At 55.0% G+C, this 45,818-nt stretch carries 38 protein-coding genes and 2 tRNA genes; 15 read left to right on the top strand and 25 right to left on the bottom strand.

Annotated elements, in window-relative coordinates:
- Positions 1-6 precede the first annotated feature (6 nt).
- Both U869_RS0117860 and U869_RS0117855 read left to right on the top strand, forming a co-directional pair.
- On the top strand, positions 7-1,281 hold the full coding sequence (locus U869_RS0117860; protein WP_071998252.1) for a cation diffusion facilitator family transporter: 1,275 nt from the start codon (positions 7-9) through the stop codon (positions 1,279-1,281).
- Between the two features lie 107 nt (positions 1,282-1,388).
- Positions 1,389-2,936: a hypothetical protein gene (locus U869_RS0117855; RefSeq protein ID WP_025123221.1), complete on the top strand. Its 1,548-nt coding sequence runs from the start codon at positions 1,389-1,391 to the stop codon at positions 2,934-2,936.
- Between the two features lie 34 nt (positions 2,937-2,970).
- Here U869_RS0117855 and U869_RS0117850 read toward each other — a convergent pair whose 3' ends face one another.
- Genes U869_RS0117850 through U869_RS0117840 form a run of 3 tightly spaced genes read right to left on the bottom strand, consistent with a single transcriptional unit; the run spans position 2,971 to position 7,141 of the window.
- Positions 2,971-4,218 (bottom strand): N-acetylglucosamine-6-phosphate deacetylase, encoded by a 1,248-nt coding sequence (locus U869_RS0117850; protein WP_025123222.1) that lies wholly within the window; start codon positions 4,216-4,218, stop codon positions 2,971-2,973.
- The gene (locus tag U869_RS0117845; protein ID WP_025123223.1) at positions 4,211-5,563 is read right to left on the bottom strand and encodes an adenylosuccinate lyase family protein; all 1,353 of its coding nucleotides are present in this window, start codon (positions 5,561-5,563) and stop codon (positions 4,211-4,213) included. Before U869_RS0117845 ends, U869_RS0117850 begins: the two co-directional genes overlap by 8 nt.
- A gap of 12 nt (positions 5,564-5,575) precedes the next feature.
- Entirely contained in the window at positions 5,576-7,141 is a 1,566-nt protein-coding gene (locus U869_RS0117840) for a PTS transporter subunit EIIC (RefSeq protein WP_025123224.1), read from the bottom strand.
- Between the two features lie 255 nt (positions 7,142-7,396).
- Between U869_RS0117840 and U869_RS0117835 the strand changes: the two genes are divergently transcribed.
- From U869_RS0117835 to U869_RS0117825, 3 genes are read left to right on the top strand one after another with little or no spacing between them, the layout of a single operon-like run.
- Positions 7,397-8,431 (top strand): glycosyltransferase family 9 protein, encoded by a 1,035-nt coding sequence (locus U869_RS0117835; protein ID WP_025123225.1) that lies wholly within the window; start codon positions 7,397-7,399, stop codon positions 8,429-8,431.
- Positions 8,432-8,453: 22 nt separating this feature from the next.
- The gene (locus U869_RS0117830) at positions 8,454-8,948 is read left to right on the top strand and encodes a molybdopterin-dependent oxidoreductase (RefSeq protein WP_025123226.1); all 495 of its coding nucleotides are present in this window, start codon (positions 8,454-8,456) and stop codon (positions 8,946-8,948) included.
- Positions 8,945-10,732 carry an ATP-binding protein gene (locus tag U869_RS0117825; protein WP_025123227.1) on the top strand — a complete coding sequence of 596 codons (1,788 nt, stop codon included), beginning with the start codon at positions 8,945-8,947 and terminating at the stop codon, positions 10,730-10,732. The genes U869_RS0117830 and U869_RS0117825 overlap by 4 nt, the downstream gene beginning before the upstream one ends.
- Here the strand turns inward: U869_RS0117825 and U869_RS0117820 are convergent.
- Positions 10,722-11,573: a helix-turn-helix domain-containing protein gene (locus tag U869_RS0117820; protein ID WP_025123228.1), complete on the bottom strand. Its 852-nt coding sequence runs from the start codon at positions 11,571-11,573 to the stop codon at positions 10,722-10,724. The two genes, U869_RS0117825 and U869_RS0117820, sit on opposite strands and share 11 nt — an antisense overlap.
- A gap of 325 nt (positions 11,574-11,898) precedes the next feature.
- Positions 11,899-12,447, bottom strand: a complete 549-nt coding sequence (locus U869_RS0117815) for a TetR/AcrR family transcriptional regulator (protein WP_232785373.1) — start codon at positions 12,445-12,447, stop codon at positions 11,899-11,901.
- 386 nt (positions 12,448-12,833) lie between these two features.
- Here U869_RS0117815 and U869_RS0117810 point away from each other — a divergent pair, with 386 nt between their 5' ends.
- On the top strand, positions 12,834-14,054 hold the full coding sequence (locus tag U869_RS0117810; protein ID WP_025123230.1) for a Tm-1-like ATP-binding domain-containing protein: 1,221 nt from the start codon (positions 12,834-12,836) through the stop codon (positions 14,052-14,054).
- Between the two features lie 66 nt (positions 14,055-14,120).
- On the opposite strand, the gene spy is transcribed toward U869_RS0117810, so the two are convergent.
- Entirely contained in the window at positions 14,121-14,624 is a 504-nt protein-coding gene (gene spy, locus U869_RS0117805; protein WP_025123231.1) for an ATP-independent periplasmic protein-refolding chaperone Spy, read from the bottom strand.
- Between the two features lie 411 nt (positions 14,625-15,035).
- Between spy and pdeR the strand changes: the two genes are divergently transcribed.
- Positions 15,036-17,042 carry a cyclic di-GMP phosphodiesterase gene (pdeR, locus tag U869_RS0117800; RefSeq protein WP_025123232.1) on the top strand — a complete coding sequence of 669 codons (2,007 nt, stop codon included), beginning with the start codon at positions 15,036-15,038 and terminating at the stop codon, positions 17,040-17,042.
- 3 nt (positions 17,043-17,045) lie between these two features.
- Here the strand turns inward: pdeR and U869_RS0117795 are convergent, their stop codons facing one another.
- Positions 17,046-17,912 carry a crotonase/enoyl-CoA hydratase family protein gene (locus tag U869_RS0117795; RefSeq protein WP_025123233.1) on the bottom strand — a complete coding sequence of 289 codons (867 nt, stop codon included), beginning with the start codon at positions 17,910-17,912 and terminating at the stop codon, positions 17,046-17,048.
- A gap of 320 nt (positions 17,913-18,232) precedes the next feature.
- Here U869_RS0117795 and yhjD point away from each other — a divergent pair, with 320 nt between their 5' ends.
- From yhjD to U869_RS0117775, 3 genes are all read left to right on the top strand, one after another.
- On the top strand, positions 18,233-19,228 hold the full coding sequence (yhjD, locus tag U869_RS0117785) for an inner membrane protein YhjD (RefSeq protein WP_025123234.1): 996 nt from the start codon (positions 18,233-18,235) through the stop codon (positions 19,226-19,228).
- A 341-nt stretch (positions 19,229-19,569) separates the two neighbouring features.
- Positions 19,570-20,892, top strand: coding sequence for an MFS transporter (locus tag U869_RS0117780; protein ID WP_025123235.1), 1,323 nt, complete (start codon positions 19,570-19,572; stop codon positions 20,890-20,892).
- A gap of 91 nt (positions 20,893-20,983) precedes the next feature.
- Complete coding sequence (locus tag U869_RS0117775) at positions 20,984-21,736, top strand: CDP-diacylglycerol diphosphatase (protein WP_025123236.1); 753 nt, start codon at positions 20,984-20,986, stop codon at positions 21,734-21,736.
- Between the two features lie 139 nt (positions 21,737-21,875).
- Here the strand turns inward: U869_RS0117775 and U869_RS0117770 are convergent, their stop codons facing one another.
- Together U869_RS0117770 and pdeH are read right to left on the bottom strand one after the other, a co-directional pair.
- Entirely contained in the window at positions 21,876-23,921 is a 2,046-nt protein-coding gene (locus U869_RS0117770) for an AsmA family protein (RefSeq protein WP_025123237.1), read from the bottom strand.
- A 91-nt stretch (positions 23,922-24,012) separates the two neighbouring features.
- Entirely contained in the window at positions 24,013-24,813 is an 801-nt protein-coding gene (gene pdeH, locus U869_RS0117765; protein WP_025123238.1) for a cyclic-guanylate-specific phosphodiesterase, read from the bottom strand.
- 142 nt (positions 24,814-24,955) lie between these two features.
- Between pdeH and U869_RS0117760 the strand changes: the two genes are divergently transcribed.
- Positions 24,956-25,159, top strand: coding sequence for a 2-hydroxymuconate tautomerase family protein (locus tag U869_RS0117760; protein WP_025123239.1), 204 nt, complete (start codon positions 24,956-24,958; stop codon positions 25,157-25,159).
- A gap of 153 nt (positions 25,160-25,312) precedes the next feature.
- Complete coding sequence (locus U869_RS0117755) at positions 25,313-26,245, top strand: sugar kinase (protein ID WP_025123240.1); 933 nt, start codon at positions 25,313-25,315, stop codon at positions 26,243-26,245.
- Positions 26,246-26,346: 101 nt separating this feature from the next.
- On the opposite strand, the gene ilvC is transcribed toward U869_RS0117755, so the two are convergent.
- The gene (ilvC, locus tag U869_RS0117750) at positions 26,347-27,822 is read right to left on the bottom strand and encodes a ketol-acid reductoisomerase (protein ID WP_025123241.1); all 1,476 of its coding nucleotides are present in this window, start codon (positions 27,820-27,822) and stop codon (positions 26,347-26,349) included.
- Between the two features lie 166 nt (positions 27,823-27,988).
- On the opposite strand from ilvC, the gene ilvY reads away from it, so the two are divergent.
- Positions 27,989-28,873, top strand: a complete 885-nt coding sequence (gene ilvY / locus U869_RS0117745) for an HTH-type transcriptional activator IlvY (protein WP_025123242.1) — start codon at positions 27,989-27,991, stop codon at positions 28,871-28,873.
- Here ilvY and U869_RS0117740 read toward each other — a convergent pair.
- The 8 genes from U869_RS0117740 to U869_RS0117710 all read right to left on the bottom strand — a co-directional run bounded on the left by U869_RS0117740 (position 28,868) and on the right by U869_RS0117710 (position 37,521).
- Complete coding sequence (locus U869_RS0117740; RefSeq protein ID WP_025123243.1) at positions 28,868-29,569, bottom strand: DUF2461 domain-containing protein; 702 nt, start codon at positions 29,567-29,569, stop codon at positions 28,868-28,870. The genes ilvY and U869_RS0117740 overlap by 6 nt on opposite strands.
- A 21-nt stretch (positions 29,570-29,590) precedes the next feature.
- Positions 29,591-31,135, bottom strand: a complete 1,545-nt coding sequence (ilvA, locus tag U869_RS0117735) for a threonine ammonia-lyase, biosynthetic (RefSeq protein ID WP_025123244.1) — start codon at positions 31,133-31,135, stop codon at positions 29,591-29,593.
- A gap of 5 nt (positions 31,136-31,140) precedes the next feature.
- The gene (ilvD, locus tag U869_RS0117730) at positions 31,141-32,991 is read right to left on the bottom strand and encodes a dihydroxy-acid dehydratase (RefSeq protein ID WP_025123245.1); all 1,851 of its coding nucleotides are present in this window, start codon (positions 32,989-32,991) and stop codon (positions 31,141-31,143) included.
- A gap of 74 nt (positions 32,992-33,065) precedes the next feature.
- Positions 33,066-33,992 carry a branched-chain-amino-acid transaminase gene (gene ilvE, locus U869_RS0117725; RefSeq protein ID WP_024482841.1) on the bottom strand — a complete coding sequence of 309 codons (927 nt, stop codon included), beginning with the start codon at positions 33,990-33,992 and terminating at the stop codon, positions 33,066-33,068.
- A 21-nt stretch (positions 33,993-34,013) separates the two neighbouring features.
- Positions 34,014-34,271 (bottom strand): acetolactate synthase 2 small subunit, encoded by a 258-nt coding sequence (gene ilvM / locus U869_RS0117720; RefSeq protein WP_025123246.1) that lies wholly within the window; start codon positions 34,269-34,271, stop codon positions 34,014-34,016.
- A complete protein-coding gene (gene ilvG / locus U869_RS0117715) occupies positions 34,268-35,914 on the bottom strand; it encodes an acetolactate synthase 2 catalytic subunit (protein ID WP_025123247.1) in 1,647 nt (548 codons plus the stop codon). The genes ilvM and ilvG overlap by 4 nt, the downstream gene beginning before the upstream one ends.
- Positions 35,915-36,056: 142 nt before the next feature.
- The gene (ilvL, locus tag U869_RS30865; RefSeq protein WP_071681478.1) at positions 36,057-36,155 is read right to left on the bottom strand and encodes an ilv operon leader peptide; all 99 of its coding nucleotides are present in this window, start codon (positions 36,153-36,155) and stop codon (positions 36,057-36,059) included.
- A 133-nt stretch (positions 36,156-36,288) separates the two neighbouring features.
- A complete protein-coding gene (locus U869_RS0117710) occupies positions 36,289-37,521 on the bottom strand; it encodes an MFS transporter (RefSeq protein ID WP_025123248.1) in 1,233 nt (410 codons plus the stop codon).
- 343 nt (positions 37,522-37,864) lie between these two features.
- On the opposite strand from U869_RS0117710, the gene U869_RS0117705 reads away from it, so the two are divergent.
- Complete coding sequence (locus tag U869_RS0117705) at positions 37,865-39,388, top strand: YifB family Mg chelatase-like AAA ATPase (protein WP_025123249.1); 1,524 nt, start codon at positions 37,865-37,867, stop codon at positions 39,386-39,388.
- A gap of 28 nt (positions 39,389-39,416) precedes the next feature.
- Here the strand turns inward: U869_RS0117705 and U869_RS0117700 are convergent, their stop codons facing one another.
- Positions 39,417-39,755, bottom strand: a complete 339-nt coding sequence (locus tag U869_RS0117700) for a DUF413 domain-containing protein (protein WP_021181829.1) — start codon at positions 39,753-39,755, stop codon at positions 39,417-39,419.
- 119 nt (positions 39,756-39,874) lie between these two features.
- On the opposite strand from U869_RS0117700, the gene hdfR reads away from it, so the two are divergent.
- Positions 39,875-40,702, top strand: coding sequence for an HTH-type transcriptional regulator HdfR (hdfR, locus tag U869_RS0117695; RefSeq protein WP_025123250.1), 828 nt, complete (start codon positions 39,875-39,877; stop codon positions 40,700-40,702).
- A gap of 4 nt (positions 40,703-40,706) precedes the next feature.
- On the opposite strand, the gene yjfF is transcribed toward hdfR, so the two are convergent.
- The 6 genes from yjfF to U869_RS0117665 form a co-directional block, all read right to left on the bottom strand.
- Positions 40,707-41,699, bottom strand: a complete 993-nt coding sequence (gene yjfF, locus U869_RS0117690) for a galactofuranose ABC transporter, permease protein YjfF (protein ID WP_025123251.1) — start codon at positions 41,697-41,699, stop codon at positions 40,707-40,709.
- The gene (gene ytfT, locus U869_RS0117685) at positions 41,696-42,718 is read right to left on the bottom strand and encodes a galactofuranose ABC transporter, ATP-binding protein YtfT (protein ID WP_025123252.1); all 1,023 of its coding nucleotides are present in this window, start codon (positions 42,716-42,718) and stop codon (positions 41,696-41,698) included. The genes yjfF and ytfT overlap by 4 nt, the downstream gene beginning before the upstream one ends.
- Positions 42,715-44,229: a galactofuranose ABC transporter, ATP-binding protein YtfR gene (ytfR, locus tag U869_RS0117680; protein ID WP_029988307.1), complete on the bottom strand. Its 1,515-nt coding sequence runs from the start codon at positions 44,227-44,229 to the stop codon at positions 42,715-42,717. Before ytfR ends, ytfT begins: the two co-directional genes overlap by 4 nt.
- Positions 44,230-44,251: 22 nt before the next feature.
- Positions 44,252-45,208, bottom strand: a complete 957-nt coding sequence (ytfQ, locus tag U869_RS0117675) for a galactofuranose ABC transporter, galactofuranose-binding protein YtfQ (RefSeq protein WP_025123254.1) — start codon at positions 45,206-45,208, stop codon at positions 44,252-44,254.
- A 296-nt stretch (positions 45,209-45,504) separates the two neighbouring features.
- A tRNA-Trp gene (locus tag U869_RS0117670) sits at positions 45,505-45,580 on the bottom strand.
- A gap of 53 nt (positions 45,581-45,633) precedes the next feature.
- Positions 45,634-45,710 (bottom strand) — tRNA-Asp (locus tag U869_RS0117665).
- Positions 45,711-45,818: the final 108 nt, after the last annotated feature.

Raw genomic sequence — 45,818 nt, 5'->3', positions numbered from 1 at the left:
CAACTAATTAGAGGCATTACCATATCCGAAGGCATCCATTCATTTACCGATTTTATTGCCACTAGTATCACCTGGTGGGCGGTGCGCGTCAGTGATAAACCGGCCGATGACGATCATCACTTCGGCCATGGCAAGGTCGAGAATCTGGCCGCACTGTTTGAAATGCTGCTGCTATTGGCGGCCGCAGGCTGGATCATGTTTGAAGCAGTGAGTAGCCTGATGGGTGAGGCAAACCAGATTGTGGCTGCACCAGTAGTGATTGCGGTATTGGTGGTGTCCATTGTGGTTGACTTCTTCCGTGTCCGGGCCTTGAGCCGCGTGGCCAAAGCCACCAACAGCGCGGCTCTGGAGGCCGACGCGCTGCATTTCTTCTCAGATATGCTGTCTTCCGGCGTGGTGCTGTTGGGCATGGTTTTTGTCGTATTTGGCTTTGTCCGTGCGGATGCGCTGGCGGCGCTGATAGTGGCCTGTTTTATCCTGCTTGCCGCATTGAAACTGGGGAAACGCTCATTTGACTCCCTGATTGATACCGCACCTGCTGGCACACGGGAAGAAATCGCGATCATGCTTAACGATTTCCCTGCGGTGTTGTCTACAGAGAATATTCGCCTACGTAACGGTGGAGCCAAGTTGTTTATCGAGGTGAACGTCGGGGTGTGCCGGTCACTGCCGCTTGAGCGGATCAAGGCATTGAAGCAGGCCGTAACCACCAAGTTTGAACAGCACTATGCCAACTCGGAAGTGAGGGTGATTGCTATCCCTCAAACCAGAAGCGATGAAGATCTGGCCACCCGTATCCGCATGCTTGCCGCCAACCATGGGGCGGTGGTGCAAAGTCTCTCACTTCAACAATTGACGGATCGTGTGGCGATCGGCATGGATCTGTTGGTTTCAGCCAATGCCAGCGTAGAGCAGGCGCATGATATTGCCAGCGACGTGGAGGATGATTTACGCCAGACCTTGGGCGAAAATACCGAGATTGAAACCCACCTGGAACCGCAGATGCTGGATTGGCTGGTCAGCCAGAACGTAGGGCACGCCGAACTGGCGAAGTTTGAACAGGCATTGACGATATCGGCTGAAAACAGCGGATTGGTTCAAGACATCCATGATATCCGGGCTAGAAAAACATCGCAGGGCGTGATTGTGAATTTTCATTGTCGGGCGTTGCCGGACTTGACGATCTCAGCGGTGCACGATGCGGTGGACCATATCGAACGGCAATTGAGAATTCAATTCCCGGAAATATCACGGGTGGTTGGCCATGTTGAACCACTATGATCCCTCCTAGCGGTTACTCTTCTTCCCCGCCCAGCTCACAGACAAAAATCTACATTTTCGATACTGTTCACTACCCGAGACTTCAGACCAGACGTTGAGAAGCCCTAGTGAACAGTTTTGACCTGTCATTGTTAAAATATCTCCAGGAACACAGCCCTGTCGCGATCGCGGATGTCACCGCCAGGTTTGGCAAAACCATGTCGACGCTAAAGCGTTCAATGAAGGAAATCAACGAGTTCCTGGAGCCAGATTTCCACCTGCATCTGGACGGGCAAGCGATCGTTACGGCGATCAGTTACCGGGAATATATCGCCTTTCTCGAACAGGTCCCGTTTAATCGCTATATCACTACCGCCGAAGAACGTGTCAAAGATCTCAGCGTGGCGCTGTGCCTGCAAAACGTGGTGAACAAAAGCGAGTATTACCGCAAGTTTAACGTCAGCCCGACCACGCTCAAAAATGATAATCAGGCACTGTCGGCATTTTTGCAGGCCAACCACCTTTCCGTTACCGCCATTCCTAAACAAGGGTCGCGCCTGGATGGCGACGAAATTCTGCTACGCATCGCCATCTGCCTGACGATCCTGAAAACCATTGAGATCGGCGAAGATCATCTGCTGGTGCCACACAAAGCCAACGAACCAATCAATCGCTCCATTGCCACGCAGTTCTTAAAGACATGCCAAGCGGAAATCAATTCCGCCGCCGAGCTGTATCAACAACGGCTCAGCCAGCGGATCACTCTGGGTTATAACAGCAAAAAATACTTTCTGGTGTATATGAGTATCGCGCTGCATCGTATGCGGCGCGGGCACACCATCACCCACAGCGATAACCTGAGCTTTATTCAGTCCTCTGACTTTGGTTTGCTGGAAAACGAGCACGAAAATCGCTTTCTCGATCTGCTGATTTCATCCCTGACCTATACCTGGCGGCCGTTCGATATCTATGACCCGACATTGATCGCGCTCGTTGGCCAGCTATGTGAATGTCTCACCCCACTGCTGCGGGCAGAAATTCACAACCGCTCACCCTTCTTCGCCGAGATCTACCAGTTCATCTATGCGAGCATCGTACAAAACAAATTCAATCTCTACTTTGACGATAAAAAGCTGCATCAGATGCAGACCCGGTACGCGCTGCTCTATCAAGGCGTCACCCAAGCCACCGCGCCCATCGCGCAGCACTATCGGACCATCTTTTCGACGGTACACCTGTCCACGCTGGTGTTGATCCTGAAGAAATACGAGCTGCAAAACCGAGTCCACAGCGAGCAGAAAAAACGCGTGATCATCGTGACCAACTCTTCTGAAAGTAAGGTGGGCTACTTCAAGGAGGTGCTAAAGTCACACTTCCATATTGAGATTGTTGGCTACGTTAATATCAATGAATTGCACACGCTCGAACAGATCCCGTTTGATTTGCTGATTACCTTCACCAACAAGATCTCCAGCTACCTGAAGTATTATCAGTTGGATTACATCAAGGTGAATTTCTATCTCACGCGCGATGATATCTCGCTGCTCAGCCAGCACGGGCTTTCCCGGGCGAAGAAGAAGATCCCGGCAGAGGAGTTTATTCGACAGGTAGAAGGATTGGATCGCCAGCAACTGCGTGCCCTGTTAGAGCGGGAATATCCGGATTATTTCATCTGACAACGGTGGCGCAGCATGCTACGCCCCTACAAATTTAACCACCGTGTCTCTCGGTAGGGGCGCTGCATGCTGCGCCCTGGGGCTGATACAGACCACGGCAATAAACTTCCACCAAATCCAGCCCTTCATCCAGCACCAGAATATCGGCATCTTTACCCGGGCACAGTGAGCCTTTGCGGTCTTGAGCTCCCGCCAGAAACGCCGGATTTTCACAAGCAATGCTGGCGACCGACACCAGGCCATTATCCAGACGATCGACGATGTTCTTAACCGAATCCAGGAAATTCATCTCCAACTGCTGCACCTCATCATAGTCACAAGGGCAAACGTGCCGCGTGTCGCCGCCGTCTGAAGTAATCTCTAGCTGCCCCTGTTTGATACGGAAGGTCTCTTTGCGCAGGTAATGGTGAAACTCATACCCTTCAGGGAAATCCACATAGCCCATACAGTCGCTCATCAACACCATGCGCCGATCGCGTTTCAGGCGGTAGAGCAGATCAAATGCCTCCGGCTTGATGGTGATACCGCTCTGCTTGGCCACTTCCGCATAAGTATCCTGGTAATACATCAGCGCTCCAACCACCCCGAGCTCACGGTGATGGAAGCCACGCATCCCGCTATAAGCGTGGGTGAAGTGGTTTAACCCCGCCTCCACCGCAGCCGTAACCTCGGCAAAGGTGGCATCGGTATGCCCTGCCGACGCAGTGATCCCCTGCGCCCGCAGATAACGAATCAACTCCAACGCCCCTTCCAGCTCTGGCGCTAGCGTCATCAGGCGGATGTTATGACCTGCCAGCCGATTAAAACGTTCGAATCCCTCTACGCTTGGCCGTTGCAGGCAATCGGCTCGCTGCATACCAAGGTGTTTTTCGCTGATGTAGGGGCCTTCCATATGGATGCCGATAGCTTCGGCCCCGTCTGCTGGCGTGGCCGTGGCAATATAGTCGGCGGCCTCCACCAACGATACCTCAAGGAAATCATTAGGCATGGTGCCAGACGTGGGCAGGTACGAGGTGACGCCAGCCTTGACTAAATCATGGCTCATCCACTTTAGCGATTCCTTATTGCCCTTGTAGCCGAACGACCCCCTCCCCCAGCCGTGTACGTGAATATCGACAAAGCCGGGCATGACGATCCGCTCGCTATGGTCGATGCAGCTACCGGAAAAGTGGCTGGTGAACCCACTGATTTGCCCTTGCTCCACCAGCAGATAACCGGCCTTGATACCGTCGGGGAAAACAATCCGGTTGGATTTGATGACCCCAGAGCGCTGGTCATTCATGGTTTCTCTCCAATACCCGATCCGCCAGTTCGTCAGCCAACACGGCACACAGACCGGTATAGGCACCGGGATCCAGCAACTCTGCAATCTCTTGTGCCGTGAAGTTATCCGCGATGACCGGATCCTGACTTAAAATTTCACCGTATTCTAGATGTTCGTGAGTGCTGCGCATCGCCATGTTGTAAACCAGCTCATGGGCCGGATCCTTACCCAGTTTATCCACCAACTTCATCATGATTTTCTCGCTGTTGATAAGCCCGTGCGTCAGCATCACGTTGTCGTGCATCCGCTCAGGGTTAATCACCAGCGTGCGCGTCAACTCCTCGGCACGCAGGATGATCTCGGCCATCAGCTCGATGCTTTCCTGTAGGCTGGCATCAAAGATAAAGTAGGCCGAGCTGTCCGCCTCGAATGGCCTAGGGCAGACGTAAAGCACCGCCGTCATCACCGAATACAGCTTCTGGGCGTTGGCAATGATACCCTTAGCCAGCTTGGGATTGACCTTCTGCGGCATGGTGCTGCTGCCCACGGTGCCTTTGGTGAATGCCTCGGAGACCTCACCAAACTCCTCGCTGGACGTCTGATAGACCTCTTCGGCGATTTTATGCAGGGTGGTCGCCAGCAAACACAGGTTGCTGATGTACTCGGCGCGAAACACTCTGGCACTGCGTGATGGCACCAGCATGGAGTGCATGCCAAGCTGTTCGGCAACCAGATCCTGCACCGTTCTGCCCTCTTCCCCCGTGGCGTGAAAAGCCCCTACCGCACCGCCCATCATTACGGTGAAAACGCGTTTTTCCGCTTCCTGCATGCGTTCCACCGCCGCCAGTAATTCGTAGATCCACACGGAAACCTTATAGCCGTAGGTGATGGGCAGCGCGTGTTTACCGTGGGTGCGCCCCGCCATCAGGGTATTTTTATGGGTCTTGGCCAAGCGGGCCAGATTGATCAAGGTGGCATCAACAAACTTCATCAGATGACGGTGGAATTTCTGTACGATCAACAGGTGGGCCGTTTGCTGAATGTTTTGGGTGGTCACGCCGTAGTGCACGTACTTGCCACTTTCCGCATCACAAGCCTTGACCAGCACCTTGATCACCGGCACAAAACCGTGACCGATCTGGCGCATTAAACGATCGATCTCCGCCAGGTCGATCCGCTCCAACCGGCAGTTGGCAGCGATGTTTTCTGCCGCCGCAGCGGGGATCATCCCCACCTTGGCCTGCGCTATCGCCAAAGCACCCTCTACGTCGAGCCACGATTGCACTCTGGCCTCGTGAGTGAACAGGTCTTTCATGCCCTGATGATCGATGGTTTTACTCTTGGAATCATAAAGTGCGCGCATGCCGTTCTCCTGTTAACGTTGCTGAATGCCAGCAAGATTGTCGTCTACCGCGTTACGGACAAACTCAACGTGTGGCCCGAAAACAACGTGAATATGATTGTTGGAGGCAATAAACGTCCCCAATGACCCCGCTTCTTTCAGCAACTCCATGTTCATCAATTTCTGATCGCCCAGGTCGATGCGCAGCCGCGACACACAGTTTTCCACCCGCTTAATGTTCTGCCTGCCGCCCAGCCCCTCGACGACCAGCTCAGCTACCTTGTCGTACTCTTTGTTATTCAGTAGCGCACTGTCCGCCATCTCGTTTTCACGGCCGGGGGTTTTGATATCGAATTTGCCAATGGCATAGCGGAACACGCCATAGAACACCACAAAGTTAATCGCCCCCAGCAGCAACAGGTTTACCCAGTGGGTGTTTTCATACATCAGCCCGAAGATGCCGAAGTCAAATATCGTGCCGCGAATATAGCCAATCGAAACTTCCAACATTTGCAGCGGAATGGTCAGCAGGCCACACAATATCGCGTAGATAACAAAGAGCTGCGGCGCAATAAACAGGAAGGAGAACTCGAGCGGCTCGGTGATATTACCGAGGACCGCCGTCAGCACCACGGTCAGGATCATCCCTTTGGCAAATTTCTTGTTCTTGAAATAGGCCATGTGATACATCGCCAGCCCGATAGCCGGGACACGGAACAGGGTGGTCAGCATCTGCGACGACGCCAGGTAGCTGGACAGCGTTGGCATGAACTCATTCCAGGCCGGATGGTTTGGCCCCAGTTCAAACAGGATTTTGTTCATGGCAGGCAGAATGCCAACGTAGGTCTGCCCGTCAATCAGATAGGTGCCACCCGCTTCGGTAAAGCGCACCGTTGAACTCAGGACATGGTGCAAGCCAAACGGGATCAGCAAGCGGTTTAAGGTCATATAAATGCCGGCACCGATGTTCGGCGCCATCATCACGGTGGAAATACTCCGCATCCCATAGGTAAATACATCCCACACGAAAGGAATAAGTAGCCCGACCGGGATGGTGAAGGCAATCGACAGGATGGCGACCGATTTCTTACCGCTGAAGAAGGCAAATGCCAGCGGCAGCTGTAGCCGATAGAACCTGTCTGTCACTTTTGCGGCAAGCAAACCGGCAATGATCCCTCCCAGCGCTTCGATTTTCAGCGTGTGGATGCCGAGCACCATGCCCTGCCCGACCAACGCCATATTCTCCGTCACCAGTTGATCCATCACTTTCAGATGCACGTGCATTGAGATCAATAAGGTCAGGTAGGCGATCACCGAAGCGAATACTGCAATTCCCTTTTCCTTCTTTGACATGCCATAAGCAACCCCCATGGCAAACAGCAATGGGATATTCTGGAACACTACGCTACTGATTAATCCCACCGAGGACAGGATCGCCTTACAGTAGGCATTTCCCAGAAACGGCAGCTTGTCGATCATATACGCCTGGCCTAGCGCGCTACAGATCCCCATTAGCATCCCCACCGGGGCTAAAACAGCAATCGGCAATAATAGGGAACGCCCAAACGTCTGTATTTCGTTTTTAAAGTTAGATTTCATTATCTGGCCCCTGGTTTACTTTACCCCTCTATCAAACAATGCCGATGCGGCCACCATCAAGGCCAAATGCTGGCCGATTCAAGGCTCATTTTTTGCCCATAAAAAAATAATCATCCGGCCAAGCGGCAGGCAAGATCACACTCCAGTCTTTTTAATGCTATTTCGCTTATTCACACCTGCAAAAGGCGGCATTTTCTGCCATTCTTTTGCCTATTCCCCCAAGCCTTAGCCGCGCCTTCGTAGACAGGACAAATCATGGAAGTGTTAACAAAGGATGAAGTGTTATATCACCAGGGAAGTTTACTGACTCAGGACGGCATCATGGTCGCATCATGGGACCTTGAGCAGCAGGAGAGCTTTTCCGGTGACTATTTTAGCCTGGCGGGCCATCGAGGTATTCGCAACGCCGCCGCTTCCCCTTTCAGCGTGGATTATTGCCATGAGTCGGTCGTGCACATCATTAATGGCATGGGTGTAACGCTAGGCGATTCCATTATTGGCCTGACCGCGATTGAGGCGCTGCGTGAGTTTAATCCCAGCCTGCGCAGTATTATCTACCGGCCAGGGCGTGCGCCCGGCTATGTCGATCAGCTTTACCATCTGGCGGCGGGCGTGGTGGCGGAACTGCGTTGGCTCCCCTGGAAGGCGGAGCATATCCCGGAGCAAGAGCTGTGCATCGATGCCGGTAACCAACTGTTCTGGCCAGCCTTCACCACGTTGCCAATGATTGATTTCTTCTTGCAGGCGCTGGGCGTTGAGCCTGCCGCGATCCCCGCTGCGGCGAAAGCCAACCGCTGGATGCAGAAACTGTGTCTACCGCCATTACCTGAGCGCTGGCAGCATAAGCCATACGTGCTGTTTTGCCCCACCGCCAGCACGCCGTTACGCAGTATCCCGGCCAGCGCCCATGTACCGCTGGTGAATGCCCTGTGGGAGAAATTTGCCTGCCCAGTGATTGGGTTCGGCGCGGTAGATCATCCACATTACGTGGATATTCAACCACTTTCCAGCGCTACTGCGGATTTCCTGGCTTGGGTGAAGCATGCCCGCTACGTGCTGACATCGGATACCGCAGCGGTGCATATTGCCGCGGGCTACGATGTCCCGACCACCGCCTTCTTTACCTCAATCGCTCCCGAATTGCGGGTACGAGACTATCCTTTATGTCAGCCAGTACATTTTGCTCTCCCCGAGCTGAACAATGTGCAAGCCAGCGCCAGAAAACATGACCTGGAACGGGTCGAACTAGCCTTTACTACCCTGAAGCTAAACGAATTGCCGTGGGCATGATCCACGGTCTGGAGAACTACCGATGCTGTTGACCGCAATGAGAAATACCGTTTTTGCCCTGCTGGCTGTGGTGATCACCCAAACCAGTGCGCTCAGCTTTACCCTGGAGATCGGCGGCAAGATTAAAAACACCACCGACGCCGAGAACAAGACTTACGTCTTTACCGACAAGGAATTGTTTGCCATGCCGGTTCACAGCATCACTACCACCACCTCTTGGACGCCCAGAGTAAAATTCGATGGCGTATTGCTGGGTGATATTTTGGCTAGAGTCGGTGCCGAAGGCACCATGATGACGCTGTACGCGCTTAACGATTATTATATTGATGTGCCCATCTCGGACGTGGCTAAATACAATATGATCCTGGCCTATAAAATGGGTGGGGAGATGTTAAAGGTGCGCGATTTCGGGCCGCTGTTTCTGATCTATCCCCGCGATGCCGGGGGCGCGGAGCTCAATTCTCCTCTGTATAACTCGCGCTTTATCTGGCAGATCAACAGGATCGTCATTAAATGAAGTCAGTCCGGTTTAAAGACAGCGGCAGATTAGCTATTCCAGCCATCTTTGCCGCGTTATTTCTGCTCGCCTCGACGGTGACGCTGTATTATTACAGCGCCACCCTGTCGAAAAAAGGGCTGTATGCCGTTGCCGGTACGCAGGAGAACTACTCGTGGTCGATCGCCAAGTTCGCCATCAAGCTGGCAGAATTCGAAACCACGGTGGAACAGCAAAAAAACGCCGCTCAGGTTGATATCGACAACCTGCGGCTGCGGTTCGATATTCTCTATTCGCGCTATTCGGTACTTGCCCGTCCGTCGGAATCAACCTTGCCGCTGTACCACGAACCTGGCTATCCCGAACTGGTTGAACAGATGCGCCTTGAAATCACCCACCTGGATCAGTTGGTCAACAGCCCTCAGGTGGATCTGGGGCTGATTTCGCAGGCCATGCAGCAGATCAAACCCTCTGCCATTATGATGGCCAACCTGGCAGACCACGCTGAAGTGAAGCAGCGCACCGGGGCTTACGAAGATTTTATCGAGAAACGGCACATCATCTTTTATGGTCTGGTGATCATCATGTTCTCGGTGATCGCGCTGATTGCCATTACGCTGATCGTGATCCGCCAGCAGCGCCAAACCATCAGCCAGCAGTCGAAGGCCATTCGCGCAGAACAGAAGGCTATCCGTACCAAAAACGCCTTCCTTGGGGCCATCGGCCATGAACTACGCACCTCGCTGCAAAGCATTATGTCCGCCATCGATGTGCTGACTAACACGCGTGTATCCCATGAGCACAAGGATACCTTCCACCGGCTGGAAACTGCCGCCGAGCAGATAGAAAGCCAAATGAAGGATCTCACCGATTATGCCCGCCTGGACAGCGGCATGATGGAACTGCGCATTGTGCCCTTTAATGCCCAGCAGATGATCGACGAAACCACGGATGAAATTGCCATGCTGACCCACAAGCCTGCGGTCAAACTGGTGCGCGAAGTGGAATTTACCCATGCGCTGGTCTATTCCGACCCGCAGCGGCTACGGCAAATCGTGGTTAACCTGCTGACCAACGCCTTTAAATATACCGAAAGCGGCACCATCACGCTGCACAGCTGCCTTCGCAGCCAACCGGCCGGGAGTTCGTTGATCATCGAGGTTACAGATACCGGCATCGGTATCGACAATGCCCAGCTACCACAGATTTTTGAACCGTTTACCCAGCTCGATCAGTCAAACACCCGTCAGTACAGCGGGGTTGGCATGGGTTTGGCGATCGTTCACGGCCTGGTTGAATTGCTCGACGGTACCATCACGGTGTACAGCGAAGTGGGGGAAGGCAGCACCTTTATCGTCAGTATTCCCGTTGAGATCGGGGAGGAGCCGTTGCCGAATGAAGTCCCAAGAGTTGAGACGACACGGTTGAAGAAAGAGCAGCAAATCCTGGTGGTAGACGACAATCCTGCCGCAGGGATGGCCTTTATCGCCCTGCTCGACAAGTTGGGCTATCAGCATGAGCTTTGTGACTCGTCGGAACGTGCGCTGCAAAAGCTGTTGCGACGGCCTTACGATGCCTTGCTGCTCGATCTGCAAATGCCCGGCATCGATGGTGTGACGGTAGCCCAACAGCTGCGTGAGCAACGCGGCCCGAATCGTAATATCCCGATTATCGGCATCAGCGCCTACACCCCGGAGCTGCTGCCCAGCGAGCAACGCGCCATGTTTGACGACTATCTGATGAAACCGGTACGCATGGAGGTACTGTCCACCTCACTCACGTCGCTGTTTGTGGCTACAGATTAAAGCACCGTTGCAGTGCGGCTTCGATCACATGGAGCCGCACTGGCTTTTCATACGGGCCAAGCACGTCATGATCTCGCATCGCTCTGGCAATCTCTGACTCTCGCTGATCTGTGCCCAACTGGCCAGTCAGCACCAGGATCGGCGCATCCGCGTGATCGGAATTGCGAATGGTTTCAATGCAACTCTGCGCGGTCTCCTGACCTATCAACCAATCCAACACATAGCCATCGAACGGGCTTTTACTCAGTGCATGGCAGAAACTGCCAATGTCATAGAAGGCTACGGCATTAAACCCTTGGCTATTGAGATACTTGGTCAGCTCATCGGCTGCCTGGTGGGCATCGTCCAGTACCGCAATGCTCAGGCGGTCGTCTTCGATATGGCCGGGACGGATCTCAATTAATTCGACAGCAAAACGCTTGCCCAACGGAGCGTCGGCAGCACGATAAACGGTCCATTGCCCATCCAGTTGCAAACCAACAAACTCGGTCAGCTTACCGCCCACCAGTTCGCAACCAATGTGTGCCACACAAGGTAACGCCACACCCGCCAGTAAAAAGATGGCATCCTGTGCCACTGTGGAACCCACCGGCTCACTGTCGGGGAGAATATCGACGATGGCCGCAGGCGTTTCGCCCAAGGCCAGTGCCACGCTGTTGATTTGTTCCAGCGTCCATGGGCTCTGGCCTTTCAGCTTACGGTGAGCATGGGAAAAACTCAGATCCAGAATGCGGCTGAGCTCCTTGGCATGCTGTCGCTTGCCGATCCCATGTAGCAAAAAGAGCTCCCTGACCTTGCCTGCAATCGACTGCGAATCGAATTTTTGATGATTGTTATACATTTTATCCTTCGATATTTTTCGCTGATTTTTCAGTCGCTTTGACACCTACCCGTGCAAAAAACGTTATCGAAATCTCGCATACTATACAATCTTAGCCTAATAGCTGGCTTGACATACCATCTTTTATAGTCAAACATGGTATCAGAAGTGATAAATTATAAAAATGATAGTAAAACGTAAACCCAGTAATAACCAGATCGACACCAGGGAAATTTTAAGCCGGCCCCAACACCTGACCATCGGTAGTTGCAAGCTGAGCAAGTTTAACCGCAGAGTTAATGGCTTCACCCCTCCTTGAGCCGGAGCCCGTAAGGGTTCCGGTTTTTTATTGGGTATCAATTCCCCCGGCCCTGGCATCTTCTTCGGCCTGACGAATGATGGCTTTGGCCATCCACTGGGTCACATCCTGAATGTCATCAAGCTCTAAACCCCAAATGTCCTTCAGCACCAGAAAGACTTCGGAGCCATAGATCAACGAGAAAGCGTGGATCACGCGTTGCAGAGCTGGTGCAGGCAACTTGCCTTGCAAGGGCTCCACCGCCAACGTCAACAGCCGCTTGCGATTGCCACGCACAAACTTTTCGCCCGGCGTCGCATTGGCCCATTGCTGGAGTGAGAGCTGAAGCGCCGCACGCAGCGCACCTTCATGCCGTTCCATCTGCGGATAGGCAAACGCCAACAGCTGATGAATACGCTTGAGCGCATCGTTATCCTGCGGCTGCCATTCAAGGATCGGCCCCAGGCTTTGCGCCACAACGGCGGAAATCAGGGCACTTTGGGTGGGGAAATAGCGATAAGCGGTAGCACGGGAAACCTGCGCATGCGCCGCCAGCTCGGTAATCGAAGGGAAAATACCGCTATCGTAGAGTTCCATCGCACAGACCAACAGCAAGCTGCGGGTCTTGGCCCGGGTATGTGTCAAAGATTCATCCCGCGGAGCGGGAAATGCGGATATTGGCACGTTTTCCTCGAACTTCTTTCGTACTTTCCTGCCCTGGAATCAATACGATAGCCAGCCTCACCGACAGATCCTGGCCCATCGGCAGCGTAAAAAATTACCGCTAAGATAGCCAAAAACGGGACACAAGTCTCACTTTAAGCAAATTAATGCTTGCAAAAATGATACGGCAGTCTCATTATGGCCAAGAAATAAACGCTAGCAGTTGATTGTCCGACACCAGGGTTCCCAATCTACAACTATAATTAGCTTTAGAATCAATTTGTTCAGACAGTTGTCTGAACCTTTTCCAGGAACAGATGATGAGCAGCACCCCGAGTTTTGTCTATATTGCTACCACAGCAGATACTAAAGGACAAGAACTGGAATATGTCCGTCATCTGATCGCCAGTCTCGATTTACCCGTCATCACCCTCGATCTCTCCACTTCCGGTAAGCCTGCTCAGTATCACGCCGACGTTGCTGCGCAAGAGATCGCGGGTTACCACCCGGAAGGCGAACAGGCCGTTTTCTGTGCCAATCGTGGGCAGGCGATTGCCGCCATGGCCATCGCGTTTGAGCGCTTCATGCTCTCACGCCATGATGTTGCCGCACTGCTCGGCTTGGGCGGGTCTGGTGGCACCGCGATCATCACTCCCGCCATGCAACAATTGCCCATCGGCCTGCCGAAACTGATGGTATCAAGTATGGCCGCAGGTGATGTGGCAGGCTATGTTGGCTCCAGCGACATAGCCATGCTCTATTCCGTCACCGATATCGCAGGGCTAAACCGTATTTCACGCAAAGTGTTGAGCAACGCAGCCAACCAGATCGCCGGGGCTATCCGCTTTCATATCGATGATGACGCCGACAGTAAACCCGCCACCGGGCTGACCATGTTCGGCGTGACCACGCCTTGCATCAAGGCCGTAACCAATGCCATTGAGCCTGACTGGGACTGCCTGGTCTTTCACGCTACCGGCAGCGGTGGGCAGGCCATGGAAAAGTTGATCGACAGCCGTTTGCTCAACGCCGTATTGGATCTGACCACCACCGAGGTGTGTGACTATCTGTTTGATGGCGTGTTGGCCTGCAACGAAGATCGCTTTGGGGCGATTGCCCGTACCGAGATCCCTAGCGTAATGTCGTGCGGAGGCTTGGATATGATCAACTTCGGTCACCCTAAAACCATTCCAGCCCGCTATACCCATCGCCAGTTTTATAGCCACAATAGTCTGGTCACGCTAATGCGCACCACGGTGCAAGAGAATACCCAGTTGGGGCGTTGGATTGGCGGCAAACTGAACGCCTGTGCCGGGGAGATCTGCTTTGTGATACCGCTGGGTGGCTTTTCGGCCCTGGATGCGCCAGGGCAGCCCTTCTGGGATCCGCAAGCGTTGAGCGCCTTTGTCCACTCGTTGGAACGCACGCTGGTACAGACCGAAAAACGTCGGCTGCTCAAAGTACCGTACCATATCAACGATCCCCGATTCGCCGCGGTTATTATCGAACAGTTTAATGCTATTGCCGCAACGGCTAAATAAGCGTGATCAGAATATAAAAATGCCGGGCAATAAGCCCGGCATTTTTTATTATGCTAACGATGTTAATTATTCAGCAGCAGGCTGTTGATTACGCATTTTTTCCATATGCTCCATCATTTTCTGCTCACGTTTCTGATAATTCTCATTGTATTGTTTTTTCTGCTCTGGAGTTAGCAGGTTATACATTTTGTTTTCCGCTTTGGCGCGTTCCAGCATGTGTTCAGACTGCGCTTTGCTGATCACATCGATCTGTGCTTTGGCCTTGGCCTCGTCGAAGCTGTCTGAGGCGACCATACTGTGCAATGCCTGGCGCTCATCTTTAGCACCCGGGCCGCGTTTTTGATGCGACTCTTTCATGATATCGCGCATCTGCTGGCGCTGTTCTTTGGTCAGGTTCAGGCCAGCAAACGGGCCTTCTCTGCCTGGGCCTTTATGGTGCATCATTTTCGCCGGTGCTGCGGTAGTGGCAGCTGCGGTTGCCGGGGTGGTGGTTGCGTCGGCAGCAAAGGCAGCTGATGCAGAACCCAGGGCTAAAGTTGAAGCGACAAATAAAGCAGTCAGTTTACGCATGATCATTTCCTTAAAAGTTATTCTTCATCAGGAGCGCTGTACGTTAACAGGCTCACTATCTCGTCGTCGGAAATAATAGTATGCGCCTGAATATATAGTAATGAGAGGGAGTGTAAATTTTTTAAAATCAAAAATGGCAATATCCACCAATTATGAATAAATTATGGAGAAGGTGTCTGTTAATTGGCAGGTTACATTGCCCAAGCGTAATTATCAGTGTGACTTTTGTCCAGCTCCGGCTGTGAAATAATTTAGCATCCCTAGTCGCAACCGTGACTCAACGAGGCTAAAAACTGATTTTCGCGCAGTACGCGGTTCTCTTTTACACTCTATACAGACGCCGTGCACGCGATCCCCATCGTCTTTCAAGCTGCAGCGTAGGGTCCGGCAGTCCCTTTTTGAGGAATGATCATGTTCGCAGACCAAGGCCCGATGCTCCTGACCACCCACTTTGGCACCAGCAGCCCTTACTGGCATCTGGCGTTTGACAGCAACGCCCTGGAGTTGACGGCCATCAAAGGCAAAACTCACCTTGCCGTGGCGCTGGACGAAATGCAGGCAGCAAAAATCCGCCGCTTGAGCGGGGTCACCGCCAGCCTGGATCTGACCCTCCAACTCAGCGGTCAGCCCATCCATCTGCATTTGGTCGGTCGCCGGGTCAATAAGTTTGAGTGGGCCGGCACCGCCTCGGCCTATACCGACACCGAGGCCGTAGCGCGTGATTTGGTACATGGCCTGTCGTTTGCCGAACAGGTGGTGTCGGAGGCCAATTCCGTCATCGTCATCGTTGATCAGCACGGCCGCGTTCAGCGTTTTAACCGCTTGAGCGAAGAGTACACCGGCTTGCAGGAACAGGACGTGATTGGCAAAAACGTCTTCAAGCTGTTTATGAGCCCCGAAGAGGCGGCGGCATCACGGCGCAATATTGCCCAATTCTTTCGTAACGGCGCCTCGTATGAAGTGGAGCGCTGGATCAAAACGGTCAAAGGCGAGCGGCTGTTCTTGTTCCGCAACAAGTTCGTCCACAGCGGCAGCGGTAAAAAAGAGGTATTCCTGATCTGTTCCGGTACGGATATCACCGAAGAGCGCCGCGCCCAGGAACGCCTGCGGCTATTGGCCAATACCGATACCATCACCGGTCTGCCCAATCGCAACGCCATCCAGGACGATATCAACCGGGCCATTAGCGACCGTGGTGACAGCCACGTCGGGCTGGTCTACCTCGATCTGGATAACTTCAAAAAGGTGAACGACGCCTATGGCCATATGTTTGGCGATCGCCTGTTGGTCGAGGTGTCGCGCACCATTCTCAGCTGTCTGGATCACGGGGAAAAGCTTGCCCGTCTGGGGGGCGATGAATTTCTGGTGCTGGTCACCCAGGCCGATCGAATCATGCTGCAAGAGCTGGCACAGCGCATTATCGAACGCCTGCAAACGCCCTTCCGCATCGGCCTGATCGAGGTCTACACCGGCTGTTCGATCGGCATTGCGCTGTGTCCGCAACATGGCCACGATCTGGACAGCCTGATCCGCAGCGCCGATACCGCCATGTACGTCGCCAAGGAGCATGGCAAACGCACCTTTATCGTCTTCTCGCCGGAAATGAACCGCCGCGTTGCCGAATATATGTGGCTGGATACCAATCTGCGTAAAGGGCTGGAGCAGGAGCAACTGGTGGTGTATTACCAACCCAAGATCGCGACGCTTAACGGAGCCGTCCACAGCGTAGAGGCTTTGGTGCGCTGGGATTCGCCGGAGCGCGGGCTGATCCCGCCGCTACAGTTTATCTCCTATGCCGAAGAATCCGGGCTGATTGCCCCACTTGGCCGCTGGGTGCTGCAAACCGCCGCTAAACAGGCAGCCATTTGGCAGCAGCAGGGGCTGAACCTACGCGTCGCAATTAACCTTTCCGCCAGGCAGTTGATTGATGACAGCGTGGTTAACGATCTGGCTGAGGTGCTGCGGGAAAATCAGCTTTATCCCTGCACGCTGGACTTTGAGCTGACCGAGAGCTGCCTGATAGAAGATGAAAACCGAGCGTGTGAGGTGATCGCCCGGCTACGGGCCTTGGGTGCACAGGTACATCTGGATGATTTTGGCACCGGCTACTCCTCTCTGGCGCAGCTGGCACGTATTCCGCTGGACGCCATCAAGCTGGATCAAAGCTTTGTGCGCGGCGTCAATCTGGCTCCGGTCTCACAATCACTGATACGCGCCATCGTCGCGGTCGCCGCAGCGCTACAGTTCAAGGTGATTGCCGAAGGCGTTGAGACGGACAGTGAAGATCGCTTCCTGGACTGCGTAGGGGTCGATGAAAAACAGGGATTCCTGTTCGCCCGGCCAATGCTGCCCGAGCAGTTGGAAAACTGGCTGCAAACCTATAGCCCGCAATCACGCAGTGATGCGGGCGGGAATTAACGCTTAGCTGGCACGGCGCTGGTTAACCGTATGCCGATCCTGCAACATCACCAGCCGCTCAATGTACAGGCGATCCTTCTCCTCGATGGTAAAGGCCGAGTGTACCCAATCCTCGGTAATGTCCATCAGTTCGGAACGGGTTAACTGCAACACCCGCTGACGCGCACGCAACATGGCACGCATCCCGTTCAGCTTGGGCCTGATGGTATCAATGAAGGTACGCGTCGCCATATAGGCGTCGCCCGGTTGAAACAACCGATCCACCAGCCCGTAGCTTTCGAACCATTCGGCTGTGTGAGACTCTCCGCTCCAGATCAGCTCTTCCGCCAAACGCATGCCTGCCTTACGGGCCACCAACGAGTAACCGCCCATTCCGGGAAACAGGTTGAAAGCGATTTCCGGGAATCCCATCCGCGCGTTGTTCTGTGCCAAAACGAAATGGTGCGCCAATGCGGCCTCAAATCCACCACCTAACGCGCTGCCCTCTACCATGGCGATACTTATCGCCCCGGTATCAAAACCGCGTGCTGCCGCATGTACGCAGTCAATACAGGCCCGGGCGTACGCCATCATCGCCTCACGCTTGCGGTTTTTGATCGCTTCGGCGAAAAAGCTCAGGTCCCCGCCGACGTTGAACATGTTTTGCACCAGCGATCCGGTAACCCAAAAATCGAACTGTAACGTCGATTCCTTAGCCGCCTGCGCCAGCGTCATAATGTCTTCGATCAGCGCCTGATTGAAGCAAGGACGCGGCTCTGCACGCAGCAACATCCACATGATGTGGCGATCTTCCTCGTAATAAGCGAAAAGTTGTGACAGGTTGCCCGCCTCTGTGAACGGGCGGCAGGTGGGATGATTGAATAATTTCATAAGACCTTCCATTTTATCTATTGATTCAGGTGATAACCGTTCCAGCCCCTACGGCTGCAGTAGGCGCATGCCGGGTGAAAAAGCGCGCGCCATAAGATGAGTAAAAGCCTTCCTGACGCTGAGATAGATAAAAATTGCGGGAAATGGCTGAAAATCAGCTGTGTGGTGAACGGGACAAAATCGCACGATCTCGTTGCCCGCTGAAGGCAGAGGCCATCATCAGAATTAACCCAATCTCGCCCAAAACGGCCAAATCCAAGGCATATTTGGCTATAATCAAGCACATGCCCATTGTTTTAGCTGAAGGATACCGTGACGTAATGCACAACAAAGCCGCTCCAGAGCAGCCTGAGGCCGTTGAGAAACCGACGATCGCCATCAAAACCGGCAACCACAAACTGGATGAAGGCCTTTCAGGGTTCGCTCGCCTGATCGAGCGCGTTAAAGCCTGGCCCAGCGTCGCTCACCTGCTGCGAGCCACCGAACGCTTCAATGACCGCCTTGGCAGCCAGTTTGGCGCCGCCATTACCTACTTCTCGTTTCTCTCACTGATCCCGATCCTGATGGTGTCGTTTGCCGCCGTGGGCTTTGTGCTGGCGTCCAACCCGGACCTGTTGGCCGAACTGATCAATAAGATCGTCAATAGCATCAGCGATCCTACGCTGGCCAGTACCCTGAAAAATACGGTAAATACCGCCATCCAGCAGCGCACCACCGTGGGTCTGACCGGTCTGGCGCTGGCGCTGTATTCCGGCATCAGTTGGATGGGTAACCTGCGTGAGGCGATCCGCGCCCAGTCCCGTGACGTTTGGGAGCGCAATCCGCAGGATCAGGAGAAAATCTATTTCCGCTACACTCGAGACTTTATTTCATTAACCGGCCTGGTGGTGGCGCTGATCGTCACGCTGTCGTTAACCTCGATTGCGGGGTCAGCCCAGGCGGCCATCGTGCATGCGCTGGGGCTGGATGACATTGAATGGCTACGGCCGGCAATGACGCTGATCGCGCTGTCGATTTCCATCTTTGCCAACTACCTGCTGTTCCTGTGGATCTTCTGGATGCTGCCGCGTCATAAGCCGAAGAAGAAAGCGCTGTTGCGCGGCACGCTGATCGCCGCTATTGGCTTTGAAGCGATCAAGTTTGTGATGACCATGACGCTGCCGCAGGTCGCTAAATCGCCTTCCGGTGCCGCCTTTGGCTCGGTGATCGGGCTGATGGCGTTCTTCTACTTCTTTGCCCGCCTGACGCTGTTTTGCGCCGCCTGGATTGCCACGGCCCAGTACAAAGAAGATAAAACCCTGCCGCAGGACAAGTGAATCTGCACCGCCAGCATTGCATTCATGCCAGTCGCAAGGTTGCGACTGGTTTTTTATTCCAACAACTAGATACAAATCCAGTTAATAACACCAAAACAAAGGCGATGGAAGTTCGAAAACCAGCATAACAAACTACCTCATAACTTTTCTTTGCGCCTTTTGCAGTCGTTCTCTCTGCATAATGCTCACTTCACCACGTTAAAGACCACAGAATATAGCCTCATTAAAACATTAATCTTTTTAACAGTTTATTTGCCGGATAGTACAAAACCTCCCCGTTGAAAAGCCATTTTGCTATGACTAAGATGAATTTTTACCTATGCAAAATATAAGAAATAACTATGCAAGCAACCATCGCAACCCCCCTGGACGCCGAACAGGCGCCCACACCGGTTAACTCCCGGGGAAAAGTCATCGTCGCCTCTCTGGTCGGTACTGCCATCGAGTTCTTTGACTTCTATATTTACGCTACCGCCGCAGTCATCGTCTTCCCGCATATCTTCTTCCCACAGGGCGATCCTGCCGCAGCCACGCTACAATCGCTCGCCACATTTGCCATCGCCTTTGTGGCGCGGCCAATCGGCTCTGCCCTGTTCGGCCACTTCGGCGATCGCGTCGGGCGTAAGGTCACGCTGGTTGCCTCGCTGCTGACCATGGGGGTTTCCACCGTGCTGATCGGCCTGCTGCCAAGCTATGCCACCATCGGTATCTTTGCACCGATCCTGCTGGCGCTGGCGCGTTTTGGTCAAGGTCTGGGGCTGGGTGGCGAATGGGGCGGTGCCGCGCTGCTGGCCACCGAGAATGCGCCAGCCCACAAACGTGCGCTGTACGGCTCTTTCCCACAGTTGGGCGCACCGATCGGCTTCTTCTTTGCCAATGGCACCTTCCTGCTGCTCTCCTGGCTGCTGACGGATGAACAGTTCATGACCTGGGGCTGGCGTGTGCCGTTTATCCTCTCTGCCGCGCTGGTGCTGGTGGGTCTGTATGTGCGTATTTCACTGCATGAGACGCCGGTATTCGCCAAAGTAGCCAAAGCGGGCAAACAGGTGAAGGTGCCGCTCGGTACGCTGCTGAGCAAGCATAAAAAGGCCACCATCCTGGGTACCTTTATCATGCTGGCCACCTATACGCTGTTCTACCTGATGACCGTGTACTCCATGACTTACGGCACGGCTGCAGAGCCGTTGGGACTTGGCTATTCGCGCAACAGCTTCCTGTGGATGCTGATGGTAGCGGTCATCGGTTTTGGCGTGATGGTGCCGATCGCTGGCTTGCTGGCCGATGCCTTTGGCCGCCGCAAAACCATGATTGTCATCACCCTGTTGATGATTGGCTTTGCCTTCCTGTTCCCAAGCATGCTGGGCTCTGGCAATCAGGTGTTGGTGATGGCCTTCCTGCTGTTAGGGCTGAGCATCATGGGCCTGACCTTTGGCCCGATGGGCGCACTGCTGCCAGAACTGTTCCCGACCGAAGTACGCTACACCGGAGCCTCGTTCTCGTATAACGTAGCTTCTATTCTGGGTGCTTCGGTAGCGCCTTACATTGCAACCTGGTTGGCCAACAACTATGGGCTGTTTTATGTGGGCATGTACCTGGCAGCCATGGCCAGCCTGACGTTGATCGCCCTGCTGCTGATGAAAGAAACCCGCCACACGTCGCTGTAACCTTCTTCCGGCCCCCGCTCTATGGGGGCCGTCTGTTTGTTGTCATCAAACCCGGCTATGCTATTCCTCCCTTGGTTGAGGAAATTTGCCCATGTCGTTGCGCCGTTGGCTCTGTTTATCCGTTGCGTTGCTGGTGATTATCACCGTTGCCGCCTATTTCTGGCTGAAACCGTCCCACCCCGATGCGCTGTGGCATATCGTCAGTCAGCAATGCTTGCCTAATCAGCAGCAAAACCATGATCCGGCTCCCTGCGCGCAGGTGGATGAGCAAGCAGGGTTCGTGGTGCTGAAAGACCGCAACGGGCCGTTGCAGTATCTGTTAATGCCGAGTGCCAAAATCACCGGTATCGAAAGTCCGCAGGTGCTACAGCCCAGTACCGCCAACTTTTTCGCCTTAGCCTGGCAGACCCGGCATTTTATGGCGGATAGATTCGGCAAACCCATCGAAGACGCTGACATCTCGTTGGCGATCAACTCCGAATATGGCCGCACGCAAAATCAACTGCATATCCATATCTCCTGTCTGCAACCGGCGGTAAAAGTTCGGTTGGCACAGTTACAGGGAGACTTCAGCGAAAGTTGGCAACCGTTGCCAGGGGGATTGCAGGGACATGATTATTTGGCCCGGCGCGCTAGCGCCACCGAACTCCAGCAGCTTGGGGCATTCCGTTTGCTGACTCAAGGGGTTGAGGGAGCAGATGAAAATATGGGTAGCTACGGCATGGCGATGACGGCCTTGCCCGGAGGGGATTTCCTGTTGCTGGCCGTGAAACGTAATGTTTGGCAGTTGAATCTGGCCTCAGCCGAAGAGATCCAGGATCACAGCTGCCAGGTATTGCAGTAAACCGCCCCTAACCCCAACCCTCTCCCACAGGGAGAGGGAGCTAGTTCAGCGTCGTCGGCAGGCTATGTGACACTGCGTAGGGGCGCTGCATGCTGCGCCCGTGCTAAGGTCAGATTCAGGAATCCATGGGACCGATCCGTTACTTCTTATTCTTCATCCGTTGCAGGATCGCCGCACATTGGTTCTCTTCGCCGCCGTCACTGGGTGAAACCAGAGCCAGCAACGCGGCAGCCGGAGCCACGACCACACCCAACGCCACCGCAGCGACCCCGCGTGCAATCAGCGGCCCAGCTTTCACGCCCGCATCTGGATGTTTAAACGTCCCTTTGACATACAGTGGCGAACGTAGGGTCAACACTCGCATCCCTTTGCTTTCCGGGTCGATGGACAGATCCAGCCGCTCGGTGGCGAAATTGGTGGTTCCACTGATGTTGATGATGGCGTTTTCCGTATCAAACACGAACAGGCGTGGCGTCGCCAGCCCGCTGCGAATGCCAACATCCGCCGCCGCACAGTTGATCCCCACCTCATCATCACCAAACAGTTGGGCCACCAGGTAGTTACCCACGTTCAGGCCCAGGATCTCCATCAGACTGCGGCTGATCACGCCGTCATTGATCAGCAGACGCAGATCGCCGCTGCTGGTCGCCAGCAAATCGGCCACCGAGTTACCGCTGCCGGTCAATTTGGCATCACCGTTCAGTTCACCCAAACTCCGCTTCATCGATTCTACATTGGGCAGCAGCTGCTTCAGCTGGAACTTGCGTGCATGTAGATCCACCCGGCTCTGCATCGGGCTTTTGCTACCGTCGAGTCGTACGGTGGCATTCAGGTTACCCCCGGCCACACCGAAGCGCAGCGGATCCATCAGCAGCACCGCATTATCCAGCTTGAGGTGGGTATTCAGATCGCTCAGCGGCAGCGAACTACCGTGCTCAATACGTTTGGCGGTAAATTTGACGTCGGCATCCATCACTCCCCAGCTTTTGGTTTCAAATTTCTCAACCGGCAACACTTTTTCGCTCGGCTGACGGGTTTTCTCGCCACGATTGGCTTTCTGCTGATTGGAGTCCGCGCCGATTAACGGCGCAAGATCGGCGAAACGCAGCTGTTTGGAGAGCACTTCCCCACTCAACTTAGGCCGAGGGTGGCTCGCGACGTATTTCAAATCGCCGTGAATATCGCTGTCGCCGATATTGCCGTCAAAACCCTGATACTGGAATACCGCACCGCCTGCCTGGTGCAATCTGGCGGTAAGATGGCCGTCGGTGGAATAGGGTGGCGTGTTGGGTAACAGCACTCCTGTCAGCGCATACAAGTTGCCCAGACTATCACCGGAGAATTTCAGCCGCAGGTCCAGACCGCCAAGGTTCAGCGGATCGGTCAACGTCCCTGCTACCTGCACCCGGGTATTGCCAGAACGCACATCGGCCTGCAACGGGAACGGAATATCCGCGCTTTGCAGAGACAGCATGCCGCCAATCTTGCCGCTGCCGGACAGCGCTTCGCCGTTGTATTTTCCTTTGACCTTCCAGCCGAAGACATAATCCGGCGTCGCCGCTTTATCCCCCGGCTGTTTACCCGCAACTTCACTAAAGGGCAGAGGCTTGCCGAGTGGGTCGATCAACGCCTGAAAATCGGCCTTAAGCGTGGCGTCTTTAAAATCAATCTGGCCGCGATCGAATACGATATCGTGAATGCTGGCCGACCAGTCTGACTGCGGCTGGTTAGGGTCTTTCTCGGTACTATTGGCCAGGTTGAAGGTCCAGTTGTTGTCGCCGTTCGCCAAGCGCTGTAGCGAGGCATTCGGCTGTTTCAACCAGATGCGTGGGATCAGCACCTCTTTACCCAACAGCGCCAACGGCGCTATCGAGGCATCGACCCGTTGCAGCGTGACCATCTCGTCACCCGGGATCTTGGCAGGGTTGCCCAGCATAATATCTTCGGCATGGATATGTGGCCACGGCACCCAAGCACGCCAGCCGCCTTCTTCTTTGTGGCGTTCCCAGTTAACCCCCAGATCGCCACGAATAGCAAAAGGCCGCTGTAGCTCGGCAGAGACTTTGCTATTGATGGTGGGCTTGAGACGGTTCCAATCGAAGGTGGTAATGAAGACCACCAACACCACGATGATGAGCAGCACGATGCCGCCAACCCAGCTGAAAGCTTTGCCTGTTCTCGTCATTACGGCTCCCTTGTAGTGATAGCTGTGATAAGCAGCCTAACTAAGCCTAGTCGAGGATAGACCAGAGTTCACGCTTTCAGGGGATCATGGATCAGGTGGTAGGGGCAATAAACCGCGTAGGTAGCGTTTTCAGTTGATCAAAATGCGCGGGGCGGCTGAGGTAATAGCCTTGGGCTGCCAGCGCGCCAGAGCGCTGAACCAGTTGCCATTCCTGCTCGGTTTCGACCCCTTCGACAATCACCCCGTCGCTGTGCTGGCTCATCAGACGCACCAGCGTGAAAAACAGCTGGATACCCTCATCGCTTTGCTTGAGCAGCATAAACAGTTCGCGCGCCACCTTGATATGCTGATAACGCCAGCTGCTGACCGCAGAGAAGTTTGCCAGGCCGCTACCAAAGTCATCCAGCCACAGACGATCGGCCCCGGAGATATGCTGCAATGGCCCATTCATCGCCTGATCTGCCTGCTCCACCAGCTCAAAGCGCAGGTAAGGCATGATACTGATTTGCTGCTGCATCGCCGGATGCCGCTGTAGTGCTTGCAAGGCCTTACCGTCGATATTGATGGATACCATCAACGCATGACGGGTAAACATGGCCTGCCATTGTTGCAGTAAATTGAGCTGTTCCTGAATAACCGCCAGGCGCTGGCGCAGCCCAAGTGCGGCAAAATAGTGTTCCGGAGACACGGGTTTGCCCGGTGCTGCCGGATGATGCACCGCCGTCAGCAACTCTACCGCCAGCAGTTTGCCACTGGTACGATAAATGGGCTGAAAAGTATACAAACGCCGACACTGCCGCCAGTAACGGAATACCTTGGCACGCTGCCAGGCGGCCAACAATGGCGCCAGTAGACCAGAGATCATGTTGATTATCATCGGTACTTTCGCCATTAGGGAATGGGAACGATCACGTTGCCGGTAATTCATCCATTTTGTTATCGGCAGCGCACAATAAAACTTTAAGCCTATGCCAAAGCGCTCTACATTAAGCCGTTACCTACCTGCAATACATCTATAACAAAAGGAAAATAAATTGCCTTACGTAAATATCAAAATTACCCGCGAGGGTGCAACCGCTGAACAGAAAAAACAGCTTATCGCCGGTGTGACCCAACTGTTGGTCGATACGCTCGGCAAAAATCCGGCCACCACGGTGGTGGTGATCGATGAAGTGGAGACCGACAACTGGGGGATTGGCGGCCAAAGCGTCACCGATCTGCGCGCGGCGGCCAAGTAGTTTTCCTTCCTCAACGACGGGAAACCTCGCGTTTCCCGATCGCGATCATAAACTAATTAAAACGCCGTTTTATTCCTATTGACTCGCCTGGCCCTAGCGTTGAGACTGGACGTATTCGCAGCAACCAGACTCAATATCAAGCCAGGGATCCTCATGAACAGCAAAAATCTCGCCGTGATCGGCGAATGCATGATCGAACTGTCGCAGAAAGGCGCAGATCTCAGCCGTGGATTTGGCGGCGACACCCTCAATACCGCCGTGTATATCGCCCGTCAGGTGCCGCAGCAAGCGCTGAACGTGCATTATGTTACCGCACTGGGCACCGACAGCTTCAGCCGGGAAATGCTGCAAACCTGGCAGCAGGAGCAGGTGAAGACCGACCTGATCCAGCAATTGGATAACAAGCTGCCGGGGCTGTACGTGATAGAAACCGACGATACCGGCGAGCGCACCTTCTATTACTGGCGCAACGATGCGGCTGCCCGCTACTGGCTGGATGGCCCGCAGGCAGAAAGCCTGTGTGCGCAGTTGGCACAGTTTGATTATCTGTATCTGAGCGGTATCAGCGTGGCCATCCTCAATCCGGCCAGCCGTGAAAAATTGCTGACCCTACTGCGTCAGTGCCGAGCCAACGGCGGTAAAGTGATCTTCGATAACAACTACCGGCCAAGACTGTGGCAAAACCAGCAAGAAACCCAGCAGGCTTATCGCGAGATCCTGGCCTGTACCGACATCGCCTTCCTGACGCTGGATGATGAAGACCTACTGTGGGGTAAACAGCCGGTTGAGCAGGTGGTAAGCCGCACGCGTGACTTTGGCGTGAGCGAGATTGTGATCAAGCGTGGCGCAGACTCTTGCCTGGTGTTCAGCGCCGATGGGGAAACCCATGACGTACCGGCGGTGAAACTGCCAAAAGAGAAGGTAATCGATACTACCGCTGCCGGGGACTCCTTCAGCGCAGGCTATCTGGCCGTGCGCCTGACCGGTGGTGATGCGGTTAACGCGGCCAAGCGTGGCCACCTGACCGCCAGCACGGTGATCCAGTATCGCGGGGCCATTATCCCACGCGAGGCAATGCCGCAGTAATTCCTGATCGCCAGAAATGCGAAAGGCCAGCAACGAAGCTGGCCTTTTTAATGGGTACGGATCGGGCGCAGCGTGCAGCGCCCCTTCAAAACTATGGGTATTTAGCCCGCTACCGCGATACGTTTCATATCGGTCATATAGCCACGCAGTTTGCGGCCAACGGATTCGATCGGGTGGTTGCGAACCGCTTCGTTTACGTCACGCAGCTGCGCGTTGTCAACGGTGGTGCCAGCAACGGATTTACCCAGATCGCCCGCTTGCAGGGTGGTCATGAACTCTTTCAGCAATGGCACTGCTGCATAGGAGAACAGGTAGTTGCCGTATTCCGCCGTATCCGAGATCACCACGTTCATTTCATACAGACGCTTACGAGCGATGGTGTTGGCGATCAGCGGCAGCTCGTGCAGTGATTCGTAGTAGGCAGACTCTTCGATGATGCCTGAATCCACCATGGTTTCGAAGGCCAACTCAACGCCCGCTTTCACCATTGCAACCATCAGCACGCCATTGTCGAAGTATTCCTGCTCGCTGATTTTGCCTTCAAACTGCGGAGCAGTTTCGAAAGCGGTTTTACCGGTCTCTTCACGCCAGGTCAGCAGTTTCACATCGTCGGCGGCCCAGTCTGCCATCATGCCGCTGGAGAATTCGCCAGAGATGATGTCATCCATGTGTTTCTGGAACAGTGGAGCCATGATGCCTTTCAGCTGCTCAGACAGCGCATAGGCACGCAGTTTCGCCGGGTTGGACAGGCGATCCATCATCAGGGTGATGCCACCCTGCTTCAGCGCTTCGGTGATAGTTTCCCAGCCGAACTGGATCAGTTTTTCTGCGTAAGCCGCGTCGGTACCTTCAGACACCAGCTTGTCGAAGCACAGCAGAGAGCCCGCCTGCAACATACCACACAGGATGGTCTGCTCGCCCATCAGGTCAGATTTCACTTCTGCGACGAAGGAAGATTCCAACACGCCTGCACGGTGGCCGCCGGTCGCTGCCGCCCATGCCTTGGCAATCGCCATGCCTTCGCCTTTTGGATCGTTTTCCGGGTGAACCGCGATCAGCGTCGGCACACCAAAACCACGTTTGTATTCTTCACGAACTTCGGTACCTGGGCACTTAGGTGCAACCATAACTACGGTGATGTCTTTACGCACCTGCTCGCCCACTTCAACGATGTTGAAGCCATGGGAGTAGCCCAGTGCTGCACCGTCTTTCATCAGCGGCTGTACTGCGCGAACTACGGAGGTGTGTTGCTTGTCTGGAGTCAGGTTAACCACCAGACCCGCTTGTGGGATCAGATCTTCGTAGGTACCAACCTTGAAGCCGTTCTCGGTGGCTTTACGCCATGAAGCACGCTTCTCTGCAATCGCTTCTTTACGCAGCGCATAAGCCACGTCCAGGCCGGAATCGCGCATGTTCAGACCCTGGTTCAGGCCCTGAGCACCACAGCCGACAATCACCACTTTTTTCCCTTTCAGGTAGCCAGCTTCATCGGCAAATTCGTCACGCGCCATGAAACGGCACTTACCCAATTGCGCCAACTGCTGACGCAGGTTCAATGTGTTGAAATAGTTAGCCATGGTGGTACTCCAGTCAGATGTTGTGTTGCACTATTATTTTCATCCCCGCCCTGTCGGTACGGGATCCGTTGAAACCAATGTATAACAGGAATTGCATTGCTTAAATTGATATATTACGAACGTGACGTTGCAATTTCTGCAACACCCCGCTGCGAGCGTACTGAATATGGATTTACGTGATCTCAAGCTGTTCCTGCACCTGGCTGAAAGCCATCACTTTGGCCGCTCTGCCAAGGCGATGCACGTCAGCCCCTCCACGCTTTCCCGCCAGATCCAGCGGCTGGAAGAAACGCTTGGGCAGCCGCTGTTTCTGCGTGATAACCGCACCGTACAGTTGACCGATGCCGGCGAACAACTGAAAGTGTTTGCCCAACAAACGCTGCTGCAATACCAGCAGTTGAAGCATGCGCTTGGCCAGCACGGCCCTTCACTGAGCGGCGAACTACGGCTGTTCTGCTCGGTCACCGCCGCTTATAGCCATCTGCCGCCGATCCTCGACCGCTTCCGTGCCCAACATCCCTTGGTGGAAATCAAGCTGACCACCGGCGATGCCGCCGATGCGGTGGACAAGGTGCAGTCCAATGAAGCCGATCTCGGTATCGCTGGGCGACCAGAAACACTGCCCACCAGCGTCGCTTTTACCCAAATTGGTGAGATCCCACTGGTCCTGATTGCGCCTGCTCTGCCCTGTGCGGTGCGCACTCAGGCCTTTGCCGAGCAGCCAGACTGGGCCAATATGCCGTTTATCCTGCCGGAACATGGCCCATCACGAAAGCGTATCGAGCTGTGGTTCCGCCGCCAGCACATCACCAATCCACTGATCTACGCCACCGTTGGCGGGCATGAGGCGATTGTGTCGATGGTAGCCTTAGGCTGCGGTATCGCATTGATCCCCAGCGTGGTGGTGGACAATAGCCCGGAACCGGTGCGCAACCGTATTTCTCAGCTGGAAAATATCTCGATGGTCGAACCGTTTGAACTGGGCGTCTGCGTGCCGAAAAAACGCCTCAACGAACCGCTGATTGAGGCGTTCTGGCGCTTGCTGTCATAAATCCTGTGGATCGATTTGCTTCATCGTTTCTACCTGCATCAGCCACTGGTACAGCGGTTCCAACTGTTGGAAACCCTGTGTCAGAATGGCGATCAAATCGGCGCTGAACAGTTTTTCTACCTGATTGTCGGTGACCATCACCGCAAAGGATTTGCGGTTGTACCAGGTGGCAATCTCCGCCGCCTGCTCTTTCACCAACGGGCGTTTGTAGCTTTCCCCCACCAGCTCGAATGGCGCACGGCAACACTCGGCCACTTCCAAAAACGGCTGTGGCCTGCGCAGCAAGGTATGGCGAAACAGATCCATCGTCGCTTTGTCGGCGCTGTAATAACCCAGGCCATAACGCAGCATGTCCGGCCCCAGTTCGAAGAAATACACCGGAGCCAGCTTCCAGTCTTTGCTTGGCCGCTTGAAGGTCAGCCACATGCGGCTACGGTAGCGGGATTTATCATGGGAAAAACGCGTGTCGCGATGAATACGCGACAGCGTTTTACCAATGGCCGGGCGTGTTTCGAATTGCGGGTCAATCATCAGCATCGCCGGACTCAGCGCATCCACCAGCGAACGGAACGGCGTTAACAGCTCACGGTCATACACGCCGCGATTGGCGTCAAACCACTCTTTGTCGTTCTCGATCCGCACCTGTTGCAGGAAATCCAGCCCTTGCTGGCTGAATCCGGTGAACTCTTGGGTCATACGCAATCCTTGTCGTCCAGCTTAGCCTTGTAGGAAGAAACGGAAGGCCGGGTTGTCGGTTTCGTCATGACAGTCGTAGCCCAAGGCCTGCAAGTGCTGTTCAAACTCTGGCTCGGTTTGGGAAAGCTCAAACCCTGCCAGCACGCGACCAAAGTCAGTACCGTGGCTACGGTAGTGGAACAGCGAAATATTCCAGTGAGTACCCAGCGTTTGCAGGAACTTGAGCAATGCGCCTGGGGACTCTGGGAACTCAAAGCTGTACAGACGCTCACGCAACGGTTTTGAAGGCCGCCCGCCGACCATGTAGCGCACGTGCAGTTTCGCCATCTCATCGTCGGACAGATCCACCACCTGATAGCCATCGCGGTTCAGCTCATCGATGATCTCCAGCCGCTCGGCATGACCTCGGGTCAAGCGGACACCCACGAAGATGCAGGCGTTGTCTGCATCGGCATAGCGGTAGTTGAACTCGGTAACCGCGCGGCCACCCAGTAGTTGGCAGAACTTCAGGAAGCTGCCCTTTTGCTCTGGAATGGTTACCGCCAGCAGTGCTTCACGTTGTTCACCCAGCTCGCAGCGTTCGGAAACGTAGCGTAGACCGTGGAAATTCACGTTGGCACCCGACAGCACGTGGGCCAGCCGTTCACCCTGAATATTGTGCTGCTGCACGTATTTTTTCAGCCCCGCCAGCGCCAGTGCGCCGGAAGGTTCGGCAATCGCCCGCACGTCTTCGAACAGATCTTTCACCGCAGCACAGATCGCATCGCTATCGACGGTGATCACGTCATCGAGATATTCACGGCATAGGCGGAAGGTTTCATCACCGATGCGCTTCACCGCCACGCCTTCGGCAAACAGCCCGACGCGCGCCAGATCGACCGGTTGCCCGGCGTCCAGCGCCGCACGCAGGCAGGCTGAATCCTCAGCCTCCACGCCAATCACCTTGATTTGTGGCATCAACTGCTTGATCAGCACCGCGACTCCGGCAGCCAGGCCACCGCCGCCAACCGGGACAAACACCCGATCCAGGTGTGCGTCCTGCTGCAACAGCTCCATCGCTAAAGTGCCTTGCCCGGCAATCACCGCCGGGTGGTCGAATGGAGGCACAAAGGTCATGCCCCGCTGCTGCGAAAGCTCAATCGCCTTGACCTTGGCTTCGTCGAAGTTGGCACCGTGCAGTAACACTTCACCGCCGAAGCCGCGCACCGCATCAACCTTGATATCCGCGGTCGATACCGGCATTACGATCAGGGTTTTGATCCCCAAACGGTTGCCGGAGAAGGCGACGCCCTGCGCATGGTTGCCCGCAGAGGCCGTCACCACGCCACGCGCCCGCTGTTCTTCATCCAGGCTGGCAATCATCGCGTAAGCCCCACGCAGCTTGAAGCTGTGCACCGGCTGGCGATCTTCGCGCTTCACCAGAATGGTATTGCCGAGGCGCGCAGAGATCTTGTCCATGGCCTGTAACGGGGTGACCTGAGCCACCTCGTAAACTGGCGAACGGAGCACCGCTCGCAAATATTCCGCGCCGCAGGGGGCGTCGGGTAGGGGTTGTGATACCGCCATGGTAGTTAGCCTCCCAGCTTGCTCTTGTCCCGCACTGCGCCTTTATCAGCACTGGTGGCCAACGTGGCATAAGCACGCAACGCATAAGAGACCTGACGCTCACGCGCTTTCGGTGTCCAGGCTGCGTCACCGCGTGCCAGTTCCGCTTCACGGCGGGCTGCCAGTACGCTCTCCGGCACGTCCAGCACCATGCTGCGTTGCGGGATATCGATATCGATCATGTCCCCTTCTTCCACCAGCGCAATCAGGCCACCGCTGGCCGCTTCCGGAGAAACGTGACCAATCGACAAACCAGACGTGCCGCCAGAGAAGCGACCATCGGTGATCAACGCACAGGCTTTACCCAGCCCCATGGATTTCAGGTAGGTGGTTGGGTAGAGCATTTCTTGCATGCCCGGCCCGCCTTTTGGCCCTTCGTAGCGGATCACCACCACGTCGCCTGCCACTACCTTGCCACCCAGGATGGCTTCAACCGCCGTATCCTGGCTCTCATAAACTTTGGCTGGTCCACGGAAGGTCAGGTTGTCTTTATCCACACCGGCGGTTTTAACGATGCTGCCGTCTTCCGCCATGTTGCCATACAGTACCGCCAGGCCACCTTCCAGGCTGAAGGCGTTTTCCAATGAGCGGATACAACCATCGGCGCGATCGTTGTCCAGCGTGTCCCAACGGCAGTCCTGCGAGAAGGCCTGGGTGGTGCGGATGCCCGCCGGACCTGCACGGAACATTTTCTTCACGGCTTCATCCTGAGTCAGCATGATGTCGTATTTTTCCAGCGTCTCTGGCAGCTTCATCCCCAGGATGTTATCCACATCGCGGTTCATCAGCCCGGCGCGATCCAGCTCGCCAAGAATGGCCAGGACACCACCGGCACGGTGCACGTCTTCCATATGGTATTTCTGGGTGCTTGGTGCCACTTTGCACAGGTGTGGAACCTTGCGGGACAGGCGATCGATATCCGCCATGGCGAAGTCGATCTCGCCTTCCTGCGCAGCCGCCAGCAGGTGCAATACGGTATTGGTGGAGCCGCCCATCGCGATGTCCAGCGTCATGGCGTTTTCGAACGCCGCCTTGTTGGCGATGCTGCGTGGCAGTGCGCTCTCATCATCCTGCTCATAGTAACGTTTGGTCAGTTCGACAATGCGCTTACCGGCGTTCAGGAACAGGTCTTTACGATCGGCGTGAGTCGCCAGCAGCGAGCCGTTGCCTGGCTGGGACAGGCCCAACGCTTCGGTCAGACAGTTCATGGAGTTGGCGGTAAACATCCCGGAACAAGAACCGCAGGTTGGGCAAGCGGAACGCTCGATCTGCGCGCTGTCGGCGTCGCTGACGTTCGGGTTGGCACCCTGGATCATTGCGTCGATCAGGTCCAGCTTGATGATTTTGTCAGAAAGCTTGGTTTTACCGGCTTCCATCGGGCCGCCGGAGACGAAAATCACCGGAATATTCAGGCGCAGTGACGCCATCAGCATCCCTGGGGTGATCTTGTCGCAGTTGGAGATACACACCATCGCATCGGCGCAGTGGGCATTCACCATGTATTCCACCGAGTCGGCGATCAGTTCGCGCGACGGCAGAGAATAGAGCATGCCGCCGTGGCCCATGGCGATACCGTCATCCACCGCGATGGTGTTGAACTCTTTGGCTACGCCGCCAGAGGCTTCGATTTGTTCTGCAACCAGCTTACCCAGGTCGCGCAGATGCACATGGCCCGGCACAAACTGGGTGAATGAGTTGACCACCGCAATAATCGGTTTGCCGAAATCGTCGTCGGTCATCCCGGTCGCGCGCCATAATGCGCGGGCACCCGCCATGTTGCGGCCGTGGGTGGTGGTAGCGGAACGGTACTTAGGCATGCTCTTCACTCCAAAAATTGTCATATTACGGACGGCGAACGAACCGCCCGTTTAGTCTTGTCTGTCGCTGTTATTTATGGATTAACCGGATCCAGCCACCCATATTTGTCTTCGGTCTTGCCGCTGAACAGGCCAAAGAACGCCTGTTGGATCTGCTTGGTGATTGGGCCACACTTGCCGATCCCCACCTGAATGCCATCCACGCTGCGCACCGGCGTGATTTCCGCCGCGGTGCCGGACATAAACACTTCGTCCGCCAGGTATAGCGATTCACGGGAAAGCACCTGCTCGCGCACTTCGAAGCCCATGTCTTTTGCCAGCTTGATGATCGCGTCGCGCGTAATGCCCGGTAGAGCGGAAGAGGTGAACGGTGGGGTGAACAACACGCCGTCTTTCACTTCAAACAGGTTCTCACCTGCGCCTTCGGAGATATAGCCATGCACGTCCAGTGCAATACCTTCCTGATAGCCATGGCGGCGTGCTTCGCTGCCCACCAGCAGGGAGGAAAGATAGTTACCACCGGCTTTCGCCGCGGTAGGAATGGTGTTTGGTGCCACACGGTGCCAGGAAGAGACCATCGCATCGATACCTTGGTCCAGCGCTTCTTCACCCAGATACGCGCCCCAAGGAAACGCCGCGATAATCACGTCGGTTTTATAGCCAGCCGGTGGGTTAACGCCCATGCCAACATCACCAACAAATACCAAAGGACGAATATAAGCGCTGACCAGATTGTTTTTACGCAGCGTGGCACGGCAGGCTTCCATCAGCTCATCGACGCTTTGCGTCACCGGCATGCGGTAGATTTTGGCCGAATCATGCAGACGCTGCATATGTTCACGGTGGCGGAATACGACCGGGCCTTTATGGGAGTCATAGCAACGCACGCCTTCAAATACCGAGGTCCCGTAGTGTAGCGCGTGCGACATCACGTGAACCTTGGCATCGGCCCATGGAACCATCTCACCATTGAACCAAATGTAATCAGCTTTCTTCGTCATTATTATATTCCTTGTGCGCCATCAGGCGCTGATTTGTTGTGATGATTGTTGCTGGATCTCAACGCTGGAGACGTCCATCAGTTTGCTTAACTGAGATGACAGTAAATCCACAGGGCGCTGGCTGGCAACGGTCAATTCAATATTAATATCGTCGCAATTGCTGCCCGAAGCCATATTCATAGCACAGACCTGGAAGCCACGGTGGCGGACAACGCGTAATACGCGCTCTAACATTTCAGGGCGGAAGCGGGCCTGGATCGAGAGTTGATGCTGCATCATGATACTTTCTCCAACATGGTTTCGTTGCCTGCGCCCGGCGGCACCAGCGGCCAGACGTTCTCGAGTTCATCAATGGAAACCTGCAGCAGATAAGGCCCTTCGCTGTTGAGCAAGGTATTGAGCGCGTCTGCGACCTGGTCTTTGCGGGTAATACGTTGGCCGGGGATGCCGAAGGCGCTGGCCAATATCAGGAAATCGGGGTTATCGGAGAGGTTGGTTTCGCTGTAACGACCGTCAAAGAACAGTTGTTGCCACTGGCGAACCATCCCTAAACGCTGGTTATCCAGTAATACGATCTTCAGCGGTAACTGTTTGCGTTTGATGGTGCCCAATTCCTGCACGTTCATCATGAAGGAGCCATCCCCGGACACACAGATCACCATGTCCTCCGGACGCGCCATCTGTGCCCCTACCGCGGCGGGAACACCAAAGCCCATCGTCCCCAGCCCGCTGGAGGTGATGAAGTTCTCTGGGCGTTCAAAGCTCATGTGCTGCGCAGTCCACATCTGGTGCTGGCCCACGTCGGTGGTGACTACGGTATTGGCCGGCTTGCGTTCCGACAGTTGCTTGAGCAACAGCGGCGCATAGATCGGTTGGCCTGGATGGTCGTAACGCCAAGGGTGGGTTTCTTTCAGCTCTGCCACCCGCTGCAGCCAAGGGGCGATCTGCATCGGCTGTTGCAGCGCTGGCAGCAACGTTTTCAGATCGCCTTGCAGGGCAACGTGCGTCTGACGCAGCTTGTTCATTTCCGCCGGATCGATATCCATGTGGATCACCTTGGCCTGCGGCGCAAAGGCGTTCAGCTTGCCGGTTACCCGGTCGTCAAAACGCGCACCCACGGCGATCAGCAAATCGCACTCCTGCACCGCGTAGTTGGCAGCTTTGGTGCCGTGCATACCCAACATACCGAGATAATACGGATGCTCGGCATCTGGTGCGCCCAATCCTTTCAAGGTCGCTACGGTTGGGATCTGCGTCACTTCGACAAATTCCCGTAATGCCGGGACGGCCTGCGCCATCCCCACGCCACCACCGACGTACAGCATCGGCTTTTTCGCCTGCGCCAGCAGCTGCGCTGCCGTCGCCAACTCTGCGGTAGAATGTTCAAACTGGTCTTCTACCGGCATCAGATGAGGGGGTAGATCGCCTTGCGCCAGTTGGATGTCTTTCGGGATATCAATCAGTACCGGGCCTGGACGGCCGCTGGTGGCGATGGCAAAAGCCTCTGCCATGATCCCTGGCAGCGCTTCCAGTGACTCCACCAGGAAACTGTGTTTGGTACAGGCCAGAGACAGGCCCAGAACATCGATCTCCTGAAAAGCATCGGTACCGATAAGCGCAGAGCCTACCTGACCGGTGATCGCGACCACCGGCACCGAATCCAGCAACGCATCCGCCAATCCGGTGATCAGGTTGGTCGCGCCGGGACCCGAGGTGGCGATACAGACACCCACCTTACCGCTGGAACGAGCATAGCCAATGGCCGCAATTGCCGCTCCCTGCTCATGACGGCACAGCAGATGTTCTACTCCGCCATCATACAACGCATCGTAAACCGGCATGATCGCACCACCAGGATAGCCGAATACCGTATCTACTCCCTGCGCACGCAACGCTTGAACTACCCATTGAGCACCATTCATGGTTTATTTCCCCGCCTTGCTGCGGGAAGTGCAGGATTTTATGCTGTTGGTCATACTCTGCTCCTTGTTCACTTTTTCTTGGCATAAAAAAACCCCCGGACCTTTTAGGTGCGGGGGTTATCTTGCGATTCTGGCTTGTTTTCTAAGCCTTTCTTCGTCCAAGTGCAGCCCCGCACGGTGGGATAATAATCACCACCACGCTAATCACGACTAGGCTAATCACTTGGGCTAGGGCTTTCATAATAGGGTTGTTCACTGTGCTCGTTTCGAACTAATACCTACAGAGTTACCATAGCAGCAGGTGACATGACAACACTTTTTTTGCGTTATTATTCGCCGCTGCCTGGTCATAACTGTAACAAATCGCACTAAATTCAAACGTTAACGTGGGCAGCGGGTGTTTTGCTTGCTACCGCAATCGTTTTACCGCGCGTATCCTTGCCAAAATACACCAGCACCGCGATCACGATCGCCACCGTCCCGGCGATAATCGCCATTGCCAGGCCGTAGTTTTGCCCATGATGTTCGGCAATCGCGGCCTGTAAAGTGGCATTCACCGACGCAATCAGGTTACCCAACTGATACACAAACCCCGGCAACACTGCGCGCGTATTGGCCGGCACCAGTTCGTTGAGATAGGTCGGGATCACCCCCCACGCGCCCTGCACCATGAACTGCATCATGAACGCCCCCAGCCCCAACATCAGCGAGCCACTGGCGAAAGCCCACAGCGGGATCACTGGCAGCGCCAGCAGTGCCGCAATGATAATGGCTTTCTTACGGCCAATTTTTTCCGACAGAGCGCCAAAGAAGATCCCGCCGATAATGGACGCAATATTGTAGCTAATGGCGATGATACTGACGGTTTTAGGATCGAAACCATGCTGGATCTTCAGGAAGGCCGGGTACATATCCTGCGTACCGTGGGAGAAGAAATTAAACGCCGCCATCAGCAGCACCAGGTAAAGGCACAGCTTCCAATGGCTCTTCAGCACCGGCAGCAAGGCCGAGCTTTCTTTACGTGCCCGCGCCGCCAGCCATACCGGTGATTCTTCCACGCAGAAGTAGATAAAGGGCAGCAACAGGATCGGCGCGGCCCCGATCACGAACATGCCGCGCCAGCCGACCACTTCAAACAGCAGGCCATAAGCCACCGCAGCCAATAGATAGCCAAACGGATACCCTGCCTGGAAGATACCGGACATCAGACCGCGCGAACGGTCCGGGATGCTTTCCATCGCCAGTGAAGAAGCCACGCCCCAGATGCCCCCCATTGCTACACCATAAAGTACGCGCAGCAACAAGAATACCGTCAAAGAAGGGGCCGCCGCAGACAGCAGCTCAAATACCGAGAAAAACACGATGTTCAGCATCAGAATCGGCTTACGGCCGTACTTTTCCGCCGCCCGGCCAAAGATCAGCGCACCAATCGGGCGCACCGCCAACGTCAGCAGGATAGCCAGGGTGACTTCTTCCATCCCCACCTGAAAAGCCTGTGCAATATCGCTGAGCAGGAAGACCAGCACAAAGAAATCAAAAGCATCGAGCGTCCAGCTTGAAAAGCTGGCAATTGCCGCATTGCGTTGCAGCGGAGTCCAACCAAACATAGTGTCATCCCTACCGTAGAGTACGAGGTCATAAGGTTTAGCGGCGGCCGCAGCAAGTGCGGAAGCGGTCGGGGCTTTGTTAAGGAAGTGATTTTTTATTTTAAACAATTGTTAAATACACCCATTAGCCCTGCGCATGCAAATTACTTAGCTTGCTAATGTGTTTCAGCCTTACCGTAATTGTTAATGAGTATTACAACAAATTGCGTACCAGCTCGAAAAACGAACTTAACCTTATGAAATAGAGTAATTTTCATTTCGCAGCACTACGCAAGTTAAGACGCTGGCAAGCGCAGTCATCAGGCACATCCCGCATCATGTGGCCTTCAGCAAGGAGAGCAATATGTCACTGGCGGTAATCTATACCCGGGCCACGATCGGCGTGCAGGCACCGTCGGTCATGGTTGAAGTCCATATCAGCAACGGGTTACCCGGCCTTACGCTGGTCGGCCTGCCTGAAACGACGGTGAAAGAAGCCCGCGACCGGGTGCGCAGCGCACTGATCAACAACGGCTTTACCTTTCCGGCCAAACGCATCACCGTCAATCTGGCACCCGCCGACCTGCCTAAAGAAGGGGGGCGCTACGATTTACCCATCGCACTGGCCATTCTGGCGGCCTCGGAACAGCTGCCCGCAGATAAGCTGGCGCACTATGAGTTCCTTGGCGAGTTGGCGCTTTCCGGCGCCTTGAGAGCGGTACATGGTGCCATTCCGGCAGCAATCGCAGCAGCCGAGGCCAAGCGTGAGCTGATCCTGGCGGAGGCCAATGGCAAGGAGGCGGGGCTACTGCCCCACAGTACCACCCGGGTCGCGCAACATTTGCTGGAGGTTTGTGCCTTTTTGCAGGGCAAAGGAGAGCTGCCGATCGCTGTAGCCCCGCCCGCTGCTGCCGCTACAACGGAAACCGCCGATCTGCAAGAGGTCATCGGCCAGGAGCAGGCAAAACGCGCGTTGGAGATTGCCGCTGCCGGGGGCCATAACCTGTTGCTGCTTGGCCCACCGGGAACCGGTAAAACCATGCTGGCCAGCCGCCTCAATGGCTTACTGCCGCCGCTAAGCGATCAAGAAGCGTTGGAAAGCGTTGCCGTTGCCAGCCTGCTGCATCATCCAGATGAAACCCTGCCATGGCGGCAGCGCCCCTTTCGCGCCCCGCACCACAGCGCTTCTATGGCCGCTCTGGTCGGCGGTGGCTCCTTGCCACGGCCGGGGGAAATATCCTTGGCGCACAACGGCGTGCTGTTTCTTGATGAACTACCCGAGTTTGAACGGCGTGTGTTGGATGCGCTGCGTGAGCCACTGGAGTCTGGGGAAATCGTCATCTCACGCGCCAGCGCCAAGGTACGCTTTCCTGCCCGGGTGCAACTGATTGCAGCGATGAACCCTAGCCCGACCGGCCACTATCAGGGAATACACAATCGCACTCCACCTCAGCAAATCTTGCGCTACCTCGGCAGGCTCTCCGGCCCGTTTCTCGATCGATTTGATCTGTCGATTGAGGTGCCACTGTTGCCACCGGGCGTGCTGGCCAAGCAGCATCATGCGGGGGAAAGCAGCCAACAGGTACGGCAACGGGTGCTGGAAGCACGTGAGCGGCAGCTAGTGCGGGCAGGCAAGGTAAATGCGTTGTTGAGTAACCGCGAAGTAGATCGGGATTGTCATTTGCCTGCGGCAGAGGCGGATTTTTTGGAAAAAACGCTGAGTAAACTGGGATTATCGGTTCGAGCCTGGCATCGCATCCTGAAAGTGGCACGCACGCTGGCCGATTTGGCGGGGGAAAAACAGATCGGGAAACACCATCTCAGCGAAGCGCTTAGCTACCGCAGTATGGATCGCTTACTGCTACAGTTACACCGCAGCCTGGAATAGAAAATGGGGCCAAACGGCCCCATGATGATCAATCGTCGCTTTCAGTGTAGTCTTCTACCGCATCTGCCTGCGGCTTGCCGCCTGACAGCGTATGGAATTTTTTCGGGCGGCGGGTGCGCGCCAGATATTTAGACCATACTTTTTCTTGCTCGGTCACCGGTTCACGTTCACCGCGGCACACTGCAACGAACAGCTGTTCTTCTTCAGTGGCTGGCTGGCGTTTGCCGGCATCCAACTCGTTGAAGGCATAGCCGAAACGCTCTAGCAATTGCGCTTCTTTAATGGTGAAATCGCCGTGACGGGAGAACCCGCGAGGATAGTTTTTATTATCAAAAAAACGACTATTGGTGGTGAAGCTATCCGCCATCTGACACGCTCCTAATTCTCTCATGGCCGTGCTGTTTATGGCGCGGAGTATTAGATAGGCTTGACATCGTGTAAAACAAAACATTTAAATCTTAACGATAAAAAATTTTGGAGATAGGTGTGGACACCGAATTACTGAAAACCTTTTTGGAGGTCAGTAGAACGCGACATTTTGGCCGCGCAGCGGAATCCCTGTACTTAACGCAGTCTGCGGTGAGTTTTCGTATCCGCCAGCTTGAAACTCAATTAGGGGCGAATTTATTCACCCGCCACCGCAACAACATCCGCCTGACCCCCGCAGGAGAGCGGCTGTTGCCCTATGCCGAGAGCCTGATGAACACCTGGCAACTGGCCAAGAAAGAGGTGGTGAGATCGCTACAACACAGCGAACTTTCCATCGGTGCTACCGCCTCGTTATGGGAGGCTTACCTGACACCTTGGTTGCAATCGCTTTACCAGCAGCGGGAAGCGTTGCAGCTTGAAGCCAGGGTGGCATTGCGCCATTCATTGGTGAAACAGCTACATGAAAGACAGCTCGATTTGCTAATCACCACCGAACCGCCAAAGATGGATGAGCTGGCCAGCCAGCTGTTGGGTAACTTCTCGCTACGCCTGTTTTCCTCCGCGTCACGCGACAAGTCAGCCCCAATGCCTTACATCAAACTGGAATGGGGGGCGGATTTTCACCAACAGGAAGCCCGCATGCTCGAGGGCGACAGCATGCCCGTGCTGACCACCACGTCGGCCCATCTGACGCGCCAATTGCTGGAGACGACCGGAGGCTGTGCTTTTCTCCCAAGCCAGTGGGAGAAAGAGTTTCCTCAGTTGATCGCCGTTGCAGAGGTTCAGCCGATTATTCGCCCGCTTTACGCCGTCTGGCTGCAAAACAGTGACCAGCAGCCGCTAATCCGCCAACTGCTGAAAATACCTTTAAATACCGCAACCTGAGCCGCTATGACGGCTTCAGGCGTGGATGGCGGGGTTTGTCCCGTCTGGTCTGCCAAAAGGCGCTCATCGCCTTCTGGAGGCCGATAAAGCAGAACAGCAGGATGCCGATGACGATTTTGGTCCACCAGGAGCTGAGTGAACCATCGAAAGTGATGTAACTCTGGATTAGGCCCTGGATCAGCACGCCAAACAAGGTACCCAAGATGGTACCGACACCGCCGGTCAGCAAGGTTCCTCCAATAACCACCGCCGCAATGGCATCCAGTTCGACACCGCTGGCAGCCAGCGCGTAACCGGCTGAAGTGTAGAGCGAGAAAATAATGCCGGAGAGAGCCGCCAACGTGCTGGAAAGCATGTAAATCTGGATGGTAGTACGCCGCACCGGCACGCCCATCAGCGCAGCGGAGACCGGATTGCCGCCGATGGCATAGACGTTATGGCCAAATCGGGTGCGATGCGCCAAGATCATACCTAGCGCTACGACCAGTAACATCACCAATGCCAGCAAAGTAAAGCGCCCGCCTCCCGGGACTTTCCAGGCATAGTTTGCCAGCGTGGCATACAGCGGGTGGTCGATCGGCAGCGACTCTTCTGACACGATAAAGCTCATGCCGCGCACGAAGAACATCCCAGCCAGCGTGATGATAAAGGCGGGCAATTTCAGCACATCAATGATCCAGCCCATCAGCGCGCCAAACGAGGCTCCCATCAGCAAGGCAATGACAAACGCATAACCTGGAGCAATACCATAAGTGCCAATCAGCTTGGCCAGCAGTACGCCGGTAAAGGCGATCACCGACCCCACCGAAAGATCGATCCCCCCTGAGAGGATCACAAAAGTCATGCCCACCGCCACAATGCCGAGAAAGGCGTTGTCGGTCAGCAGATCGCACCAGACGCGGGTAGAAGCAAAGCTGGGGAATTGGCTAAGGCAAAAGGCATAGCCCAACAGGAAAACGGCGATAGTGATCAACAAGGGAAGGTTACGTTTCATCATGGTTTGCGCCTCCGCCACAGCCGGTGTATCGAAACACTCGGGGATTGCACCAGCAAAACGGCTAATACCACTACCGCTTTCAGCACCAGGTTAAACTCTGGCTTATAACCCGAGAGCAGGATCCCAGTATTCATTCCCTGAATGATTAACGCCCCAACGACGGAGAGCAGCAGATTAAAACGCCCGCCTAGCAGTGATCCACCGCCAATCACCACGGCCAGGATTGCATCCAGTTCGAGCCACAGGCCCGCATTGTTGGCATCGGCACCTCGGATATCCGCCGTGACAATAACCCCTGCCACCGCTGCGCACAGGCCGCAAATGATATACACCGCAATGATCACCCAGCGCGTGCTGACGCCAGCATTACGTGCCGAACGCAAATTGATGCCGACCGCTTCAATAAACAGCCCCAATGCGGTTTTGCGCGTCAGTAACCAAATCAGCAACAGCATGATGGCGGCAATGATCACCGGCATCGGCAAATACATCAGCGCCCCGCTACCGAGCTTGGCCAGCCCTTCATTCTCAAAGGTGACGATTTGCCCCTCGGTAATCAGTTGCGCAATACCTCGCCCAGCTACCATCAGCATCAGGGTGGCAACGATGGGCTGGATTTGCAGCACCGCGACCAGGAACCCATTCCACAGACCACACAGCGCCCCCACGGCTAGCGCCGCTCCCAGTATGTAAACCAAAGGGTAGCCAGCGCTGGTCATGGTGGCAGCGGTCGCCCCGGCAATCGCCATCACCGCACCGACAGAGAGATCGATCCCGCCGGTAGCGATGACGAGCGCCATGCCCAATGCAAGCAATGCGACGGGAGCACCACGGTTAAAAATATCAATCACGCTGCCGAACAGCCGACCATCCTGAATATGGATGGAGAAGAAATGGGGGGCGACCAGGCTATCAATAAGCAAAATGACCGCCAGCGCCCCCAGTTGTGTCGCCCCTGCGGGCATCACCCACCTGACTTTGCGTGGTCCACCGGTCATGGGAAAACTCCTGTGGTTCATGCTGCCCCCTGTTGCACGGCAATGGCCTGCATGATGGCGGGAACCGTAATGGCATCATGTTCAAGCTGCGCCACGTGTTTTCTATCGCGTAATACCACGATACGATCGGCATAACCTGCCAGCTCCTCCAGTTCTGAGGAGATCACCAGCAGTGCCAATCCTTCATCACAGAGTCGTTCAATCAGGCGGATAATCTCCGCATGAGCCCCCACGTCAATGCCGCGAGTGGGCTCATCCAGGATCAGGAAGCGGGGTTTGGTCGCCAGCCAACGCGAAAGCAGCACCTTCTGTTGATTGCCGCCAGAGAGATACTGGATTTGCTGCTCTGGCCCTGGCGTGCGGATCCCCAGCAGTTTGATAAACTCTTCGGCAATGCGGGTTTGCTCACGCAGCGGGATTGGCCGCAACCAACCGCGCTGTGCCTGCAATGCCAGAATGATGTTTTCCCTTACCGTGGCGGCGCCGACAATACCGTCGGTTTTGCGATCTTCCGGGCAATAACCAAATCCCAGGCTGGCCGCTTTACGGGGCGTTGGGATCGCCACCGCTTTGCCCTCAACCTTGGCGGTGCCCTTATCGCGAGCCTTGATGCCGAAGATCAGCTGTGCGGTCTCGGTACGCCCTGAACCCAATAAACCCGCCAGACCGACAATTTCCCCAGGCCGCAGCGCCAGATCGAAGGGCTCAACCATCCCGCGTCGGCCATAACCGCTAAACTCCACCAACGGCGGAGCCTGTACGGCCTGATGTTCGCTACGCTTGAGCAGCGTTTCATCAAAGCTGTGGCCAAGCATCATCTGCACCAACTCCAACCGTGGCAGCTCGGCAGTGACCCGAGTCCCAACCAGCTTGCCATTGCGCAGCACGGTAATACGATCGCTGATGCGGTAAACCTGCTCAAGAAAGTGGGTGACAAAGATCATCCCCATTCCCTGCGATCGCAGTTGGCTGAGAATATCCAGCAGCATGCTGACTTCCTTGGCATCCAGGCTGGCGGTGGGTTCATCCAGGATCAGCACCTTGGCGGAGAGATCGACGGCACGGGCAATCGCGACAATTTGCTGGATCGCGATCGAGTAATTGCCCAGCGGCTGACTGACATCCAGCGGCAAGCCATAGCCTTCCAGCAGCTTACGGGCATTACGTAACAGGGTTTTTTGATCGACCAGACCAAAGCGGGTCGGCTCCCGGCCGATAAACAGATTGGCGGCCACCGAGATATTAGGCAGCAGGTTAACTTCCTGATAGACGGTGCCTATCCCCAACGATTGCGCCTGGGCCGTATTCTGCGGCGCAATCGCGGTGCCTTCTAACCAGATCTCACCGGCGGAGCGTTGGTAAACGCCGGTCAATGCCTTGATCAGCGTGGACTTGCCCGCACCATTTTCTCCGAGAAGCGCCACCACCTCACCGCGCTGTAGTGTGAAATCAACCTGCTCCAGCGCTTTTACACCTGGAAACTCAACGGATAAACCGCTTATCGTCAACAATGCTGTCTGAGGTGTGGCCATCATCTGCTCCGCCCGTGAACGATCAATATCCCATGCTTTTCTTCATCTCAAATTCCTGCTTCGCGGTATCGGGCTGCAGCAGTTTCGACTCGGTCTGGATAAATTTCTGTGGCTGAGTGCCGTCTTTTTTCAAGGCAATCAGGGCATCAAATGCGGGGCCTGCCATGTTTGGCGTCAGTTCAACCGTGGCGTTGGCTTCACCGTTCATCATGGCTTTAAAGATATCCGGCACGCCGTCAATGGAGATCACCTTGATTTGCGATCCTGGTTTGAGGCCAGCTTCTTTAATCGCCTGAATGGCACCAATGGCCATATCGTCGTTATGTGCATACACGGCACAGATGTTTTTGCCGTTCTGCTCGGCCTTGATAAAGCTTTCCATCACTTCTTTACCCTTGCTGCGAGTAAAGTCGCCGGACTGCGAACGGATGATTTTGACGTTATCGGCAGAGGCAATGCCGTCCGCAAAGCCTTTCTTACGGTTGATCGCTACGCTGGCCCCGACGGTGCCTTGCAGTTCCACCACGTTACAAGGTTTGCCTGCCACTTCTTTTACCAGCCATTCCCCTGCCACCTTCCCTTCATGAACGCTGTCAGAAGCAACGGCGGCGGTATACAGCGAAGGGTCGTTCACTTCGATCATGCGATCGAGCAGGAATACCGGGATTTTGGCTTCTTTCGCTTCCTGCAAGACCGGAGTCCAACCGGTTGCCACCACTGGCGCAATAAAGATGGCATCAACGCCCTGGGCAATGAAGGATCTCACCGCCTTGATCTGATTCTCCTGCTTTTGCTGCGCATCGGCGATTTTCAGCGTAATACCGCGTTTTTCTGCCTCCTGCTTGGCCACTTTGGTTTCTGCCGAGCGCCACCCTGATTCAGAACCAATCTGAGAGAAGCCGACAACCAAGGGGGCGGCCTGCGCCGCACCCATCAACACGCCGCTTACGGCGGCCGCTAACAGTAAACGCTTATACATGTTTTTCTCCTCGCGCTGCCTAAACTTTTCAGGCAGAGATGGCTATGGGTGTATTCGCTTTAATCGAGAGTGCCCGGAAAACTCCCGGGGCTTATAAGGTGTAGTTGAAATGCAGGCAGGAATGATGAGCGATATCACAGCGCGGGATTACAACCATTTTGTGCATAGATACAGCAAGAAAAGTCTAAATTGGGAACGGTTTCGGCAGGGATTTTGTACGAATTGGCTTGTGGGAGGGGGAATTTGGGAGAATAGAAAGCAAAAAAAACCCTTCGCTTTCGCAAAGGGTTCTAATATGGCAGGGGCGGAGAGACTCGAACTCGCGACACCCGGTTTTGGAGACCGGTGCTCTACCAACTGAGCTACGCCCCTAAATTACGCTTAACATTATGCCTGCTAAGATTAGCAGGCATAATTTAAATAAGTGGCGGAACGGACGGGGCTCGAACCCGCGACCCCCTGCGTGACAGGCAGGTATTCTAACCAACTGAACTACCGCTCCACCGGTTCTTCTAACGTTGCATCTTTCGATGCGGGCAAAACCACCTTGGTGATTTTGCACATTACCAGATGTCATACTGATAACGTTTAATTGATGCCTGGCAGTGTC

Source organism: Serratia sp. H1w (assembly GCF_000633355.1).
Classification (GTDB): domain Bacteria; phylum Pseudomonadota; class Gammaproteobacteria; order Enterobacterales; family Enterobacteriaceae; genus Chania.
Note: the sequence above shows the minus strand (reverse complement) of the source record. Positions and strands in the feature narration are given on the sequence as shown.

Excerpts from the sequence above, each read along its gene's own strand:
- U869_RS0117850 (WP_025123222.1), bottom strand. The coding sequence starts at position 4,218 with ATGAATGACCAGCGCTCTGGGGTCATCAAATCCAACCGGATTGTTTTC.
- U869_RS0117845 (WP_025123223.1), bottom strand. The coding sequence starts at position 5,563 with ATGCGCGCACTTTATGATTCCAAGAGTAAAACCATCGATCATCAGGGC.
- U869_RS0117840 (WP_025123224.1), bottom strand. The coding sequence starts at position 7,141 with ATGAAATCTAACTTTAAAAACGAAATACAGACGTTTGGGCGTTCCCTA.
- U869_RS0117835 (WP_025123225.1), top strand. The coding sequence starts at position 7,397 with ATGGAAGTGTTAACAAAGGATGAAGTGTTATATCACCAGGGAAGTTTA.
- U869_RS0117830 (WP_025123226.1), top strand. The coding sequence starts at position 8,454 with ATGCTGTTGACCGCAATGAGAAATACCGTTTTTGCCCTGCTGGCTGTG.
- U869_RS0117825 (WP_025123227.1), top strand. The coding sequence starts at position 8,945 with ATGAAGTCAGTCCGGTTTAAAGACAGCGGCAGATTAGCTATTCCAGCC.
- U869_RS0117820 (WP_025123228.1), bottom strand. The coding sequence starts at position 11,573 with ATGTATAACAATCATCAAAAATTCGATTCGCAGTCGATTGCAGGCAAG.
- U869_RS0117815 (WP_232785373.1), bottom strand. The coding sequence starts at position 12,447 with ATGGAACTCTACGATAGCGGTATTTTCCCTTCGATTACCGAGCTGGCG.
- U869_RS0117810 (WP_025123230.1), top strand. The coding sequence starts at position 12,834 with ATGAGCAGCACCCCGAGTTTTGTCTATATTGCTACCACAGCAGATACT.
- spy (WP_025123231.1), bottom strand. The coding sequence starts at position 14,624 with ATGCGTAAACTGACTGCTTTATTTGTCGCTTCAACTTTAGCCCTGGGT.
- pdeR (WP_025123232.1), top strand. The coding sequence starts at position 15,036 with ATGTTCGCAGACCAAGGCCCGATGCTCCTGACCACCCACTTTGGCACC.
- U869_RS0117795 (WP_025123233.1), bottom strand. The coding sequence starts at position 17,912 with ATGAAATTATTCAATCATCCCACCTGCCGCCCGTTCACAGAGGCGGGC.
- yhjD (WP_025123234.1), top strand. The coding sequence starts at position 18,233 with ATGCACAACAAAGCCGCTCCAGAGCAGCCTGAGGCCGTTGAGAAACCG.
- U869_RS0117780 (WP_025123235.1), top strand. The coding sequence starts at position 19,570 with ATGCAAGCAACCATCGCAACCCCCCTGGACGCCGAACAGGCGCCCACA.
- U869_RS0117775 (WP_025123236.1), top strand. The coding sequence starts at position 20,984 with ATGTCGTTGCGCCGTTGGCTCTGTTTATCCGTTGCGTTGCTGGTGATT.
- U869_RS0117770 (WP_025123237.1), bottom strand. The coding sequence starts at position 23,921 with ATGACGAGAACAGGCAAAGCTTTCAGCTGGGTTGGCGGCATCGTGCTG.
- pdeH (WP_025123238.1), bottom strand. The coding sequence starts at position 24,813 with ATGGCGAAAGTACCGATGATAATCAACATGATCTCTGGTCTACTGGCG.
- U869_RS0117755 (WP_025123240.1), top strand. The coding sequence starts at position 25,313 with ATGAACAGCAAAAATCTCGCCGTGATCGGCGAATGCATGATCGAACTG.
- ilvC (WP_025123241.1), bottom strand. The coding sequence starts at position 27,822 with ATGGCTAACTATTTCAACACATTGAACCTGCGTCAGCAGTTGGCGCAA.
- ilvY (WP_025123242.1), top strand. The coding sequence starts at position 27,989 with ATGGATTTACGTGATCTCAAGCTGTTCCTGCACCTGGCTGAAAGCCAT.
- U869_RS0117740 (WP_025123243.1), bottom strand. The coding sequence starts at position 29,569 with ATGACCCAAGAGTTCACCGGATTCAGCCAGCAAGGGCTGGATTTCCTG.
- ilvA (WP_025123244.1), bottom strand. The coding sequence starts at position 31,135 with ATGGCGGTATCACAACCCCTACCCGACGCCCCCTGCGGCGCGGAATAT.
- ilvD (WP_025123245.1), bottom strand. The coding sequence starts at position 32,991 with ATGCCTAAGTACCGTTCCGCTACCACCACCCACGGCCGCAACATGGCG.
- ilvE (WP_024482841.1), bottom strand. The coding sequence starts at position 33,992 with ATGACGAAGAAAGCTGATTACATTTGGTTCAATGGTGAGATGGTTCCA.
- ilvM (WP_025123246.1), bottom strand. The coding sequence starts at position 34,271 with ATGATGCAGCATCAACTCTCGATCCAGGCCCGCTTCCGCCCTGAAATG.
- ilvG (WP_025123247.1), bottom strand. The coding sequence starts at position 35,914 with ATGAATGGTGCTCAATGGGTAGTTCAAGCGTTGCGTGCGCAGGGAGTA.
- ilvL (WP_071681478.1), bottom strand. The coding sequence starts at position 36,155 with ATGAAAGCCCTAGCCCAAGTGATTAGCCTAGTCGTGATTAGCGTGGTG.
- U869_RS0117710 (WP_025123248.1), bottom strand. The coding sequence starts at position 37,521 with ATGTTTGGTTGGACTCCGCTGCAACGCAATGCGGCAATTGCCAGCTTT.
- U869_RS0117705 (WP_025123249.1), top strand. The coding sequence starts at position 37,865 with ATGTCACTGGCGGTAATCTATACCCGGGCCACGATCGGCGTGCAGGCA.
- U869_RS0117700 (WP_021181829.1), bottom strand. The coding sequence starts at position 39,755 with ATGGCGGATAGCTTCACCACCAATAGTCGTTTTTTTGATAATAAAAAC.
- yjfF (WP_025123251.1), bottom strand. The coding sequence starts at position 41,699 with ATGATGAAACGTAACCTTCCCTTGTTGATCACTATCGCCGTTTTCCTG.
- ytfT (WP_025123252.1), bottom strand. The coding sequence starts at position 42,718 with ATGAACCACAGGAGTTTTCCCATGACCGGTGGACCACGCAAAGTCAGG.
- ytfR (WP_029988307.1), bottom strand. The coding sequence starts at position 44,229 with ATGGCCACACCTCAGACAGCATTGTTGACGATAAGCGGTTTATCCGTT.
- ytfQ (WP_025123254.1), bottom strand. The coding sequence starts at position 45,208 with ATGTATAAGCGTTTACTGTTAGCGGCCGCCGTAAGCGGCGTGTTGATG.